This window comes from Flavonifractor sp. DFI.6.63, assembly GCF_024462255.1.
Lineage (GTDB): Bacteria > Bacillota > Clostridia > Oscillospirales > Oscillospiraceae > Lawsonibacter_A > Lawsonibacter_A hominis.
This window is the reverse complement of record NZ_JANGBE010000030.1, coordinates 1-48764: the sequence shown is the minus strand read 5'-3', so window position 1 is coordinate 48764 and position 48764 is coordinate 1. Positions and strand designations below refer to the sequence as shown.

Annotated in this window: 42 protein-coding genes and 1 tRNA gene; 10 read left to right on the top strand and 33 right to left on the bottom strand. The window is 61.5% G+C overall.

Annotation, left to right across the window (positions count from 1 at the left end):
• Window positions 1-496: 496 nt before the first annotated feature.
• From NE547_RS14045 to NE547_RS13995, 11 genes are all read right to left on the bottom strand, one after another.
• Entirely contained in the window at window positions 497-1009 is a 513-nt protein-coding gene (locus tag NE547_RS14045) for a hypothetical protein (RefSeq protein WP_186906203.1), read from the bottom strand.
• Between the two features lie 30 nt (window positions 1010-1039).
• Window positions 1040-1888 carry a mechanosensitive ion channel family protein gene (locus tag NE547_RS14040; protein ID WP_256176214.1) on the bottom strand — a complete coding sequence of 283 codons (849 nt, stop codon included), beginning with the start codon at window positions 1886-1888 and terminating at the stop codon, window positions 1040-1042.
• Window positions 1889-2255: 367 nt separating this feature from the next.
• A complete protein-coding gene (gene tuf / locus NE547_RS14035; protein ID WP_256176213.1) occupies window positions 2256-3455 on the bottom strand; it encodes an elongation factor Tu in 1200 nt (399 codons plus the stop codon).
• Window positions 3456-3605: 150 nt separating this feature from the next.
• Entirely contained in the window at window positions 3606-5711 is a 2106-nt protein-coding gene (gene fusA, locus NE547_RS14030) for an elongation factor G (protein WP_256176212.1), read from the bottom strand.
• 15 nt (window positions 5712-5726) lie between these two features.
• On the bottom strand, window positions 5727-6197 hold the full coding sequence (rpsG, locus tag NE547_RS14025; protein WP_186906207.1) for a 30S ribosomal protein S7: 471 nt from the start codon (window positions 6195-6197) through the stop codon (window positions 5727-5729).
• 222 nt (window positions 6198-6419) lie between these two features.
• Window positions 6420-6842 carry a 30S ribosomal protein S12 gene (rpsL, locus tag NE547_RS14020; RefSeq protein WP_186906208.1) on the bottom strand — a complete coding sequence of 141 codons (423 nt, stop codon included), beginning with the start codon at window positions 6840-6842 and terminating at the stop codon, window positions 6420-6422.
• A gap of 96 nt (window positions 6843-6938) precedes the next feature.
• Entirely contained in the window at window positions 6939-7184 is a 246-nt protein-coding gene (locus NE547_RS14015; RefSeq protein ID WP_186906209.1) for a ribosomal L7Ae/L30e/S12e/Gadd45 family protein, read from the bottom strand.
• A 263-nt stretch (window positions 7185-7447) separates the two neighbouring features.
• Window positions 7448-8833, bottom strand: a complete 1386-nt coding sequence (locus NE547_RS14010) for a YfcC family protein (protein ID WP_256176211.1) — start codon at window positions 8831-8833, stop codon at window positions 7448-7450.
• 102 nt (window positions 8834-8935) lie between these two features.
• Complete coding sequence (locus tag NE547_RS14005; RefSeq protein ID WP_256176210.1) at window positions 8936-10159, bottom strand: M20 family metallopeptidase; 1224 nt, start codon at window positions 10157-10159, stop codon at window positions 8936-8938.
• Between the two features lie 48 nt (window positions 10160-10207).
• Window positions 10208-11791 carry an amidohydrolase gene (locus NE547_RS14000; RefSeq protein WP_186906212.1) on the bottom strand — a complete coding sequence of 528 codons (1584 nt, stop codon included), beginning with the start codon at window positions 11789-11791 and terminating at the stop codon, window positions 10208-10210.
• 216 nt (window positions 11792-12007) lie between these two features.
• Window positions 12008-13363 carry a sigma-54-dependent Fis family transcriptional regulator gene (locus NE547_RS13995; protein WP_186906213.1) on the bottom strand — a complete coding sequence of 452 codons (1356 nt, stop codon included), beginning with the start codon at window positions 13361-13363 and terminating at the stop codon, window positions 12008-12010.
• Window positions 13364-13715: 352 nt separating this feature from the next.
• On the opposite strand from NE547_RS13995, the gene rpoB reads away from it, so the two are divergent.
• The 5 genes from rpoB to NE547_RS13970 all read left to right on the top strand — a co-directional run bounded on the left by rpoB (window position 13716) and on the right by NE547_RS13970 (window position 24050).
• Window positions 13716-17423 carry a DNA-directed RNA polymerase subunit beta gene (gene rpoB / locus NE547_RS13990; protein WP_186906358.1) on the top strand — a complete coding sequence of 1236 codons (3708 nt, stop codon included), beginning with the start codon at window positions 13716-13718 and terminating at the stop codon, window positions 17421-17423.
• Window positions 17424-17444: 21 nt separating this feature from the next.
• A complete protein-coding gene (gene rpoC / locus NE547_RS13985) occupies window positions 17445-21209 on the top strand; it encodes a DNA-directed RNA polymerase subunit beta' (RefSeq protein WP_256176209.1) in 3765 nt (1254 codons plus the stop codon).
• A 72-nt stretch (window positions 21210-21281) separates the two neighbouring features.
• Complete coding sequence (locus tag NE547_RS13980) at window positions 21282-22649, top strand: conjugal transfer protein TraL (protein ID WP_256176208.1); 1368 nt, start codon at window positions 21282-21284, stop codon at window positions 22647-22649.
• Window positions 22650-22771: 122 nt separating this feature from the next.
• Complete coding sequence (locus NE547_RS13975) at window positions 22772-23062, top strand: hypothetical protein (RefSeq protein WP_186906216.1); 291 nt, start codon at window positions 22772-22774, stop codon at window positions 23060-23062.
• A 76-nt stretch (window positions 23063-23138) separates the two neighbouring features.
• Complete coding sequence (locus tag NE547_RS13970; RefSeq protein WP_186906217.1) at window positions 23139-24050, top strand: SH3 domain-containing C40 family peptidase; 912 nt, start codon at window positions 23139-23141, stop codon at window positions 24048-24050.
• A gap of 63 nt (window positions 24051-24113) precedes the next feature.
• On the opposite strand, the gene NE547_RS13965 is transcribed toward NE547_RS13970, so the two are convergent.
• On the bottom strand, window positions 24114-24503 hold the full coding sequence (locus NE547_RS13965; RefSeq protein WP_186906218.1) for a serine proteinase: 390 nt from the start codon (window positions 24501-24503) through the stop codon (window positions 24114-24116).
• A gap of 232 nt (window positions 24504-24735) precedes the next feature.
• Between NE547_RS13965 and NE547_RS13960 the strand changes: the two genes are divergently transcribed.
• Window positions 24736-26118 (top strand): LVIVD repeat-containing protein, encoded by a 1383-nt coding sequence (locus NE547_RS13960; RefSeq protein WP_256176207.1) that lies wholly within the window; start codon window positions 24736-24738, stop codon window positions 26116-26118.
• A 77-nt stretch (window positions 26119-26195) separates the two neighbouring features.
• Here the strand turns inward: NE547_RS13960 and NE547_RS13955 are convergent, their stop codons facing one another.
• Window positions 26196-28556 carry a M13-type metalloendopeptidase gene (locus tag NE547_RS13955; protein WP_256176206.1) on the bottom strand — a complete coding sequence of 787 codons (2361 nt, stop codon included), beginning with the start codon at window positions 28554-28556 and terminating at the stop codon, window positions 26196-26198.
• Between the two features lie 446 nt (window positions 28557-29002).
• Here NE547_RS13955 and NE547_RS13950 point away from each other — a divergent pair, with 446 nt between their 5' ends.
• Entirely contained in the window at window positions 29003-30223 is a 1221-nt protein-coding gene (locus NE547_RS13950) for a dicarboxylate/amino acid:cation symporter (protein ID WP_256176205.1), read from the top strand.
• A gap of 404 nt (window positions 30224-30627) precedes the next feature.
• Here the strand turns inward: NE547_RS13950 and NE547_RS13945 are convergent, their stop codons facing one another.
• The 19 genes from NE547_RS13945 to NE547_RS13855 form a co-directional block, all read right to left on the bottom strand.
• Window positions 30628-30759 (bottom strand): hypothetical protein, encoded by a 132-nt coding sequence (locus NE547_RS13945; RefSeq protein ID WP_256176204.1) that lies wholly within the window; start codon window positions 30757-30759, stop codon window positions 30628-30630.
• Between the two features lie 88 nt (window positions 30760-30847).
• Window positions 30848-31255 (bottom strand): GtrA family protein, encoded by a 408-nt coding sequence (locus NE547_RS13940; protein WP_256176203.1) that lies wholly within the window; start codon window positions 31253-31255, stop codon window positions 30848-30850.
• The gene (locus NE547_RS13935; RefSeq protein ID WP_186906224.1) at window positions 31248-32204 is read right to left on the bottom strand and encodes a glycosyltransferase family 2 protein; all 957 of its coding nucleotides are present in this window, start codon (window positions 32202-32204) and stop codon (window positions 31248-31250) included. Before NE547_RS13935 ends, NE547_RS13940 begins: the two co-directional genes overlap by 8 nt.
• On the bottom strand, window positions 32197-32397 hold the full coding sequence (locus NE547_RS13930) for a helix-turn-helix domain-containing protein (RefSeq protein WP_186906225.1): 201 nt from the start codon (window positions 32395-32397) through the stop codon (window positions 32197-32199). The genes NE547_RS13935 and NE547_RS13930 overlap by 8 nt, the downstream gene beginning before the upstream one ends.
• A 218-nt stretch (window positions 32398-32615) precedes the next feature.
• Window positions 32616-33326 (bottom strand): sigma-70 family RNA polymerase sigma factor, encoded by a 711-nt coding sequence (locus NE547_RS13925; protein ID WP_186906226.1) that lies wholly within the window; start codon window positions 33324-33326, stop codon window positions 32616-32618.
• A complete protein-coding gene (gene spoIIAB, locus NE547_RS13920) occupies window positions 33323-33766 on the bottom strand; it encodes an anti-sigma F factor (RefSeq protein ID WP_186906227.1) in 444 nt (147 codons plus the stop codon). Before spoIIAB ends, NE547_RS13925 begins: the two co-directional genes overlap by 4 nt.
• Before the next feature lie 90 nt (window positions 33767-33856).
• Complete coding sequence (locus NE547_RS13915; RefSeq protein ID WP_186906228.1) at window positions 33857-34159, bottom strand: STAS domain-containing protein; 303 nt, start codon at window positions 34157-34159, stop codon at window positions 33857-33859.
• A gap of 93 nt (window positions 34160-34252) precedes the next feature.
• Window positions 34253-35023: a hypothetical protein gene (locus tag NE547_RS13910; RefSeq protein ID WP_256176202.1), complete on the bottom strand. Its 771-nt coding sequence runs from the start codon at window positions 35021-35023 to the stop codon at window positions 34253-34255.
• A 174-nt stretch (window positions 35024-35197) separates the two neighbouring features.
• The gene (locus tag NE547_RS13905) at window positions 35198-35833 is read right to left on the bottom strand and encodes a DapH/DapD/GlmU-related protein (RefSeq protein ID WP_256176201.1); all 636 of its coding nucleotides are present in this window, start codon (window positions 35831-35833) and stop codon (window positions 35198-35200) included.
• Complete coding sequence (pgsA, locus tag NE547_RS13900; RefSeq protein WP_256176200.1) at window positions 35833-36360, bottom strand: CDP-diacylglycerol--glycerol-3-phosphate 3-phosphatidyltransferase; 528 nt, start codon at window positions 36358-36360, stop codon at window positions 35833-35835. Before pgsA ends, NE547_RS13905 begins: the two co-directional genes overlap by 1 nt.
• Before the next feature lie 4 nt (window positions 36361-36364).
• Window positions 36365-37684, bottom strand: a complete 1320-nt coding sequence (rimO, locus tag NE547_RS13895) for a 30S ribosomal protein S12 methylthiotransferase RimO (protein WP_256176199.1) — start codon at window positions 37682-37684, stop codon at window positions 36365-36367.
• A 15-nt stretch (window positions 37685-37699) separates the two neighbouring features.
• Window positions 37700-37921 (bottom strand): helix-turn-helix domain-containing protein, encoded by a 222-nt coding sequence (locus NE547_RS13890; RefSeq protein WP_256176198.1) that lies wholly within the window; start codon window positions 37919-37921, stop codon window positions 37700-37702.
• Between the two features lie 549 nt (window positions 37922-38470).
• Entirely contained in the window at window positions 38471-39109 is a 639-nt protein-coding gene (locus tag NE547_RS13885) for a regulatory protein RecX (protein ID WP_256176197.1), read from the bottom strand.
• Window positions 39096-40217, bottom strand: a complete 1122-nt coding sequence (recA, locus tag NE547_RS13880) for a recombinase RecA (RefSeq protein WP_186906234.1) — start codon at window positions 40215-40217, stop codon at window positions 39096-39098. The genes NE547_RS13885 and recA overlap by 14 nt, the downstream gene beginning before the upstream one ends.
• A gap of 40 nt (window positions 40218-40257) precedes the next feature.
• Complete coding sequence (gene prmC / locus NE547_RS13875; protein ID WP_186906235.1) at window positions 40258-41121, bottom strand: peptide chain release factor N(5)-glutamine methyltransferase; 864 nt, start codon at window positions 41119-41121, stop codon at window positions 40258-40260.
• A gap of 145 nt (window positions 41122-41266) precedes the next feature.
• Entirely contained in the window at window positions 41267-42244 is a 978-nt protein-coding gene (locus NE547_RS13870; RefSeq protein WP_256176196.1) for a DUF1385 domain-containing protein, read from the bottom strand.
• A 107-nt stretch (window positions 42245-42351) separates the two neighbouring features.
• On the bottom strand, window positions 42352-43764 hold the full coding sequence (locus tag NE547_RS13865) for a cell wall metabolism sensor histidine kinase WalK (RefSeq protein ID WP_256176195.1): 1413 nt from the start codon (window positions 43762-43764) through the stop codon (window positions 42352-42354).
• A 324-nt stretch (window positions 43765-44088) separates the two neighbouring features.
• The gene (locus tag NE547_RS13860) at window positions 44089-44775 is read right to left on the bottom strand and encodes a response regulator transcription factor (RefSeq protein WP_186906238.1); all 687 of its coding nucleotides are present in this window, start codon (window positions 44773-44775) and stop codon (window positions 44089-44091) included.
• A gap of 13 nt (window positions 44776-44788) precedes the next feature.
• Complete coding sequence (locus tag NE547_RS13855) at window positions 44789-46150, bottom strand: hypothetical protein (protein WP_256176194.1); 1362 nt, start codon at window positions 46148-46150, stop codon at window positions 44789-44791.
• Between the two features lie 253 nt (window positions 46151-46403).
• Between NE547_RS13855 and NE547_RS13850 the strand changes: the two genes are divergently transcribed.
• The 3 genes from NE547_RS13850 (at window position 46404) to NE547_RS13840 (ending at window position 47504) form a co-directional block, all read left to right on the top strand.
• Window positions 46404-46489, top strand: a tRNA-Leu gene (locus NE547_RS13850).
• A 389-nt stretch (window positions 46490-46878) separates the two neighbouring features.
• Entirely contained in the window at window positions 46879-47127 is a 249-nt protein-coding gene (locus NE547_RS13845) for a hypothetical protein (protein WP_186906240.1), read from the top strand.
• 5 nt (window positions 47128-47132) lie between these two features.
• Window positions 47133-47504 carry a hypothetical protein gene (locus tag NE547_RS13840; RefSeq protein ID WP_186906241.1) on the top strand — a complete coding sequence of 124 codons (372 nt, stop codon included), beginning with the start codon at window positions 47133-47135 and terminating at the stop codon, window positions 47502-47504.
• Window positions 47505-47697: 193 nt separating this feature from the next.
• Here NE547_RS13840 and NE547_RS13835 read toward each other — a convergent pair.
• Window positions 47698-48764: hypothetical protein (locus NE547_RS13835; RefSeq protein ID WP_256176193.1), on the bottom strand; the 1067-nt coding region annotated here is incomplete at its 5' end.

Sequence of the window (48764 nt, the reverse complement as noted above, 5' to 3'; positions counted from 1 at the left end):
TCGTAGTTGTGTGGTCGGCAAACCACTTTTACTTTAACAGGGAGCCTTTTTCTTTTCTACTTTTCTCCTCGCTATAAGCTACTTTTTTACCCCCGGCTTAGCCGGGGGTTGCCTGCGGTACTACCAAGGCAAACGCGGCGCTCGCCAGAGCGCCGCGTTTGAGCCTCTCGAAAAGTGGCTTTGCCACTTTTTCGAGAAGAAATACACGAAATTTTCACCTCGATTTCTTACAAAATTGTCGGCGAAAATTTCGTGAGAAGTGTCCGTTCCAAGGCACATGTCCTTGGAACGGACGGGATTTCCTTTTATTCCGCCGCCTGCGGGCGGCGGGACTCCCTGCGGGAGGGCCTTTTTCGACCGCTGAAACGCGGCGCTCGCCGGAGCGCCGCGTTTGAGTTGGTCAAGAAAGTCTTGCAGGCTCCTGCGCTCATAGGTGCAAAGTAGGGTCCGGGCACGTACACGGCGGAGCCTGCTCCTCAGCCCACACGGGACAGCCTCAACGCTGAAGGGAATCGGACGCCTTATACAGAAAGACCAGATAGAGGATCCCGCCCACCAGCTGTACGATAACGGTGACGACGCTCACCGCCGCAGCCAGGACATTGATGAAGGGGATCAGCGCCAGGATGGTGCACACGATGCTGACGACCAGACATCCTGTGTAGATCTTCCAAACCGTCTGCGCCCGGGCCGCCTGCTCCGCATCGCCCTTTTCACAAAGCAGCTCTGCGCTGGTGGTGCAGATCATATAGACCATAACGACGCTGAGGATGCTCACCAGGATGCTCAGCGGGCCGAGGAACACACAAAGAAGGCTGACAACAATGTTTACGATCGCGATGGTGAAGGCCGTCTTATAGCCCGGATGTGCTTTGGACGCCGTATTCAGCCCCACCAGAGTCACGATCAGGCCAATCAGCCCTACAAAAGGGATAAAGCTGAACAGGCAGACAATCTCCCCGATAAACATGGTCTTCAGGCCACGGCCTGCCGTTGTGTAATCCGTCATTTTGTTTTTCTCCTTTCCCAACACGCCCGTTTATTTCCTATGATCCACCATGTGCACGTTCAGGTGGTTATAGGTCATCTCAATGCCCGCACGGTCAAAGGCGGCCTTGACCTGCTCCAGCAAGTCGAAATACAGCGCCCAATAATCCTCCGTGGCACACCAGACCCGCACGGTATATTCCACGCTGCTGGCCTGATAGGCTGAGACCCGCACAAAGGGCTCCGGCGTAAAAAAGGCCTTCGGGTGGGCGCCGATCACATCCCGGATGCAGGCGGTCACGCGCTCGGGCGCATCGTCATAGGAGGTGTTGAAGGTCAGATCCACCCGGCGTTTTTCTTCTGTGCTGTAGTTGACGATCTTTTCCCCGGAAATCTGCCCGTTCGGGATGGAAATGATCTTGTTGTCGATGGTGCGCAGCTTGGTATATACTAACCCGACCTCTGCCACGGTGCCGCCGACCGAGCCCACCTCAATGTAATCGTCGGCTTTGAAGGGCTTGGATACCAACACCTGGATGCCGCCCGCCAAATTGGACAGGGACCCCTGGACCGCCAGCGTGATGGCCAGGCCCAGCACGCTCAGGACTGCGATCAGGCTGGTCATGGGAATTCCGATATAGCCCAGCACCAGACAAATGGTGATAATCCAAAGAAAAACCCGCAGAGCGGCGCGTACGAAGGTATGCAGGCTTTTTTCCACCTCCAGCCGCCGGAACGTGCGGTCCAAAAGCCGGAGCAGTACCTTCATCACCACCATACAGGCCAGCAGCAGGAGCACGATCGTTGCGATATGCCACAGGTCCAAGCCCTTGATCGCCCCTACCAGCGTCTCGAACGCCTCCTGAGTCTCCTCGGTAGAGGCCGTCAAATTTGTGAGCACGCGTTTTTCTCCTTTCCGTTTCACCGCTTACATGTAATGCGCACCAGGCAAGGCCGCAGGCCTTGGACGCCTCGGCCCGCAGATCCCGTTCCGGTGTCCCGGCATAAGGATCTGACGCAGTGTTATGCGATATCCTGTGCCCTTCACGGACGCAGTTTCTGCGGCAGAGTCTGCAGAAGAGCGCGCAGGGCGGCTTCTTCCGCAGACCTTATTGTAGCACACCGCGTCCAAAGGAACAAGGCTGTTTTCGCTCTGCCTGTACGATAGGGCAGGAATCGGCGGTACCCCGGGCCGGCAAGGGACAACACGCCTGCCGGCAAGCAAGCGGGGCGGCCCGGAAGGGCCGCCCCGCTTTATGATGCCTGGATTACTCCTCGATGTCGATAACGACGCCGGAACCAACGGTACGGCCGCCCTCGCGGATAGCGAAGCGCAGGCCCTTCTCGATGGCGATGGGGGTGATCAGCTCCACCTTCATGTCGACGTTGTCGCCGGGCATGCACATCTCAACGCCCTCGGGCAGGGAGATGACGCCGGTCACGTCGGTGGTACGGAAGTAGAACTGAGGACGATAGTTGTTGAAGAAGGGGGTGTGACGGCCACCCTCGTCCTTGGACAGAACGTAGACCTGGCCGGTGAACTTGGTGTGCGGATGGATGGAGTTGGGCTTGCAGAGGACCTGGCCGCGCTCCACGTCGGTCTTGGCAACGCCGCGCAGCAGGGTGCCGATGTTGTCGCCGGCCTCAGCAAAGTCCAGCAGCTTGCGGAACATCTCGATGCCGGTGACGACGGTCTTCTTCTTCTCGTCGCTCAGGCCGACGATCTCGACTTCCTCGTTCATCTTAATGATGCCGCGCTCCACACGGCCGGTGGCCACGGTGCCGCGGCCGGTGATGGTGAACACGTCCTCGACGGGCATCAGGAAGGGCAGGTCGTCGTTACGGGCGGGGGTGGGGATATAATCGTCCACCGCGTCCATCAGTTCCTTGATGCAGGCAAAGTCGGGATCGTCCACGCCGCCCTCGCAGGTCAGGGCGTTCAGAGCGGAACCCTTGATGATGGGGATGTCGTCGCCGGGGAACTCGTACTTGGACAGGACCTCACGGACCTCCATCTCGACCAGCTCCAGCAGCTCCTCGTCGTCGACCTGATCGCACTTGTTCAGGAACACGACCATGGCGGGCACGCCCACCTGACGGGCCAGCAGGATGTGCTCACGGGTCTGAGCCATGGGGCCGTCGGTGGCGGCGATGACCAGAATGGCGCCGTCCATCTGCGCAGCACCGGTGATCATGTTCTTGATATAGTCGGCGTGGCCCGGGCAGTCGACGTGGGCATAGTGCCGCTTGTCGGTCTCGTACTCCACGTGAGCGGTATTGATAGTGATGCCGCGCTCGCGCTCCTCGGGGGCCTTATCGATGCTGGAGTAGTCCTCGTACTGAGCCTGGCCCTTCAGAGCCAGATACTTGGTGATTGCGGCGGTCAGGGTGGTCTTGCCGTGGTCAACGTGGCCGATGGTGCCGATGTTGACATGGGGCTTGTTGCGCTCAAATTTAGCCTTAGCCATTTGGATGTTCCTCCTTAAATACACGTATTACATGTTTTATCGTCACAATAATGCGAAGATATTTTATAGCATTGCAGTGTAAAATGCAATACTTTTATTGCAGAAGACGCCCTGCACACAGCGCACGCGCCTCGGCGTCACGCTGTGCGCTTAGTCTTCCTTCCGCCCGCGCTCGGCGATGATCTTCTCGGCAATGCTCTTGGGGATCTCCACATAGCTGTGGGGCTCCATGGAGTACTGGCCGCGGCCCTGGGTGCTGGAACGCAGGTCGGTCGCATAACCGAACATGTTGGCCAGCGGCACCAGAGCGTCGATCTGCGTGGCGCCGGGACGGCTCTCCTGGCCCTGGATCATGCCGCGGCGGCCGTTCAGGTCGCCGATGACGTTGCCCAGGTACTCGTCGGGCACGATGACGGAGACCTTCATGATGGGCTCCATCAGCACAGGGTTGGCCTTGCGGCAGGCCTCCTTGAAGGCCATGGAACCGGCGATCTTGAAGGCCATCTCGGAGGAGTCCACCTCGTGGTAGGAGCCGTAGATCAGATGGACCTTCACATCCTCCACCGGATAGCCGGCCAGCACGCCGGCCTGCATAGCGCCCTGGATGCCCTGATCCACGGCGGGGATATACTCCTTGGGGATCACGCCGCCGGTGATCTCGTTCAGGAACTCGTAGCCCTTGCCGGACTCGTTGGGCTCCACGACGATCTTGACGTGGCCGTACTGGCCCTTACCGCCGGACTGACGGGCATACTTGGTATCCTGCTCCACCGACTTCTTGATGGTCTCCTTATAGGCAACCTGGGGCGCGCCCACGTTGGCCTCCACCTTGTATTCCCGCAGCAGGCGGTCCACGATGATCTCCAGATGGAGCTCGCCCATGCCGGCGATGATGGTCTGACCGGTCTCTTCGTCGGTGTAGGTCTTGAAGGTGGGGTCTTCTTCCGCCAGCTTGGCCAAAGCGATTCCCATCTTCTCCTGGCCCGCCTTGGTCTTGGGCTCGATGGCCACGCGGATCACGGGTTCGGGGAACTCCATGGACTCCAGGATGATGGGGTGCTTCTCATCACACAGGGTGTCGCCGGTGGTGGAGTTCTTCAAACCAATGACGGCGGCGATATCGCCGGAGTAAACCGTCTCGATGTCCTCGCGGTGATTGGCGTGCATCTGCAGGATGCGGCCGATGCGCTCCTTCTGCTTCTTCGTGGAGTTCAGGACGCTGGTGCCGGTGTTCAGAACGCCGGAGTACACGCGCACGAAGGACAGGCGGCCCACAAAGGGATCGGTGGCAATCTTGAAGGCCAGCGCGGAGAAGGGAGCCTCGTCGGAGGCCGGACGCTCGTCCTCTTCCTCCGTATCGGGGTTCACGCCCTTGATGGCAGGGATGTCCACCGGAGAGGGCATGAAGTCCACGATGGCGTCCAGCAGCTTCTGCACGCCCTTGTTCTTGTAAGAGGTGCCGCAGGTCACGGGGACCAGCTTGTTTTCAATGGTGCCGCGGCGGATCGCCTTTCGGATCATGTCCTGGGGAATGGGCTTCTCCTCCAGGGCCAGCTCCATGATCTCGTCGTCCAGATCGGCGCAGGCGTCGATGAGCTTGGTGCGGTATTCCTGAGCCAGCTCCAGCATGTCGGCGGGGATCTCTTCCACGCGCATATCCTTGCCCAGCTCGTCGTAATACACGTCGGCGTCCATCTCCACCAGGTCGATGATGCCCTTAAAGGTCTCCTCGGCGCCGATGGGCAGCTGGATGGGCACGGCGTTGCACTTGAGCCGGTCATGGATCATGTCCAGCACGTGGTAAAAATCGGCGCCCATGATGTCCATCTTATTGACGTAGATCATGCGGGGGACCTTGTAGTGGTCGGCCTGGCGCCACACCGTTTCGGACTGGGGCTCCACGCCGCCCTTGGCGCACATGACGGTCACAGAACCGTCCAGCACGCGCAGGGAGCGCTCCACCTCCACGGTGAAGTCCACGTGGCCCGGGGTGTCGATGATGTTGATCCGGGTCTGGGGGAACTGATCCTTGGTGCCCTTCCAGTAGCAGGTGGTGGCGGCGGAGGTGATGGTGATGCCGCGCTCCTGCTCCTGGGCCATCCAGTCCATGGTGGCGGTGCCGTCATGGGTCTCGCCGATCTTGTAGTTGACGCCGGTATAGTAAAGAATCCGTTCGGTGGTGGTGGTCTTGCCGGCGTCGATGTGGGCCATGATGCCGATGTTGCGGGTATTTTCTAAGCTAACTTTCCTAGGCATACTTTAACTCCTTAATTACCAGCGGTAGTGCGCGAAGGCCTTGTTGGACTCGGCCATCTTATGGGTGTCCTCGCGCTTCTTCACCGCGGAGCCCAGGTTGTTGGCGGCGTCCATGATCTCGCCGGCCAGACGCTCCTTCATGGTCTTCTCGCTGCGGGCGCGGGAGTAATTGGTCAGCCACCGCAGGCCAAGGGTCTGCCGGCGCTCGGGGCGCACCTCGATCGGCACCTGGTAGGTGGCGCCGCCCACGCGGCGGGCCTTGACCTCCAGAGACGGCATGATGTTCTCCAGGGCGGTGGTGAACACGTCCAGGGGGTCCTTCTCGGTCTTCTCCTTGATGATGTCGAAAGCACCGTAGACCACCTTCTGGGCCACGCCCTTCTTGCCGTCCAGCATGATGCTGTTGACCAGCTTGGTCACCAGGACGGAGTTATACAGCGGGTCGGGCAAAACCTCCCGCTTGGGTACGTTTCCTCTTCTGGGCACTTTGCTTCCCTCCTTCATAGTATGATTTCATAGGTACTCGAACGGCCGGGGCCGCCCGTGTAAGACAAGTGCCTGCTTGTCCAGTGCCTCGCGGGAAACGCACCTATCATATAGGTAAGCGCTTCTGCAAGGACAACTGCCTTGCGCTTCCAGCGCAGAAAGTCTTGTAAAATGGGTCCGGACGGCCGTACGCCGCCCCTGGGTGAACTAATTTCCGCGAAATTACTTCTTGCCGGCCTTGGGTCGCTTGGCGCCGTACTTGGAACGGGCCTGCATACGGCCGTTGACGCCCTGGGTGTCCAGCGTGCCGCGGATGATGTGGTAGCGAACGCCGGGCAGGTCCTTGACACGGCCGCCGCGGATCATGACCACAGAGTGCTCCTGCAGGTTGTGGCCCACACCGGGAATATAAGCGGTCACTTCGTAGCCGTTGGTCAGACGCACACGGGCGATCTTACGCAGCGCGGAGTTCGGCTTCTTCGGGGTGGAGGTACGAACGGCGGTGCACACACCTCTCTTCTGGGGAGAAGGCAGGTCGGTCTCGCGGTTCTTCAGGGTGTTCAGGCCCTTCTGCATGGCAGGAGAATTGGACTTGTAGGTCGCGGCCTGGCGGCCCTTGCGGACGAGCTGATTGAACGTAGGCATGGTTTTCCTCCTTTCTTCGGTTCTGAATGATATATTTTAACGAAACGGCAGGAAATTATTCCTTGTTCCGCTAAAATCAAGGAAAATGCGGCGGGTTCAGCCCCGCAGCAACGCGCACACGGCGCAGCCCACGGCGATGCCGCAGGCGCGGCCCAGCTCCTTCATGGAGCCGGAGCGGCGGACGGGCACGCCCTTTTCCGCGCACAGGGCCTCCACCGGCTGGGTAATCCGGGGGTCGGCATCCTCCGCCAGGAATACCTGCGCGGCCGTTCCGTCCTGGACGGCCCGCCTGGTCTGCTTTACGCCGACCACTTTGGCCCCCTGCTTCCGTTCCGAGAACATCCGGCACGCCCCCCATCTCTTGATTTGCAAGGGAAAGCGGGCTTTTCGCCTCTCTTTCCCAGCCCCGGCAGGCACACCTGCGCAATTTGGAATTATAACATAGCCCCTATATGAAGTCAAGTTGAAAATGGCTAGAAATCATCAGGGCTTGCGCCCTGCCGACCGTTGAAACTGACGGGGGATGCCGGCCTGCGAAAAAGCCCGGAGAGCGGCGCGCGTGTGCAGCGCCGCTCTCCGGGAAATTGGGGAGGCCCGTTTTCGGTTCAGAAGGGCCCGTAGCCGATCTGGTTTGCAATGACGATCAGGATGAATCCGGCTGCGATGAGACAGGCATAGATCTTCCACGCAAACTTGAACCAGCGGCCGTAATCCATGCCGCACAGGGAGAGCTGCAGCAGGGCGGCGGTGGGCCAGAAGGTGTTGGTGAAGCCGTCTCCGTACTGATAGGCCAGCACCATGACCTGCTGGTTGATCCCCAGCACCTGTCCCAGGGGGCTGAGTATGGGCATCATGACCACGGCTTTGCCGCTGCCCGAAGCCACGAAGAAGTTGAAGCAGGTAACAAAGACGTAGACGATGAGCAGGGTGATCACGGGGCTTTTGCCCTCCAACAGGCCGGACATGCCGTTGATGATGGTGTCGGTGATATTGCCCCTGCTCAGAAGGACGGACACCGCCCGGCTCAGGCCGATGACCATGGTGGGGGCGATCACGCCCGCCATGCCCTTGCCGAACTCGGTGCAGGCGGCGGAGACGTTGATGCGGAAAAGGATCACGCCGATGATGGTCACCGGAAAGTAGATCGCGGTAATCTCCGGCAGGCCCCAGCCCCACCGGAGGGAGCCCGCCACGCTCAGCACGATGGTGGCCAGGAAGAGGAGGATCAGGACGACGCGCTTGCCGCCGAACTCCAGTCCCTCTTCAAACTGCATGGGCGCGGTCTGTTCCTGGAGGTAGTTTGCCCCCATGACGCTGTGCCTGGAGTCCTTTTTGATCTTGACGCAGTAGCGGACCAGGAAGAAGAGCGCGATGAAGTAAAATACCACCAGGCCCACGGCCCGGAGCCCAATGCCCGAATACATGGGCAGTCCCACCAGGGTCTGGGACACGCCGGTGGTATAGGGGTTGACCATACCGCAGGTAAAGCCTACGGCGGTGGAGAGCAGGATCACGGCGGTCCCCACCATCTTGTCATAGCCCAGGGTGATAAACAGAGAGATAATGATGGGGTAGAAGGGATACAGCGCGTCCAGATAGCCGATGACGCCCAGGCCCACGAACAGAGTGAAAAACAGCACGACCATGACCAGGCCCTTGCCATTTGCCTTTTTAATCAGGGCCTGGATACCCGCGGAGAACGCGCCGGTCATCTGGATGACCTGGATGCAGCCGCTGATGAGCAGCACGCAGCCGATGACGTTGGAACTCTCCACAAAGCCCTGGTGCAGAGAGGTGAAGAACCCCAGGAACGACACCGGCGTCTGTTCCACGTAAGCGAAGCTGCCGGGGTCCACCGCGCCGTCCACGCGGGTATAGCTGCCGGCGGGGATCAGGTAGGTCATGACCGTGACCAGCAGCATCAGGATCAGGATGACCGCGTACACGTGGGGCATGCTGAAGCTTTTTTTCTGTTTCAATGTGTTGCCCATCATTTTACCTCCTCAAATAACTCCATGTCATAATCCGTTTTGCCGGTACACACTTCCGGCAGGGCGGGCTTGCGTCCCGGCCGTCCGCGCGGCGCCGCGGCGTTACCGCTGCGCACGGCTTTTGAGCCATTCCACAGCGCAGTTGGCCAAAAGGGCGCTTCCCAAGGGCAGCGCGCTCTCGTCCAGCACCATGTTGGGGTTGTGCAGGGGGTAGCCCTCCGGAGCGCCTGCGCCCAGGAAGGCGTAAAAGCCGGGGACGTGCCGGGTCACGTGGCCAAAGTCCTCCGCCCCCTTCATGGGCGGCACGGGCCTGACGTTCTCCGCGCCCAGCACCTGGGCCGCAAAGGGCACGATCTCTGCGGAGAATCCCGGATCGCAGACCGTGCTGGGCGTCTTGAGCACCCGCACGGAGTAGGTGCCCCGCCACGCCTTGATGTAGTGATCAAGAATTTCGGGAACGCGCTCGATCAGGTGGTCATAGGCCTCTGGGCTGAGGGTGCGGAAGGACACCATGATCTCCGCCGTATCGGGGATGATGTTGGATGCCCGGCCGCCGTTGAGCGCTCCCACCGTCAGGGTGGCGAACGCCTCCGGGTCCACCTCCCGGGGGATGAGCAGGTTCAATGCGGAGCATACCTGGGTGGCGATATTCACAGGGTCCACCGTCTTCTGCGGCTCGGAGGAATGCCCGCCCTTGCCCTGGATGCTGACAATAAAGGTCGCCATGGCGCCGGAGGCCACGCCGGGGGAGTAATTCAGCTTGCCCACCTCCAGCTGGGGCCCCACGTGCAGGGCCATGGCGGCATCCACTCCGGGGTCTTCCAGCAGGCCGTCCTCCACCATGGTGCGGGAACCGTAGCCCATCTCCTCGCCGGGCTGGAACATCAGCTTTACCGTTCCAGGCAGCTGCTCCTCCATATCCTTGAGGATGCGGGCCGCCCCCAGCAGCATGGCGGCGTGGGCGTCATGGCCGCACATATGGGCGGCGCGGCCCTCGGCCGCGAAATCCAGGCCGGTGGTCTCCTCCATGGGCAGGCCGTCCATATCCGCCCGCAGCAGAATACAGGGACCGCCGCGGCCGATCAGGCCCACCACCCCGGTAGCGGCCGGGGCGTCCGGATACCCGGCGAAGACCATCTTCTCCCGGTCCTCCGGTTTATGGACGCCGCAGTCCCTGTGGCAGATCCCCATTTCGCCCAGCCGCTTCTTGACGTAGGCCGCCGTCCGGGGCGTGTAGACCCCCACCTCCGGCATACCGTGCAGGCAGCGCCGGTCGGCAACGATCTGCTCCCGGATGGCGTTTGCTTTTACCAGCATCTCATGCATCTGAACATACGCTCCTTCCCTACCAGCGATTTTTTGTGCTGCAGCGGCTCAGGCCCGGTATACCGTCTCGCCGTTGAGCACAGTCTCCACTATGTTTACTTTGGTGAATTCCGCAGGCTCTGTCTCGAACAGGTCCCGGTCCAACACGGCCAGGTCGGCCAGCTTGCCCAATTCCAGGGTCCCGCGGCAGTCTTCGTCGCCGCTGGCCCAGGCCGCGCCGGAGGTGAACAGGCGCACCGCCTGTTCCACCGAAAGGGCCTGCTCCGGCAGATAGGTCCTGGTACCGGCCCGGTTCTGCCGCGTGACGGCCGCGCGCAGATTGTCCAGCACGTTGAAGGGCTCCACAGGGCAGTCCGACCCGCCGCTGACGCGCAGGCCCAGCTCCTCCATCGCCTTCCAGTTATAACAGTCCTTCGCATGCTCCCCGCCCACCCGCTCGGCGATGATCTCCATGTCCGCGTCGATGAAAATAGGCTGGATATAGGCCTGCAGCCCCAGCTCCTTCATCCGCCGCAGCAGTTCAGGGGTGGTGATCTGGGCGTGGACGACGCCGTGGCGGTGCTCCGGCCACGGGTCTTCCCGCTCCACCCGCTCGACCGCGTCGCATACCTTCTGCAGCGCCAGGTCCCCAATGGCGTGGACCGCCACGTTCATCCGCCGGGAATGAGCCGCTTTGATCCGGTGATAAAGCTCCTGTTCGGTATGGATGGGAATGCCGTGGTTGGCGGTTTCATCGGCATAGCCCGCGATCATTTCAGCGGACCTGGCGCCCAGGGAGCCGTCCTGGAGCAGTTTGCGCGGGCCGGTCCGGAACAGACTCAGCCGGTCCGCCGGATCGCTGCGCACGTCCAGGAAGCGGTCAAACTCCCTGGGGTCCACCAGGCACTGCTCGCAGATCCGCACCGTCAGTCCGCCGCTGCGCTCCATCTCCCGAAACAGCTCCACCATGTGGAGGGGGTCCACACCGGCGATGACCTTCAGGTCGTCGGAGTGGACGCAGGTGATGCCCGCGGCGTTCAGATCCCGCTGGCCCAGCCGGATCAGCTCCCGCACGTAGACGTCGTCCGCCTGGGGCAGCACGTCCATATAGAGGCGTGCGGCGTCTTCCCGCAGGATGCCGTGCGCAAAATCTACCAGCTCCAGCACCTCCGGCGCCACGGCGTCCAGCGCGCGGATGCGCTGTAGCATCACCGAATTGCAGGCCCCGATATGGAGGCAGGCCCGCAGCATGCACACCGGAATGGTGGTGGAGATGCGGTCCAGGTCCTCCCGCGTCACCAGGCGTCCTTCTTCCATCGTCTCCTGATTCCACCCCATACCGATCAGGTAGGCCGGATGGTCCTGCTCGATCCGGGCCCGGCCGCGGGAAACGATCTCCTCAATCGACCTCACCCCAAAGAGCGAAAGATTTTTTTGGATCATGGCATAGTGGAGCATGTGCATATGGGTGTCCGTGAAGCCGGGCAGCACCATGGCCCCCTGTAAGTCCTGCCTTTCATCCCAGTCCCGGGCCAGCGCCTCCTGCACAGAGCCCAAAAACACGATCCTGCCGTTCTCCGTACCGACCGCTTCATAGCGGCGCATCGCACGGTCCATCGAGGTGATCCTTCCGTTATACCAAAGTCTGCGCATAAACCTCTTCCTTTCCACCCGCGGCAAGCTTTCGCCATCTAAACTGTGCAAACCGGATGCCAACCTTGTCCCGACCGTCGAAAACAGGCCGCCGGAGCAGGGCCGGCGGCCGGGAAACCCCGGGGTACGGCCCTGCTCCGGCGGCCTGTTTTTTCCGCCGCCCAGAGAAACGAGCATCCAATTTTAGGTGCAAAAATTTTTGCGGTGCAAAATTTTTTACAGGTCATATTTTTTCAGCTTGTACTTCAAGTTCTGGCGGGAGAGCCCCAGCAGACGGGATGCCTGGGAGATGGAGCCCGCCTGCTGCATGGCCCGGCGGATCAGCTCCCGCTCGTACCGCTCCATGGCCCGCGCCAGGGAAAAGCTCTCCTCCATCCGAAAGGCCTCCGGGATCTCCGGCGTCTGCTCCAGACCGCCCTGCCGCCCCGACAGGACTTCCTCCATATCTTCCACGGTCAAGCGTTCCCCCCGGGCGGTCGCCATCGCGCCTTCTATGGCATTCTGGAGCTCCCGCACGTTTCCCGGCCAGGAATAACTCCGCAGCATCCGAAGGGCCCGCTCGCTGAGGCCCCGGACATTCCGGCGCATCGTTCGGTTGTAGCGGTCGATAAAACAGCCCGCCAAAGGGGCGATGTCGCACAGCCGTTCCCGCAGGGGCGGAAGCGTCAGGCGGATCACCCCCAGGCGGTAGTACAGATCCTCCCGCAGCCGTCCCTCCTGGATGAGTTTCCGGGGCTTCTCATTCACCGCCGCGACGATCCGCACATCAAAAAGGATGTCCCGGCTCCCGCCCAGGCGGCGCACCTTTTTCTCCTCCAGCACCTTGAGCAGCTTGGCTTGGAGCGCAGGATCCATGGAGTTGATCTCATCCAGGAAGAGCGTGCCGCCGTCCGCCTCCTCCAGGAGCCCCTTCCGGGTGAGCGCCCCCGTGTAACTCCCCTTCTCCGTGCCGAAAAAGAGGCTCTCCAGCAGTGTGGCGGGGATGGCCGCGCAGTTTTGTGAGACAAAGGGACGGCCCGCCCGGTTCCCTTCACTGTGGAGGGACTCTGCCACCAGTTCCTTCCCGGTCCCCGTCTCCCCATAGATGAGCACCGAGGAATCCAGCTTCGCCACGTCCCGGATCCTGCTTTTGAGGGCCATCATGGCGGGGTCCTGCGTCAGGATGCGGTCCAGGGTGGACAGGCCGCCGCTCTCCCCGCCCCGAATGATGCGCTGATCAATGGTATGATACTTGGACGAGTCCACGACACACTCCACCCGCCCATCCACCACCAGGGGAATCGTGGTGGACTCCAGCAGCACCCGTTCCCCCCTCCGGTTGTTGATGTCCTGAAGCACATTATAGCTGGCCGTTCCGTTGCGCAGGGCCTGCAGGATGGTACTGCTTTCCTCGTCCAGCTCCGGGTAAAGCTCCAAAATATGGCGTCCCACCGTATCCTGGGAACACCAATAGCTGTTCAGGGAAATCCGGTGATATTCGATGATTCCCTCCCGATTGACCACTAAAATCCCGTCTGTGTCCTCACAGAGGTGGAGCACCTCGCCGATTTGATCCAGAAAACGCTCCAGCATACCCGTCTTCCCCTTTCCTCGGTCAGAATACAAAAAAATCCGGATTTCTCCAGATTCCATGCATAAAACTTGTTGACTTATGGAAACGCCCATGGTATACTTAAATGCTTTCGTGCGCAGACCGTGCCGATCTCAATTCTTTCCCATTTTGCGTCCAGTTTACCACGCGGCCGGTCAAAGCGCAAGAGATAAAATCCACTTTTTGTCCACGCATCCGGGTGTGCGCATTTTGCCTCCGCACCCTCCTTTGTACGTTTTGACGAAAACGCAGCAGCCGGATACGGGAGAAGACCGGGACGGCCGGTTTTGTTCCCGCGTCCAGAATAGAAAACGAGGTGTTTTTTCTACGATGATGGTCAAGGACGTCTACTACGGCAAGACCCTCCGAAAGAGCTATGCGCGCCATGAGGAGATCCTGGACATGCCCAACCTGCTGGAGGTGCAGAAGAACTCCTATCAGTGGTTTTTGGACCACGGCCTGCGGGAGGTCTTCAAGGACGTGGCCTCCATCACCGACTACGCCGGGAACCTGGAGCTGTCCTTTATCGACTACTCCATGGACGAGGCTCCCAAGTACGACGTGGAGGAGTGCAAGGCCCGGGACGCCACCTATGCGGCCCCCATCAAGGTGCGGGTGCGCCTGCGCAACAAGGAGACCGAGGAGATCAAGGAACAGGAGATCTTCATGGGGGATTTCCCTCTGATGACCAAGGGCGGCACCTTCGTGATCAACGGCGCCGAGCGCGTCATCGTCTCCCAGATCGTCCGCTCCCCCGGCATCTACTACTCCCGCAACGAGGATAAGGCGGGCAACCTGACCTTTGCCACCACCGTGATCCCCTACCGGGGCGCCTGGCTGGAGTATGAGACCGATCTGAACGACATGTTCTATGTGCGCATCGACAAGAACCGGAAGATCCCGGTAACCTGCCTGATCCGCGCCGTCGGCCCCCGGACCGACGCCGAGATCCTGGAGCTGTTCGGCGAGGACCCCCGTATCGTGGCCACCCTGGAAAAGGACGCCTGCAAGACCTATGAGGAGGCCCTGCTGGAGATCTACCGCAAGCTGCGCCCCGGCGAGCCCCCTACGGTGGACTCCGCCGAGAGCCTTCTGAACGCCCTCTTCTTCGATCCCCGGCGCTACGATCTTTCCGCCGTGGGCCGCTATAAGTTCAACAAAAAGCTGGCCATGTGGCAGCGCCTCTCCGGCCAGAAGCTGGCCATGCCCGTGGTGGACCCCTCCACAGGCGAGATCATCGCCGAGCCCGGCGAGGTCCTCACCCGTGAGCGGGCCCATGAACTGGACGACAAGGGCGTCAACGAGGCGGTCATCGACCTGGACGGCGCCCTGGTCAAGGTCTTCTCCAATCACATGGTGGACATGAGCAAGTTCGTCTCCTTCGACCCCGAAGCGTGCGGCGTCACCGAAAAGGTGCGCTTCCCCGTGCTCCAGGAGCTGCTGTCCAGGTACGAGGGCGAGGAGCTGCAGGAGGCCGTCCGGGACCACCTGGACGATCTGATCCCCAAGCACATCATCGTGGACGACATCATGGCCTCCATCAACTACGTGGGCTGTCTGGCCTACGGCGTCGGCGCCGCCGACGACATCGACCATCTGGGCAACCGCCGCCTGCGCTGCGTGGGCGAGCTGCTGCAGAACCAGTTCCGCATCGGCTTTTCCCGTATGGAGCGCGTCATCCGGGAGCGCATGACCATCCAGGACCTGGACATCGTGACCCCCCAGAGCCTGATCAACATCCGCCCCGTCACCGCCGCCATCAAGGAGTTTTTCGGCTCCTCCCCGCTGAGCCAGTTCATGGACCAGACCAACCCCCTGGCCGAGCTGACCCATAAGCGCCGCATGTCCGCCCTGGGCCCCGGCGGACTGAGCCGGGACCGCGCCTCCTTCGACGTGCGCGACGTCCACTACAGCCACTACGGCCGCCTGTGCCCCATCGAGACCCCCGAAGGCCCCAACATCGGCCTGATCTCCTATCTGGCCTCCTACGCCCGCATCAACCGCTACGGCTTTATCGAGGCCCCCTACCGCAAGGTGGATAAGGCCACTGGCCGCCTGACCGAGCAGGTGGACTATATGACCGCCGACGTGGAGGATCAGTTCATCATCGCCCAGGCCACTGAGCCCGTGGATGAGAACGGCTGCCTGGTCAACACCCGCATCACCTGCCGCCACCGCAACGAGATTATCTCGGTGGACCGGGAGCAGGTGGATTATATCGACGTATCCCCCAAGATGATGTTCTCCATCGCCACCGCCATGATCCCCTTCCTGGAGAACGACGACGCCAACCGCGCCCTGATGGGCGCCAACATGCAGCGTCAGGCCGTGCCCCTGCTGACCACCCAGGCCCCCATCGTGGCCACCGGCCAGGAGCACAAGAACTGCATCGACTCCGAGGTGGCCGTGCTGGCCGAGGCCGACGGCGAGGTCACCCGCGTCTCCGCCGATTATGTGTCGGTCCGCTATCCCGAGCTGGGGGTAAAGGACTACAAGCTCACCAAGTACCTGCGCTCCAACCACGGCACCTGCATCAACCAGCGCCCCATCGTCCGTGTGGGCCAGAAGGTGGAAAAGGGCGAGGTCATCGTGGACGGCCCCTCCACCTGCAACGGTGAGATCGCCCTGGGCAAGAACATCCTGATGGGCTTTATGACCTGGGAGGGCTACAACTACGAGGACGCCATCCTGCTCAATGAGCGTATGGTAAAGGAGGACGTGTTCACCTCCATCCATATCGAGGAATACGAGACCGAGTCTCGGGATACCAAGCTGGGTCCCGAGGAGATCACCCGGGATATCCCCAACGTGGGCGAGGACGCCCTGCAGAACCTGGATGAACGGGGCATCATCCGCGTGGGCGCCGAGGTGCGCGCCGGCGACATCCTGGTGGGCAAGGTCACCCCCAAGGGCGAGACCGACCTGACGGCGGAGGAGCGGCTGCTGCGCGCCATCTTCGGCGAAAAGGCCCGCGAAGTGCGGGACACCTCCCTGAAGGTGCCTCACGGCGAGAGCGGCATCATCGTGGACGTGAAGGTCTTTACCCGCGAGGCGGGCGACGAGCTCTCCCCCGGCGTGAATATGGTGGTCCGGGTCTATATCGCCCAGAAGCGCAAGATCAGCGTGGGCGACAAGATGGCCGGCCGCCACGGCAACAAGGGCGTCGTTTCCCGCATCCTGCCCCAGGAGGATATGCCCTTCCTGCCCGACGGCACTCCCCTGGATATCGTCCTGAACCCCCTGGGCGTGCCCAGCCGTATGAACATCGGCCAGGTACTGGAAGTCCACCTGGGTTATGCCGCCAAGGCCCTGGGCTGGAAGGTGGCCACCCCCGTCTTCAACGGCGCCGACGAGCAGGATATCGAGGACACGCTGAATCTGGCCGGCCTTTCCCCCGACGGCAAGAGCTGGCTCTACGACGGGCGTACCGGCGAGCGGTTCGATAACCGCGTCACCGTGGGCTACGTCTACTTCCTCAAACTCCACCACCTGGTGGACGACAAGATCCACGCCCGCTCCACCGGCCCCTACTCCCTGGTCACCCAGCAGCCGCTGGGCGGCAAGGCCCAGTTCGGCGGCCAGCGCTTCGGCGAGATGGAGGTGTGGGCACTGGAGGCCTACGGCGCGGCGTACACCCTGCAGGAGATCCTGACCGTCAAGTCCGACGACGTCACCGGCCGCGTGCGCACCTATGAGAGCATCGTAAAGGGCCACAACGTACCCAAGCCCGGCGTGCCCGAGTCCTTCAAGGTTCTGGTCAAGGAGCTTCAGTCCCTGTGTCTGGATATGAAGGTGCTGGATGAGAACGGCAGCGAGATCGAACTCAGGGACGACGACGAGGACAACTACCAGCCCGGCAAGTTCCGGGACGACGACGACGACTTCTACGGCTACAATGCCGGCGGGGAGTCCGACTTCGCCGCCGCGGGCTACACCCTCAAGGAGGGCAGCGACGACGACGACCTGGTCGTGGAGGACGAGGACGGCGACGACGACGCGTTCGACGGAGACGACTTCTCCGACGACGGGGATTTGGAATAAGTAAGGGAGGACGATGAGACTATGAGTTACGCTGAATTCGACGCGATCCAGATCGGTATCGCCTCCCCGGAACAGATCCGCGAGTGGTCCTACGGCGAGGTCAAAAAACCCGAGACCATCAACTACCGCACCCTGAAGCCCGAGCGCGACGGCCTGTTCTGCGAGCGCATCTTCGGGCCCACCAAGGACTGGGAGTGCCACTGCGGCAAGTACAAGAAGATCCGCTACAAGGGTAAGATCTGCGACCGCTGCGGCGTGGAAGTCACCCGGGCCAAGGTGCGCCGGGAGCGCATGGGCCACATCGAGCTGGCCGCCCCCGTGAGCCACATCTGGTATTTCAAGGGCATCCCCTCCCGTATGGGCCTGCTGCTGGATATCAGCCCCCGCATCCTGGAGAAGGTGCTCTACTTCGCCAGCTATATCGTCACCGACCCCGGCTTCTCTCCTCTGGCCAAGAATCAGATCCTCTCCGAGAAGGAATACCGCGATATGCGGGAGAAGTACGAGGACGACTTTGAGGCCGGCATGGGCGCCGAAGCGGTCAAGAAGCTGCTGCAGGACATTGACCTGGAGCAGCTCTCCGCCCAGCTGCGCGCCGAGCTCAAGGATGCCTCCGGCCAGAAGAAGGCCCGGATCGTCAAGCGCCTGGAGGTGGTGGACGCCTTCCGCATCTCCGGCAACAAGCCCGAGTGGATGATCATCGACGTCCTGCCCGTCATCCCGCCGGAGCTGCGCCCCATGGTACAGCTGGACGGCGGCCGCTTCGCCACCAGCGACCTGAACGACCTGTACCGCCGGGTCATCAACCGCAACAACCGCCTCAAGCGTCTCATCCAGCTCAACGCCCCGGACATCATCGTGCGCAACGAAAAGCGCATGCTCCAGGAGGCCGTGGACGCGCTCATCGACAACGGCAGGCGGGGCCGCGCCGTCACCGGCGCCAATAACCGCGCGCTCAAGAGCCTGAGCGATATGCTCAAGGGCAAGCAGGGCCGCTTCCGCCAGAACCTGCTGGGCAAGCGCGTGGACTATTCCGGCCGAAGCGTCATCGTGGTGGGTCCCGAGCTGAAGATCTACCAGTGCGGCCTGCCCAAGGAGATGGCCATCGAGCTCTTCCGCCCCTTCGTCATGAAGAAGCTGGTGGAGGACGGCTTGGCCAACAACATCAAATCCGCCAAGAAGATGGTGGACAAGGGCCGGGCCGAGGTGTGGGACGCGCTGGAGTTCGTCATCAAGGACCACCCCGTCATGCTCAACCGCGCCCCCACCCTGCACCGTCTGGGCATCCAGGCCTTCGAGCCCGTGCTGGTGGAGGGGCGCGCCATCAAGCTCCATCCCCTGGTGTGTACCGCCTTCAACGCCGACTTCGACGGCGACCAGATGGCTGTCCACGTCCCCTTGTCCGCCGAGGCTCAGACCGAGGCCCGGGTGCTCATGCTGTCCGCCAACAACCTGCTGCGGCCCCAGGACGGCGGCCCCGTCACCGTGCCCACCCAGGACATGGTGCTGGGCTCCTACTACCTGACTTACGAGAAATACCCCGAGCACACCATCGGGGAAACCTTCGATGATGTGGCCAGCGTCAAGGCCGCCCTGGCTGAGGGCGTGGTGGCCCCCGACGATTATATCTGGGTCAAGGCCCCCGGCCGTCTGGACGATATTCCCACCTACGCCGGCATCTGCGCCGAAACGGAGGACGGCCAGCTGCCCCGGGAGGTGCTCCACGTCTTCTCCGACGACATTGAGGCCCGTCTGGCCTATGACGAGGGAGAGCTGGAGCTGCACGTGCCCATCCTGGTCCGCCGCTCCCGCGAGGTGGACGGCAAGGTGCTCCACAAGCTGGTGCGTACTACTGTGGGCCGCCTGATCTTCAACGAGGGGATCCCCCAGGACCTGGGCTTTGTGGACCGCAGCGACCCCGAGGCCATGTTTGAGCCGGAGATCAATTTCGTCACCGGCAAAAAGCAGCTGGGCAAGATCATCGACAAGTGCATCACCAAGCACGGCTTCACCGTGTCCGCCGGCGTGCTGGACACCATCAAGGCCAAGGGGTATAAGTTCTCCACCCGGGGCGCGCTGACCGTCTCCATCTACGACATGACCGTGCCGCCCGAGAAGAACGGCCTCATCGCCGCCACCGAGCAGGAGATCGTCAAGATCGACCGGCAGTACAAGCGCGGCTTCCTGACCAACGACGAGCGCTACCGCCTGGTGGTGGAGGCGTGGGAGAAGACCACCAAGGACGTGACCGAGGCCCTGATGGCGGGTCTGGACCGGTACAACCCCATCTGGATGATGGCGGACTCGGGCGCCCGCGGCTCTTCCGCTCAGATCCGCCAGCTGGCCGGCATGCGCGGCCTGATGGCCGACACCTCCGGCCGTACCATCGAGATCCCCATCAAGTCCAACTTCCGCGAAGGCCTGTCCGTGCTGGAGTACTTTATCTCCTCCCGAGGCGCCCGGAAGGGCATGGCCGATACCGCGCTGCGTACCGCCGACTCGGGTTACCTGACCCGCCGTCTGGTGGACGTGTCCCAGGAGGTCATCATCCGGGAGCACGACTGCGGCACCCACGACGGCATCACCGTCAGCGAGATCGTGGAAAACGGCCAGGTCATCGAGACCTTCGGCGAGCGGCTCAAGGGCCGCTACCCGGTGGAGGACGTGTGCGATCCCAAGACCGGCGAGGTGCTGATCTCCCACGATCGCATGATGACCGTGGACGACGCCAAGTTCCTGGAGGCGCACGGCATCTGCGAGGTCAAGATCCGCAGCGTGCTCACCTGCGAGTCCCGCAGCGGCGTCTGCTCCAAGTGCTACGGCATCAACCTTGCCATCGGCGAGCGCGTGGGCGCCGGTGAGGCGGTGGGCATCATCGCCGCCCAGTCCATCGGCGAGCCCGGCACCCAGCTGACCATGCGTACCTTCCACACCGGCGGCGTGGCCGGCGGCGACATCACGCAGGGTCTTCCCCGCGTCGAGGAGCTGTTTGAATCCCGCAAGCCCAAGAAGATGGCCCAGCTGGCTGAGATCAGCGGCACCGTCACCCTGGAAGAGGCCAAGCGCAACTCCATGTGCAATGTGACCATCACCGCCGACGACGGCGAGGTGGTCACCTACGCCCTGCCCTACTCCGCCGGCCTCCGGGTCCAGAACGGCGACAAGGTGGCCAAGGGCTTCGCGCTCACCGACGGCGCCCTCTACCCCCAGGACGTGATCCGCATCCGCGGCGTCCATGCAGTGTACGACTATCTGATCCAGGAGGTCCAGAAGCCCTACCGTCAGCAGGGCGTGGATATCAACGACAAGCACATTGAGGTCATCGTGCGCCAGATGATGCGCAAGGTCCGGGTAGAGGACGCGGGCGATTCCGATCTGCTCTCCGGCTCCACCATCGACCTGATCGAGTATCTGGACGCCAAGCGCGCGGTTCAGGACCGCATCGACGCCGGCGAGACCAGCGACGGCATCGAGCTGCGCCTGCCTACCGCCACCCGCATCCTGATGGGAATCACCAAGGCCAGTCTGGCCACCGACTCCTTCCTGTCCGCCGCCTCCTTCCAGGAAACCACCAAGGTCCTGACCGAGGCCGCCATCAAGGGCAAGGTGGACCACCTGCTGGGTCTGAAGGAAAACGTCATCATCGGCAAGCTGATCCCCGCCGGTTCCGGTCTGAGCATCTACCGCAAGTACGACAAGGTGGACGACGAGGGCACCGCCGAGAGCGATGCTTCCGACGGCGAAGCGATTGCCGACGAGGTCGTCCCGGCCCCCGTCGAATTGTAAGGATCGGAAAAGGCCCGGAGCGCTGCTCCGGGCCTTTTCCCTTTTTCAAGTGATCGTGAGTGAGGTGAAAGGATGTCTTCCCAGCCGCTTTCTCCCCGTCCTTCTCTGCGCGCCCTCTTCTGTGCCGGGACCGGGCTGGCTCTGCTCCTGCTCAGCCTGGTCCCTGTTCTTGGTCTGACCCGCGGCTCCGCCGGGGCACGGTGTGCCGTATTTCTTTTGTTGGCGGCCATAGCCGCCGGCGCCGCCGTTCCTCCGGCGCTCCGGCGCTTCCCGGCCGGATGGCTGCTCACCGCCCTGCTGCCCATCGGCCTGGCATTCTTCCTGCGCGCCCTGCTGCTGGACTATGTGACGCCGGACTACGAGACGTTCCTGTCCCAGTGGGCGCAGGCTTTCCGGGAAAACGGCGGTTTTGCCGCGGTACGCCTGCCGATCGGCAACTACAACGCGCCCTATCTCTATTTTCTGGCCGCCATCTCTTACCTGCCGGTGCCCGACCTGTATCTCATCAAGCTCTTTTCCATCCTCTTCGATGTCGTGCTGGCCTGGGGCGGGCTGAGGCTGGTCCGGCGCTTCTGCCCGCCGGACAGCGTCCGGCCCCTGGTGTGCTTCTGCCTGCTGCTCCTTCTGCCCACGGTGGTGCTCAACGGGTCCTGCTGGGGCCAGTGCGACTCCCTTTACGGCGCGCTGACCCTCCACGCCCTGGCCTGCGCGCTGGAACAGCGGCCCAAGTCCTCTCTGGCGCTGCTGGGGGTGGCCTTTTCCTTCAAACTGCAGACCGTATTTCTGCTTCCCCTGTGGGGCGCGCTCTGGCTCATGGGCCGCCTCAAATTCCGCCATCTCTTCTGCTTTCCTGCCGCCTACGGCGTCACCATCCTGCCGGCCCTCCTGCTGGGCAAGCCTCTGGGCGATATTCTGGGGGTCTATTTGGGCCAGACCCAGGAGGGGGTGGGAAGTCTGTGCTACAACGCCGCCACGGTTTTCTCTTTTTTGCCCTATGACGCCCAGGTCGACGAGACGCTGGGCGCCAAGCTGGGGATCGCCGCGGCGCTGCTGCTGGTGCTGACTCTGCTGGCGCTGCTCCGGCGGCACCGGAAAACAGCGGACGAAACGGCCCTTCTGGCCGCGGCGGCGGTCATGGCCATCGGAGTGCCCTTCCTGCTGCCCTATATGCACGACCGTTACTTTTTCCTGGCCGACGTGCTCACCCTGGCCTGGGCCTGCGCGCTTCCCCGGCGCTGGTACTGCGCCGTATTGGTGCAGCTCTCCTCCCTGAGCGCCTATGCCGTCTATCTGCGCCAAAGATATACCTTGATCCTCTCTCTGGGCGGACGCACTTACGTCATGCTGGCGGAAGCCCTGTTGATGCTGGCCGCTCTGATTCTCGCTCTGCTCGCTCTGTTCGCCCGCCTGCGTCCCGCTGCGGGCCCGTCCGCCCGTTAGGACGTCTTTGGGAGAAAATTCCGGAAATTTCCGCCCGGAAAGCGGTTGACGGAACGGAAACAATGTGTTACAATTTGGTTACAGTGTTTCAGGATTGTTACAGCCTGTAAAAGGAGGCTCTCATGTCAAATAAGGATATCCCCCTGACCTACAAAGGCCATCCGCTTCGCCGTAAGGACAGCCTGATTTATTACGGCAGCATGGCAGAAAAATATATCATCATGCTCCAGGTTCTGAACAGCAGGAAAGAGCAGGATCTGGAGCTGGCCACAAAGGTGGCCGTCCAGCTCCAGCTGACCGACCCCGATCTGAAAAGCCGCGACCGCGTGGTCAAAAAGACCGAGAAGGACAGCCTGTATGCCGCTATGGACGTAGCGTCCGTATGGCTGGACCGGGCCCTGTCCAGCAAGTGAGCCGGGATCGTTACCAATGATAAAAAAGCCGCCGCAGTCTGCGTGCGGCTCAACCTTTGAACGGAGGGACAAGCCGATGATACTGCCTGCCAAGCTGCTGCGCACCGCGCTGCTCACCACCGCCCTGGCCGCCGTCTGCACCATAGGCGCTTCCGCCGCCAGCCTGGGCGTCGGTACCGTAGAGGCCGACGCGCTGCGTCTGCGGGAGGAGGCCGGGACGGAGGCCACTATTCTGGCCACCGCCGCCAAGGGCGACGCCGTGGTGATTTTGGAGGATGCCGGGAACGGCTGGTACAAAGTGGATTATAGGTCCGTGGAGGGCTATATGTCCGGCGAGTACCTGACGGTGTCTGAGAAAGCGGACGTGGCCATCGGTTACGGGCTGGTCCAGACGGATGGTTCCACCCTGAATATGCGCAGCGGCCCGGGCACCGGATACGACAAGGTCGCCGCCCTCTCCAACGGCGCTGTGGTCACCATCGTGGGCATCGACAGCGGCTGGTACAAGATCAATACCTCCGGCGGCCTGAGCGGCTATGTCAGCAGCGATTATATGGTCACCTGCAAGGACTCCGCCGGTTCCCGCGGCGACGATACCGTCGCTGCCGCCGCCACTTCCCTGGGGCAGCAGGTAGCGGACTACGCCAAACAGTATCTGGGTGTTCCCTATGTTTACGGCGGCAACGGCCCCAACAGTTTCGACTGCTCCGGCTTTACCAGTTATGTGTACCGCCACTTCGGCTACACCATCAACCGCACCGCCTCCACCCAGCTGTCCAACGGCGTGTCGGTCTCCAAGAGCGAGCTGCAGCCCGGCGATCTGGTATTCTTCAAGTACAACACCTCCAAGGCGGCCTCGCATGTGGGTATCTATATCGGCAGCGGTGAATTCATCCACGCCTCCACCAATACATATACCGTAAAGATCGACAACCTGACCTATGGTCACTACAACAACGTATACGTCGGCGCGCGCCGCATCCTGTAAGCAACGCCAAACAGCCCGCACGGAGTCTTCCGTGCGGGCTGTTTGACGTCTTTGGGCTGAGGGTTACTCCTGGGGCTTGTCGTCCTCGTGGACCTCGCAGCCACAGTCGCAGCCGCTCGGCTCCTCAGGGGGCACGTCGGTGACCACGGGCGGGACCTCCGCGTCGGATACATTGCCCTCGGCCTTGATCTCAGCAATGCGCGCTTTGTTCTCTTCGATGGTGATCTTGCTGGCGGTGATCTTCTCGCACAGGGCCACATAAGCGGTCTCGGGCGCCATGCCGCGCTCGGCATAATAGAGCTTGCCGATTTCGATATACGCCTTCTTGATGGCGTCCTCTTCGCCCGCGCTGCTCAGGTTCAGCTTGCCGATTTCCGCCAGCTGCTTGGACTTGGCCACGCCGGCCCGGCCCAAGTCGACCGCACGCTCCTTTAACTCGTCAAAAAAAGCCATATGAAAAACCTCCTGTTTGTTCTGCTTGGCATTACCTCTGGAATCTGGCCTTATTCTACCCCCTTTTGCCGCCCGGCGCAAGGGGCCCCATGTTGATTTTAACCATTTTTAATGTTCTTTATCGGGAAACATACGCATTTGGTTATCCGATTGATGCGATAATTGTTATTAGACACGGCGGCGATTTTCGGTTAACCTTATAAATAGAAGCAATTCCGAACAGGAGGTAAAAATGTTGTCTGCTCCCTTTTACGCCAAGAGCCCCGGAAACGAGGGCTATATCAAAAACATGGAAGTGGTGGGCTTCTGCGATCTCAACGGCGTCAACGCCTTCCAGATGGCCCTGCACAAAACCGACGACGGCAGATACTATATGTACTGCGGATCTTTCCGCGGGCCGGGCTGGAATATCGTGGATGTGACCGATCCCGCCGAACCCAGGGTGGTCAACTGGATGCAGGCGTGCGACCCCAAGGAGTACCCCGCCACAAACACCCCCAAGATCCAGGTAGCCGACGGCCTGATGATCGGCGCCACCGGCGGCGGCGTGTCCTTTCTCCACGGCTGCAAGCCCGGCGACAAGAGCCTGGGCAGCCTGCAGATCTTTGACATCAAGAGCGACCCCGTCCACCCCAAGCTGCTCTCCAAATGGGAGACCGGCGTGCCGGACGGCATGGGTGTGCACCGCTTTATGTACAACGGCGGGCGCTACGTCCATCTGTCCGCCGACTGCCCAGGCTTTACCGGCAACATCTACCGGATCCTGGACATCATCGATCCCACTCACCCGGTAGAGGTGGGCCGCTGGTGGGAGCCCCGCCAGTTTACCGACGGTATGAAAGCGGGCGAGTATCCCGTGGACGGCCCACAGCACTGGGAGTTCATGGACTGGCCGCAGCTTCACGGGCCTCCGTTCGTGGTGGGCGACCTGGCCTATCTGTCCTACTACTGCGAGGGCCTGGTCATCCTGGACATCTCCGATGTCACCCGGCCCAAAAAGGTCGGCCAGCTCAAGCTGAAGGGGCCCTTCTCCGGCAAGTACGCCGGGGCCCGCACTCATACCTGCCTTCCCCTGCCCGGCCGCAATTTCCTGGTGGCCACCAACGAGGGGGAGCGCTTTCCCTTCTATAACAAGGACATTCTCACCAACGGCCCCCGCAAGGGCGCTCAGCCTATGAACAACCTGCACATGATCGACATCTCCGACCCCACCGATCCCCAGCTGGTGGCGGAATTCCCCTATCCCGAGGTGCCGGAGCACTTCCCCTGGCCCAACTTCAACACCGCCGGTCTGGACGGCATGCAGGGCCCCTTCGGCCCCCACAACATCCACGAACCCATGAGCAATAAGCCCTGGCTGGACCAGAACCCCAATCGGGTCTACTGCTGCTACTTCCATGCGGGCATGCGGGTGTACGACGTGTCCGACCCCTACTATATCAAGGAGCTGGCCTACTTCATCCCGCCGAATCCCGAGAAGCTCCTCTTCGACATCCCCGTCCCGGGTCCCATGCTGGCCACCACCGAAGACTGCGTAGTGGACGACCGCGGGTATATCTACATGGATACCTGGCACGACGGCATGTATATCCTCAAACTGAAGGACGGTGTCTGAGTTCCCGTTCCATCCCCCCGTTTTTCTGACCGAAAAGACGGCGCTGCTCTCCCGTGGGAAAGCAGCGCCGTTTTGTTTTACCAGACCTGTACGCGTTGTTCCGGCTCCAGCCACATACCGTCGCCGCTCTGGATGTCGAAGGCGGCATAGAATTCATCGAATGCCTGCAGAGCCCGGTTGCCCCTCAGCTTGCCGGGGGCGTGCACATCCAGCTGTGCCAGATAGGCGTAGATCTCCCGGGTCCCGGTAAAGGTCCAGGTGCGGGCCGCGCTCTCGTAAAGCGTTGGATAGTCGGGCTGCTTTTCCTTGCCTTCAGCCTGGGTGATGCAGGCCAGGGCGCCCAGGTCCGCAATATTCTCAGAGAGGGTCAGATTCCCGTTGCAGGTAACGCCGGGGATGACCTCTACTCCGTCGTAAAACGCCACGACCCGCTGGCACAGCTGCCGGAAAGCGGCGTAGTCCTCCTCGGTCCACCAGTCGGCGGCGTTGCCGTTCTTGTCGAACTTGGCGCCGTTGTTGTCGAAGGCATGGGTCATCTCATGGGCAATGATATAGCCGATGCCGCCCAGGTTCTCGGTCGGGTCGGCCTGCACGTCATACAGGGGCGCCTGGAGGATTCCGGCAGGGAAATTGATGCTGTTGGAGGTCGCGTCGTAATAGGCGTTCACCGTATAGGGGGACATCTGCCAGGCGGTCTTATCGACCGGCTGATCCTGCAGGGCCGCCGCCTCCGCCCGGGATGCCAGGGTGATGGACACCAGATTTTCAAAATAGCTTCCGCCCTGAGCGGCGCTTCTGATCTGGGCGTCATCCAGATAGGTATCCCAGCGGTCGGGATATCCCACATTTACCGTGATGGCGTTCAGCTTCTCCACGGCCTTTTCCTTGGTGGCGGCGCTCATCCAGTCCAGCGCCAGGATGCGTTCCTTATAAATACCCCGGAACTGTTCGATCATGGCCTCCACATCGGCCTTGGCCTCGGCGGAGAAGTAGCGCTCCACGTAGACCTCGCCCAGATAATCGGCCAGGTAAGCCTGTACCAGCTGGGCGGCCAGATCCTCGTCGGGCAGGCTGGTGTCGGTGCCGTACATGGCCTGCTGGAGCCGGTCGGAGGCATCGGTAAACGCCCGGTTCAGCGCGCTGCCGAAGCTGCCCAGCAGATAGAGCTTCATTATGGTCTTCAGCGTTTCCAGGTGAGTCTCGTCAAAATAGGCTGCGGCGGTCTCCAGCAGGGCTACGTCCTGAACCATGACCGCCTCGCCCTCGGAAAGGCCTTCCGCCTCCCGCACCGCATCCAGGTCCACGTTGGGGAACAGCGCCTGAAGCGCTTGCATGGTGTAGAGGTTATAGGTTTTGTCCACATCGCCGTACTCCTGCCGGTCCATCATGGCGCCGGCCAGGTCCTGCTCCACCTGATAATAAGCCTGAGCGTCCTTTGCAGCCTTGGCTGCATCCTCCCCGCCCAGCGTGAGCAGCGTGGTCAGATACTGGAGGTAGGCGTCTTTGATCCCGGCGCCGGCGGCATAGTCCTCTTTGCCCAGCGAGGGGGAGAGGCTCCCAAAGGTGAGGATGTATTTCCCGCTGTCCTTTTGGTCCACCGTCAGGCCAAAGCCCAGCGCCAGCGAGGCGCCCAGCTGACTGGACACGTCGTTATGGACCTTCATCAGCGCATCCAGGCTCTCCGCCCGGCCGATGGCGTCCAGATAGGGCTTGATCGGCGTGATTCCGGCTTTGTTCCGGGCGTCCCAATCCAGGATGTTCTCGTAGAGGTTTTTGATCTTCTCCTCCGGGGTGCCCTCCTTGGGGGCAGAGGCGGCGATCTCCCGGATGATCTCGGATACCTGCCCGGTGACTTCATAGCCCAGATCATACAGGGCGCCGCTGTAGGCATAGCCCGCGGGAATGGTAGAAGCGGTCAGCCATTCCCGGTTGACCGCGGCGTAGAAATCGTCCTTCCGGTTGCTCCCCTCCAGGGCGTACACCCGGCGGAGCAGCAGATCCAGCTGCTGGTCGGTCACTTGCAGCTCGGGAGAGAAGGTCGTGGCGCTGGTGCCCGCTACGATGCCCGCGGCGAACACATCGGCCAGCTCTGTTTGCGCCCAGGCAGGCACATCGGTAAAGCGGGCGGCGGGATAGGCCCAGCGAGCGCTGTCCCCCGCCGCCGCAGGCAGGGGGCCGAAGGCTCGGGAGAGCATCACCAGGGCCTCCGCCCGGGTGACCGGGCGCCCCTCCGCCCGATCGCCGCTTCCGTCCCCCTTCAGCAGATCGGCCGCAGTCAGTCCGCTGTGATAATCGTCGGCTGCGGCAAGCAGGATCTCACATACCTCGCCGCGGGTAAGCGTGCGGGGCGCGTCCGCAGCCAGAGCCGCGGCAGGCAGGGCCGTGAACGCCATCAGGGCGGCCAGCAGGCCGGCCAGCCATCGTTTTCCTCTCGTCATTGAGACACTTCCTTCCAAATTGATGGCTTCATTATAGCACCATTCCCTTGCAGCAATCCTAAAAGGAATATTAAAATTGTTTAAGGGCATTACTGCATCATTCAACGCGTGCGGATTGGCGCGAAGATTTGTGCCGCAAAAAGGCGCAAAACCGCAGGAATACTTTTTGTATTGCAAGGTTTTGCAACGCATTTGTGGGGCAAATTGGCCGCCAAGACGTGCGTGGGGAATTGTGCGGTGATGCCTAAGGTTTCCAAAAAACTCCGCTGCCTTGGGAGCGCTTCCCCGTATCTTTCGCGCTCTCATTGCGGTGCGCGCTCCGTTTTGCCGGGATATCCTCCTTAGCGTTCCCGCTCCTTCCCCGCCTCAGTCTAGTATATTTTGCGGCCGCCGCGCATCTTTTTCCTGTCTTTTTCGTATCCTAACCCTGAATTGGGGGGAGTGGGATGAAGCGCAGGCTGCCGCTATCCATACAGGTCCTGATCGGCCTGGGCCTGGGCGTGCTGGCCGGGCTGGCGCTCCAGGGTGCGCCCGGCTTTGCCGCGGACTATATTCAGCCCGTGGGCACGCTGTTTTTAAACCTGGTCAAGATGCTGGTGGTCCCCCTGGTCTTTTCCTCCATCGTGACGGGCACCTGCGGTCTGGGGGACGCCCGGCAGGCGGCGGGCATCGGCGCGCGTACCATCCTCTTTTATCTTTGTACCACCGCCGTGGCGGTGACCCTGGGTCTGCTGGCGGGCAACCTGTTCCCTGTGGGGCGGGGATTGGGTTATGCCCTTCCGGACGCGCCGGCCGAGGAGGAGACCGTACGTCTGGCCGACACCCTGCTCAACCTGGTGCCCGCCAACCCGGTCGCCGCGCTGGCCGAGGGCAATATGCTCCAGATCATCTTTTTTGCCGTGGCGCTTGGGGCCGCTATCCTCGCGCTGGGCGGCACAGGCGAGCCGCTCTACGGCGTCTTTGACAGTCTGGCCCGGGCCATGTATGCCCTCACCGGCTTTGTGATGAAGCTGGCCCCCGTGGCCGTATTCGCCCTCATCGCACCGGTCGTGGCACAGCTGGGCCCACAGGTGCTTCTGTCCTTTCTGGGCGTCGTCGCCCTGGTCTACGGGGCCTGCCTAGTCCATGTTCTGGCGGGCTACTCGGCGGCGGTGTGGGGTCTGGGCCGGGTCAGCCCTCTGCGCTTTTTCCGCCAGGCCCTGCCCGCCATGGTCTTCGCCTTTTCCTCCGCCAGCTCGGCGGGCTCTCTTCCCTTTTCCATGGAGGCCGCCGAGCGTCTGGGCGTGCCGCACCCGGTGCGCTCCTTCATCCTCCCGCTGGGCGCTACCATCAATATGGACGGCACCGCCATCTACCAGGGCGTATGCGCCCTGTTTATCGCCAACGCTTACGGCCTGACCCTCTCCCCCGCACAGCAGCTCACCGTCATCGTCACCTGCACGCTGGCCTCCATCGGTACCGCCGGAGTGCCCGGCGCGGGGGCCGTCATGCTGAGCATGGTGCTCCAGTCCGTGGGCCTGCCGGTAGAAGGGGTGGGGCTGGTCCTGGGCATCGACCGGGTGCTGGACATGGCGCGCACCACGGTAAATATCACCGGCGACCTGGCCTGCTGTGTGGTGGTGACCCGGAAAACGCAGCGGACCAAAAACAGGACGGATCGCCGGTAAGCGGGCAAGAAACGGGACGGCAGGTATGCTCTGCCGTCCCGTTTTCCATGTCCTGGTAAAACCGGGATTTATTTTGAATGTATCGCTGCCAGAAGGCGCGGCGCAATCGCAAGGTCAGCGTTGCGGCAAGCCAATGCCGTGTTTTTAGGCGCGCCGGTTTCCCGCATCCTTGGCGCCAATTGTATGGCCTGATATCCGATCGAATTGGACTTTACCGCTCCACAGCCACCGTAAATAAAACCAAATCATCGCCCACTGTATTCACCATGCTATGTTCAGACCCTTTTTACAGATATGACAGGTCCCGCTGGTCAGCAGTTCCTCAGTCCCATCACAGACAGCTTTTCCAATTCCCGAAATGACATAGTTGACATCACCGCTTGATACGTGCTTATGCAAGCTGATCAATCCACCGGCAGGAATGCGGCAGGAAATGAGTTTTTTCCGTATTCGCCCACAAGCATTTTCGCCGTCATTTCACCCGTGCCGCCGTGCCTTCCTGGCACCTTTCGTTCTTCCATGTCATTAAAGTCCACAACCAGCGATTTTGCCTCCCCAACTCTGGATCTGCCGAGTTGCGCATACGCGCCTCTCAGCGGGCAAGGACGAAGGTGGACCTCCGCCCTACTTCTTTTTTTTCCGGAACGCAAAAAAGCGTTGTCCGAAGTAGTTCAAAACGGTGTACAGAGCCATGCCCCCCAGTTTGGTCAGCCGTTCCTGCCAGATGGGCGCAATACCGCTGTATCCCAGCACCCAGCCCGCGATGGGCTGCGCCAGGGCGTAAGCCAGCACATAGCACACGGCCACGTTAACGGCAAATTTGATTGCCGAGCGTCCCAAGGTCTCCTGACTGCGGAAGGTAAAATGCCGGTTGAGAAAGAAGCTCATGACCGCTCCGGCCACATAGGCGATGGCGGTGGAGGGCCAGTAGCCCAGCCCCTCCAGCAAAAACATAAGCGCCATGGACAGCAGCGTGTTGCCCACGCCCACCAGAAGGAATTTGGGGATGCTCCCGTCGATCAGCTTACCCATCGTCTTCCTCCAGCACCGTGCGGATCAGGAACCGGGGCCGCTGCTTGGTCTCCAGATAGATCTTGCCGATATATTCTCCAATGACCCCCAGGGAGAGCAGGATCAGCCCGCCGATGGCCCACACGGAGCAGATGACGCTGGCCCAGCCCGCCACCGTCATGCCCAGGGCCCATTTGACGATGAACGTGGCCAGCATGACGATGGAGACCAGGAAAATCAAAAAGCCCAGCAGCGTGATATAGCGGATGGGTTTGGTGGACAGGCTGGTGATGCCCTCCATGGCGAAGGAGAGCATCTTTTTCAGCGGGTACTTGCTCTCTCCCGCAAAGCGCTCCCCCCGCTCGTATTCCACCACGGCCGAGGGATAGCCCACCATCGGCACGATGCCCCGCAGGAACAGATTGACTTCCCGGAACTGACTCAGCCCTTCCAGCGCCCGGCGGGACATCAGGCGGTAATCGGCATGGTTGAACACCGTCTCCGCCCCCATAAGGCTCATCAGCCGGTAGAAGCCCTCGGCGGTAAAGCGTTTGAAGAAGGTATCCTTGGCCCGGCTGGAGCGCACGCCGTAGACGATGTCGCAGCCTTCCTGGAACTTGTCCACCATGGCGTCCACCGCGTCCACGTCGTCCTGCAGGTCCGCATCCATGGAGATGGCCATATCGCAGCGGTCTTTGGCCGTCATCAGCCCGGCCAGCAAGGCGTTCTGGTGGCCGCGGTTGCGGGTCAGGTCCACCCCGGAAAACAGGGGGCACTCCTCATGCAGGGCACGGATGATCTCCCAGGTCCTGTCCTTTGAGCCGTCGTTGACGAACAGCACCCGGCTTTGGGGGGAAATCTTCCCCATGGCTGCAAGCGTTTCCAGTTTTTCCCGCAGCCGCCGGGAGGTCTCCGGCAGGACCGCTTCCTCGTTGTAGCACGGAACCACGATATAGAGAATCTCATTCATCTTTTCGTTCCTCACCAAATAAAGAAATTTCCAATACAGTGCAAATCCGCATCAAAACATCCAGAGACGGTTTCTTGCGCCCACTTTCGATTTCCGCAATGAAAGGCTGGGACACCTGCACCAATCCCGCAAGCTTTCCCTGGCTGATCCCTTTCTCCTTTCGTTTTTCCCGAATGAGGGTTTTGTAATCCATCCTCATCACTCCCTGCGCTTATTATAGCTTACAGCAATAGCCTTTTCACCTATAGCTTTCAGCTATCAACAGTTCTGCGTCACAGCGCTGCAAGCCCTGCCGGCAGCCGCGCCTGCGCCTCTCCCCGGGAGGCTCCGCTCCCCACAACAACCAAGAGCAGGGGGCTTTTGCCCCCTGCTCTTCGGACACACGCAACCCTTTTCTGCCGTCTTCGTCCGCTATTCTTCCAGCTTCCGCCGCAGGCTCTCCATGGCGCGGCGCTCGATGCGGGAGACCTGCACCTGGGAGACCCCCAGCACCCGGGCCGCCTTCTCCTGGGTCAGGTTTCGGAAGTACCGCAGCAGGATCACCTGCCGCTCCCGCTCCGGCAGGGCGTTGACGGCCCCCCGCAGGGCCACCTTCTCCACGATTCCTTCTTCCATACCGTCGGTCCCCAGCACGCTCTCCAGCGTAAAGCCGTCTCCCGTCTCCATCTGGAGCGAGGCCACCGGCAGATTGGCCTCCTCTGCGGCAGCGATCTCCTCCGGCTCCAGTCCGGTCTCTTCGGACAGCTCGCTCAGGGTCGGCTCCCGGCCCAGCCGGGCGGAGAGCCGGTCCCGGGCGGTGCGGATGCTGCCTGCCCGTTCCTTCAGGCCCCGGCTGACCTTCACCGCCCCGTCATCCCGCAGGAAGCGGCGGATCTCCCCGGCGATCTTGGGCACGGCATACGTGGAGAACTGGCATCCGAAGGCCGGGTCAAAGCCCCGCACCGCTTTTAAAAAGCCCAGGCAGCCCAGTTGGTACAGGTCCTCCGGATCGGCGCCGCGGCCATAATAGCGGCGCACGATGCTCCAGATGAGCCCGGCATTCTCCTCGATCAGCCTGGCGCAGGCCTCGTTGTCCCCGTTTCTCGCCTCCCGGAGCAGATCGGGGGTATCCGCCACGCTCACACTCGGCCCCCCAGACGGCGGGAGATACGGCGGCGCATGGTCACGGTGGTCCCCCGTTCGGGCACAGAACGGACTTTCAGGGTATCCATAAAGCTCTCCATGATGGTGAATCCCATGCCGGAGCGCTCCTCGCTTCCGGTGGTAAAAAGCGGCGTGCGGGCCTGCTCCACATCCGCGATCCCCACGCCCCAATCCTTTACCACGATCTCCAAACTGTTGTCCTCGAACAGGCGCAGCTTCATACTGATCCTGCCCAGGGTATCCGGGTAGGCGTGGACGATACAGTTGGTCACCGCCTCGCTCACCGCTGTCTTGATGTCGTTGACCTCGTCCAGAGTGGGGTCCAGCTGGGCGGCAAAGCAGGCCGCCGTGGTCCGGGCAAAGCCCTCGTTGGACGAGCGGCTGAGAAAGGTGACCGCTGCCTCATTGATCGCTTTCATATGTACAAAAACCTCCCATGGGGGCCGCTCCCGGCGGCCCCGACCGTAATTGCAAAAATCGGTATTCCCAAGCGCCCGGGCAGCCCGGCCCTAAAAGCGGATGAGCTTGTCCAACCCCGCCGCCCGCAGGACACGGGCCGCCTGGGGGGGGACGTTGTGCACGCGTACCTCGCCCCCCAGCGCGCCCAGACGGCGGTAAGCCCGCAGCAGTACGGCAATGCCCGAGCTGTCCATAAAGGTCACGCCCCCCAAGTCCAGCTCCAGCACCCGGGGCAGAGACGTTTCGATATTCCGTTCCAGCTCTCCCATGATCTCCCGGGCGCCGTGGTGATCCACCTCGCCGGACACCTGCGCGGTAAGCACCCGGTCCTCCCCGGTGCATTTCACTGCCATGGCTTGTCCCTCCTGATACAAAAAATCGCAGTATACCAAAATTTGGTATACTGCGATTATAGCGCCTGAACCCCGCTGAATTTGTCGATTTTTTTACCGGACGAGAGAAAAGCTGGTAAAAATCCACTTATCCCCCACCTTTTCATAGGGGAAGTCATAGGTCTCGCTGCCCACCACGGCAAAGCCCTGTTCCGGATCCAGCACCTCCACCGTCACCTGCACAGTGCAGCGGTCGGGATTGCCGTCCCGAAGGACCTGGGCGGTCTCTCCGCCCTTGGTGATGTCGGCGCCCCGCGCGCCCTCCTGGACGTAGAGCGCGCCGTTCAGATCCACATATTGGGTGCCCCCGGCGGGCAGCAGGGATTCCACCAGTTCGTCCGAGAACCGGTTTTTCAGATAGCCCCGCAGGTCGGCCAGGGTCGCCAGGCCGGGATAATCCACCCGGCTGTACAGGATCTCGCCCACCGCCACCTGATCTGCAGGATCGGCGGGCAGCGTGGCCATCTGGAACCAGCCGAACACCTCCACCGCCTGACGGTACGCAGCCAGCACCGTTTCATCATCCGGCACGGCCGTACCCCCCTGCTCCGGTGTGGGCGTGGGCAGCACCTGCGTCTCCTCCGGCATGGGGACCGGGTCCACCAGCACCGGCTCCGACGGCTCCGGCGGCGGCGTGGGCTCCGGCGTAGGCTCCGGCGCAGCGGACGGCGCGGGTGTGAGCGCAACGGTGGGCCGGACGCTGGCAAGCGGCGTGGGCGTGGCTTCGGTTTCCGGCGTAGGTACGTTCTCTACTCCGGGGCCGCAGCCCTGCGTGCATCCCGCCAGCAGGAACAGCACCGCCACCAGAGGAATCAACCGTTTCATGGGCTTACGCCCCCTTTCTTCCTCACAATTCATTTGCCCTATTTTACCCCTTCCCTGTCCATTTCACAACTACAGCTGAATGACAAGGAGTGACAAAATAGGCGCAAAAACGCCGCCGTCCGGCTTGGGAGGCGGCGTTGCCCTGTTTTTCTGCATTTTCTGCTGGATTTTTTCTCACTTTTGCCCAATATCATAGCGCGCGCAGAAGCGCTCCACATCATCGAAGTCCCGCAGGCGCTCCTTCAGCGTCTCATGGCTCCAGTCCCACCAGCGGATACGCTCCATGGCCGCGATCACCTCCGGCGCATACCGCCAGCCAATGTGCCTTGCAGGTACGCCGCCCACGATCTCATAAGGGGCCACATCGTGGGTGACCACTGCGCCCGCGCCCACCACCGCGCCGTCCCCCAGCGTCACGCCGCCCATCACCACGGCGTTATGACCGATCCAGACATCGTTGCCGGTGGTCACATGGGACGTCTCCCGCCGCCACTGGATCAGGCCCTCGTCGTCCGGTCCAAACCCGTAGTGGGAACAGCGATAGGTAAAATGATGCGCGGCCGCCCGGGTCTTGGCCGGGTGCTGCACGGGGCTGATACGCACGCCGGTGGCGATGGAGTTAAACTTGCCCAGCGTGGTGTAGATCACGTCGTTCGAGCCGAAACAGTAGGTGTAATCCCCCACCGCGGTCTCCTCCAGCACACAGTGGTCCCCGATCTCCACATACCGGCCCAGGGTACAGTTCTGGATGTGGGAGGTGGGGTGAACCAGAGGCGTTTGGGCCGAGAGATCCTGGCTGAAATCCAACATTACAGACTGCTCCAGTCGATAACATCCTTGTTCTTCACGAAATACTCGATGCCGGAGTACACGGTGGAGGCCAGGATGACCACCGTGCACACCCGGTCCAGCGCAGGCCGCGAGAAGGCCAGCATCAGGCAGATACACACCATGGTGGAAGCGGTCTTCACCTTGCCCGACCAGGCCGCGGCAATGACCCGGCCCCGCTCCGCGGCGATCAGGCGCAGGGCGGTGACGGCAAATTCCCGGACGATGACGATCAAAAGCGCCCAGGCGCTCAGACGGCCCATCTCAACAAAGCACAGCAGCGCGGCCATGACCAGCACCTTGTCGGCCAGCGGGTCCATAAACTTACCGAAGTCGGTGACCTGATCGTAATGCCGGGCGATATAGCCGTCCACAAAATCGGTGATGCAGGCCAGGAGGAAAACGATCAGGGCGAACAGCATATGGAAGGGGAAGCGGAGATAGACCGCCACCAAAAACAGTGGGATCATCAGCACCCGCAGCATCGTCAGCTTATTGGCGGTATTCATTCCATCACTCCTCGATCTCTCCGGTCAGGTCCCCGTCGGAGGCGCCGGTGATGCGGACAGGGACAAAGCTGCCCGCATCCACCAGACCGCCGGCGGTAAAGAAGACCTTGCCGTCCACGTCGGGCGAATCGGCGTAGCAGCGCCCGGCGTAGCAGCCCATCTCCGGATCGAAGCCCTCGCACAGCACCTCCAGCGTCTCGCCCAGGCGGCGTTCGTTCCACGCATCCATCACCCGGGATTGCAGATCCACCAGCAGCTCCACCCGGCGCTCGGCCATGGCCGGGTCTACCTGGCCCTCCATGGCGGCGGCGGGCGTGCCCTCCTCGGGCGAGAACTGGAAAATGCCCGCCCGCTCGATGCCGGCGGTGCGCAGGAAGGCGCACAGCTCCTCAAATTCCGCCTCTCCCTCGCCGGGCAGGCCGCAGATCAGGGAGGTACGCAGCACCAGTCCGGGCAGGCGCGCGCGCAGCCGCGCCAGCAGCGCCAGGATCTCCGCCTTGGTGGAGCGGCGGTTCATGGCCTTGAGGATCCCGTCGTTGACGTGCTGAAGGGGGATGTCGATATACTTTACGATTTTCCGTTCCGAGGCGATCACGTCGATGAGGCTCTCATCCACCTCGTCCGGGTAAAGGTAGTGCAGCCGTACCCAGTGAAAGTCGAGCCTGCACAGTTCCTGCAGCAGCTGCCCCAGCATCCGCTTGCCGTAGATGTCGGTACCGTAGCGGGTGATATCCTGGGCAATGACGATAAGCTCCTTCACGCCGCTTTCAGCCAGCGTCCGGGCCTCGGCGAGCAGGGACTCCATGGTGCGGCTGCGGTAGCGGCCCCGGAGGGAGGGGATAACGCAGTAGGCGCAGCGGTTGTCGCAGCCCTCGGCGATCTTCAGATACGCGGTGTAGGGCGGTGTAGACACCAGCCGCGCCCCGTCCTCCTGCGTATGGTCGATGTCCCCGAAGCGGAAAGGCCGGCCCCCGGCCATGACCTCCTCCAGCGCGGAGACGATCTCGGTATAGCTGCCGGTGCCCAGCACGCCGTCCACCTCGGGCAGTTCCTCCACCAGCTCCTTCTGGTAGCGCTGGGACAGGCAGCCGGTGACCAGCAGCTTCTTCAGCTTCCCCTCGTCCTTGAGGGCGGCCAGCTCCAAAATATTCTGGATGGCCTCGCTCTTGGCCGAGTCGATAAAGCCGCAGGTATTGAGCACCGCCACATCGGCCCCCGCCGCCTCTCCGGCCACGGTGTGGCCCGCCTGGCGCACCAGGGCCATCATCTGTTCGGTATTCACCAGGTTCTTGGCGCAGCCAAGCGATACGAATGCAACCTTCAAAACAGGAATTCTCCTTTAATCTTTGGTATCCTTCAAGCCCAGCAGGCAGTCGGTGGGGCCTTGAAAAAAGCGGGCCAGCTCCACCAGCTTTTCAATGGTCGTTGAACGATTTCCGCTTTCAATCGTACGGATTGCCTTGTGGGAAAGTCCCACCGCATCGCCCAGCTCTCTCCGACTCAGGCCGCGGGCCTTCCGCAGTCGGTAGACACGCTCCGAACATGCTGTTCGATCGTCCATGCTTGCTGCCCGTCTTTTACCGAAAAGCAGATTGCAATCTACTCATAGGCAAAATCAAATATCATTCGAGGTAGTTGCCAGGGCATTACCGCATCATTCAACGCGTGCGGATTGGCGCGAAAATTTGTGCCGCAAAAAGGCGCAAAACCGCAGGAATACTTTGTGTATTGCAAGGTTTCGCAACGCATTTTGGGGGGCAAATCGGCCGCCAAGACGTGCTTGGGGAATTGTCCGGTGATGCCCTAGGTCTAAGCGCATTGAAGCGCTTTGTTACGGCAGATTTGAGGGGCGCGACCGTCCCAACGCTTCCCCGGGCTGCGCCAAAACCGTCCGGACGCTGAACGGCCGCTAGGATCAGATCCAAGCGGCGCCCGGCGCATCCTTTCAGGACGAGCTGCTTTCCCTGCGCGCACGGCTTTGCGCCCCGGAAGCGCTCGCCGCGTCCCGCAACGGGGTATGGCTGGGCGGTCGGTTCGTACCGGCGGTCTTGTCCGATCCCAGCGCCGCCGGATCGTCCCCCGGGCCGCTCCGGAGCTTCGTTCCGCGGTCCTATTCCGAAAGCGCCCGATAGCGCTCCAGCCCCTCCTGGATCTCCTCCCAGCGGTAGCCCCGCCGGGCCAGCGCGTCGGCGGCCCGTTTCAGCGCCCTGGGGTCGGATGGGTCCGCGCCCCGGAGCCTTTTTTGCAGCAGGGCGTCGATGGCGCCTTCGGGGGGCTCCTGCGCCGCCAGGGCATCGTCCCAGCAGTCCCGGGGCACCCCCCGGCGGTAGAGCTCGTCCCGGAGCTTGGCGGGACCGCAGCCCCTGGCGGAGTAATGCTCCACCACCCTGCGGGCGTAATCGGCGTCGTCCAGATAGCCCATCTCCTCCAGCCAGTCGGCGGCGGCGGCGGCCTCCTCTGCCGTGGCCGCCGCCTTTTCCCGATCCCTCGGTCGGGCGGTGAGCTTATCGGTCAGCTCCTTCCGGGACAGGGGACGGGCGGCGATCAGATCCAGGGCCTTGTCCCGCACCCGGCCCTGCCGCGCCGCAGCGTTCAGGCGCTCCAGCAGCTCCGGGGACAGCTCCATACCGGCATACAGGCCGAAGGCGGCCACCTCCCCCGAACCCAGGCGCAGGATCGCGCCGTCCTCCAGGAAGGCCAGCCAGCGGTCCCGGACGCGCTGAGAGGGCCGGAGCTTAACGATCTTCATCCTCGCCGTCCTCAAAGTCGTCGGCGGACACATCCACCGCGCGGCCGGCGGCCTTGGCGGCGGCCTTGGCCTGACCGCTGAGCAGCTTATAGGCGTTTTTACGGATGTCCGCCTCCACCTGCTCGCAGACCTGGGGATTATCCTTGAGGTACTGCTTGGCGGCGTCCCGTCCCTGCCCGATGCGCACCTCGCCCATAGCGAACCAGGAGCCGGACTTCTGGATCAGATCCAACTTGACGGCCAGATCCAGGATCTCGCCCACCTTGGAGATGCCCTCGCCGTACATGATGTCGAACTCGGCCTCCTTGAACGGGGGCGCCACCTTGTTTTTGACCACCTTTGCCCGGGTGCGGTTGCCGATGACCTCGCCGCCGTTTTTCAGCGCTTCGATCCGCCGCACCTCGACCCGCACGGAGGCGTAGAACTTCAGCGCCCGACCGCCGGTAGTGACCTCGGGGTTGCCGTACATGACGCCTACCTTTTCCCGGAGCTGGTTGATGAAGATGACCACGCAGTTGGTCTTCGCGATCGAACCGGCCAGCTTGCGCAGCGCCTGGCTCATCAGCCGGGCCAGCAGACCCACATGGGAGTCGCCCATGTCCCCCTCGATCTCCGCCCTGGGGGTCAGGGCGGCCACGGAGTCCACCACCACCACATCGATGGCTCCGGAGCGGACCAGCGCCTCGCAGATCTCCAGCCCCTGCTCGCCGGTGTCCGGCTGGGAGATGAGCATGGAGTCGATATCCACGCCCAGCGCCCTGGCATAGCTGGGGTCCATCGCGTGCTCGGCGTCGATGTAGGCTACCTCGCCGCCCCGCTTCTGGGCCTCGGCCACCACATGGAGGGCCAGGGTGGTCTTGCCGGAGGATTCGGGGCCGTAGATCTCGATGATGCGCCCCCGGGGTACGCCGCCGATCCCCAGGGCCAGGTCCAGAGACAGGGAGCCGGTGGGGATGGCCTCCACCACGATGCCGGTGTTCTCCCCCATACGCATGACGGTGCCCTTGCCATAGGTCTTCTCCAGCTGGGCGATGCAGGTCTCCAGCGCCCGTTTCTTATCGGACGCCGGGGCTGCCGCCTCCACGCCGGCCTTCTTTTTCTCAGCCATTCTGATGTACTCCTCTCCAATCGCGGGGAAACGCCCCGCGCTATGTATTCAGGGTCCCTTCCACGACGCGCCAGATCCCCTGGGTGTCCCGGTGCGTCTGGATCGCTTCAAACCCGTTTTGTGCCAGAATATACTCCACGTCCGGGGCCTGCCCGATCCCCACTTCGAACAGCAGCCCGCCGCCCAACCGGAGGGCGGTGCCCCATCTGGAGGCGATGGAGCGGTAAAAATCCAGCCCGTCCGCACCGCCGTCCAGAGCGGAATGGGGCTCGTAGTCCCGCACCGACACGTCCAGGCCGGGAATGTCTCCCGAGGGAATGTACGGCGGGTTGCAGACGATCACATCGAAATCCCACAGCACAGGGTCCGGCTTTTCCTTCGCGTCGGCCAGCATGCAGGTGACCCTGGCGTTCAGGTCGTTGCGGCGCACGTTCTGCTTGCAGATCTTCAGCGCCTCCTCGCTCAAATCGGCCAGCACCACCCGGCAGGCGGGCACGTTGGCGGCCACCGCCAGGCCCACGCAGCCGCTGCCTGCGCACAAATCCAGCACCCGCGCGCCCTCCCCCGCGGCCCGGGCGCGCAGGATGGCCCGCTCGGCCAGCAGCTCGGTATCCATGCGGGGGATCAGTACGTTCCGGTCCATATCCAGGCTCAGTCCATAGAACTCCCATTCTCCGATGATATAAGCCACCGGCTCTCCCGCCAGACGGCGCTCCAGTAGCGCGCGCACCCGCTCCTCCACCGGATCGGAGGCATACAGCGCCAGGTCCCGGAAAAACTGCTCCCGGGTCTTGCCGGCGGCATAGCAGACGATCTCCCGCGCCTCCAGCTGGGCCGACTCGATCCCGGCTTCTTTCAGCCGTTTCCGCGCGTCCAGATAGAGGTTGTTGTAGGTGGTCGCCATAAAACCACTTCCTCGATTTCCAATTCTCACACAGCACCGCGCCGCCCGCCCCGAACGGCCCCCGCAGGCGGGGATACGAACGCGAAGCGGCGGCTCCGCGGGGCTTGCGCGCCCAGGGCACGGCGCTTCCCCCGGGCGTGGAACATCACCACTCGTCTTTGCCCTTTTCCTCCGGCAAAACCAGCGTAAAGGCCCGTATCCCCACTTCAATCATGGAATCGTCGGGTTCAAACGTGGTCCAGTTCTGGAGCCACAGCCCCGGCGCGGTCACGATGCGGGTAAAGGCGTTGTCATATTTGCCTACCAGACGGTTGAGCTCGTAAGTAATGCTCACGATGACCGGCAGCAGCAGGATATGCAGCCCCATGCGGGCGAAGGTATTGGTCACGTGGACAAAGGCGAACAGAACGCTGGAGAGGAGAATGCTCACCACGATGACCACAAACAGGAAGCTGGTGCCGCAGCGGGGGTGGTGCCGGGGCTGCTTGCGGACGTTCTCCACCGTCAGCGCCTCGCCCCGCTCATAACAGAAGATGGTCTTGTGCTCGGCGCCGTGGTACTCGAACACCCGGTGGATATCCTTCATACGGGAGCAGAGGACCAGATACCCCATAAAGATGACGATACGCACCACGCCCTCCAGCAGGTTGCGCCCCCACATGGGCAGCGGGAAAAAGTAGGCCACGCCGCCGGCCAGGGCGGTGGGCAGCAGGAAAAACAAGACCACTGAAAACAGGATACCCAGCGCCACTGCGAAGGTGACGACCGCGCCGGCGGCTTTCTCGCTGCCCAGGCGCTTGTCCAGCCAAAGCTCGAATTTAGAGGGCTCCTCCGGCTCCTCGTCCTCGGGAAAGAAGCTGGCGGAATACATCAGCGCCTTGACGCCGTTGGCCAGCGAGGAACAGAAATTGAACACGCCCCGGAGGAAGGGGACGCCCAGAATGGGGTGCTTGTCCTTGATAAGCACCCGCTCCTCCACCTGCTCCACCAGCTCGCCGTCCGGCTTGCGGACCACCACGGCTTTCTTCTCCGGCCCCAGCATCATGATCCCTTCGATCAGGGCCTGCCCGCCGATCATGGTCTTGTACGGCGTAGCGCAGGATCGGTCTTTTTCATTCGTCATGTAGCAGAAATTCTCCTTCTCGCTTTCATCGTTTCCTGTCGTTTTGTATTTTATCAAACCCGCACCCCAATTGCAAGGGGTGCGGGTATTTTTATCGAACTCTTGTTCTATCTCACGGTAATTCCGCCGAGGGGCAGGCGGAGCGTGACGATACAGCCGCCCCCCTCTGCGTTGCCGATCTCCAGCGTACCGTTGTGGCGGGAGATGATCTCGTCGCACACCGCAAGGCCGATCCCGCTGCCGCGCGCTTTGGAGGAGCCTTTATAAAATTTGTACTTCACGTGGGGCAGTTCTTCCTCCGGGATACCGGGGCCATAGTCCCGGATGGTGATGACCACTTGATCCCCGTCCCCCTGGATGGCCGTGTCGATGCGTTTTCCGCTGCCGCCGTGCTTGGCCGCGTTGTCCAGCAGATTGCAGAAGACCTGACGCATGCGTTCCGGATCCCCGGACAGGGGTGGGAACTCCTCCTCGCAGTCAAAGTGATTCAGTTCAATGCCCTCCCGGCGGAAAAACTCCCGGTAGGTATACACCGCGTCCTCCAGCTCCGCCTTGATGTCCATGGGCTCGATGGAAAGGGTAAAACGCCCGTCCTGGATGCGGGAGAACTCCAGCAGCTCCTCCACCATGTTGGTCAGCCTCCGGGCCTCGGACACAATGATGCCCATTCCCTTCCTCACATCCTCCGCGTCCCGTACTTCCCCGTTCATGATGGTCTCCGCCCAGCCGTTGATGGCGGTGAGGGGCGTGCGCAGCTCATGGGAAACCGAGGAGATGAATTCATTCTTCAGCTTCTCCGACTGCTTGATCTTCAGGGACATATCGTTGAGGGCGTCGGTCAGATCACCGATCTCGTCGTCGAACTTCTTCTCGATCTGGATCCCGTAAGACCCGGCGGCAATCCGTTTGGCGGTGTCTGTGATGCCCGCTACCGGATCCACGATGGAGCGGACGAAGTACAGGTTGGAGAAGTACACCATGCCCAGGATAGCAAGGCCGATGCCCAGCGCGATGCCCACAATGAGGATGATCTGCCGGTCCACGCTGCGCAGGGAGGTGACATACCGCATGGCCCCCGCCACCCGGCCGTTGATGATCAGCGGGCTGGAGGCCGCCATGACGTGCTCTCCGGTGCTGGGGTCCGAACCCGTCCACACCTTGGTGCGTCCCTGGCTGAGGGCCTCCGCGATATCCGGCGTGCCGGGCGAACGGAACGCGGTCAGGTCGGAGCTGGAAAACCGGATCTGGCCCCTGGAATCGATAAACTCCACCTCCAGCTGCTCCCCCGCCGCATCGCTGACCACGGAGCGGGCGTACTGGTAATAGGTGCTCTCCGCCTGATAGGCACGAAAGGAATAGATGGCCCCCTCCGCCTTGCTGCGCAGGGCGTTGCTCATGGTCGTGTAGTAATAGCTCCCCATGGCGGCGGAAAACGCCGTCACCGCCAGCAGCACGATGAACAGCACCACACTGATGGAATTGACCATCCACCGCTTGCGGATCCCTTTGATTTTTTTCATAGAGCCTGACTTCACCACCTGGATGGATCTCTTTGGGCCTGCCTTTCACCGGGCCGAAGGGGCCCGGCCATTGGGCCCCCGGCGGACGGATCGAAACCGCCGCTTTAAACGCCCCGCTGATAGCCGTGCCCCACAGGGGCGTAAGATAGACCGGATTCATGGGGGCGTCTCATCCCCTATTGTACGGGGACCGCTTGTGCTTTCGACCTGCTGGAGCGAAATAAATCCGCTCTGGGCCAAGGGTTTGCCTGCGGCAAGCCCTTGTGCGGCGCAGACGCCGCCCCGCTGCGCGGGGCCCACCCAAGCCGCCCCCGGGCCGCCGGCTCAAAAGCCCCACTTATAGCCGTATCCCCACACGGTCGTAATATAGACCGGGTTCGTGGGGTCGTCTTCGATTTTGATGCGCAGACGGCGGATGTTCACATCCACGATCTTCAATTCCCCGAAGTAATCCCGCCCCCAAACCGAGTCCAGGATCTCCTCCCGGGAAAGGGCCTTCCCGGGGTTGTCCATAAAGAGTTTGATGATCGAGTATTCCACCTGGGTAAGCTTGACCCGCTGACCGCTTTTCTCCAACGTGCGGTTACGGGTATTGAGCAGGAAGGGCGGCTGGCTGATCTCCCCGGTGTCCGCCGCCTCCTCCCCGCCGGTACGGCGGTAAAGGGCGTCGATACGGGCGGTAAGCTCCGCCGGGGAGAAGGGCTTGGTCACGTAGTCGTCCGCCCCGGTCATCAGGCCGGTGACCTTATCCATTTCCTGCGTGCGTGCGGTGAGCATGATGATGCCGATCTTGTTGTCCCCCGCCCGGATGCGGCGGCAGACCTCAAACCCGTCCATGTCGGGCAGCATAATGTCCAAAAGCGCCACCTTGATATCCGGGTTGCGCTTGAGCTGGGCCAGGGCCTCCTCGCCGCTCTCGGCTTCAATGGCCTCGTATCCGGCCCGTTTCAGATTGATGACCACAAAGCTGCGGATGTTCGCCTCGTCCTCCAGCACCAGCACCTTTTTCATGTCGTTCCCTCCTCTATGTTGTGACCGACCAATCGCTGACGATCAGGGCGAAGTTTTCCTGTACGCCCGTCTCGTCCAGGCCGCAGTCCCAATCGCAGTCTACAAACCGCGCGGCATACAGCGTCTCGCTGTCGTCCTCCGCCCCGGTATGCAGGCGGAAGCGGCCCGTCATATTGGCACGCATATAGCGGTTGTCGCCGGTGAGCTGATAGATGACCAAAAACGGCGCGGGATCCACCGCCGCATCGCCTTCCCAGTAGGAGAAGACCACCGCCCGCTCCCCGCTGCTGGCCAGATCGCTGCGGGAAATGGCGATCTTGTTCTCCCACTCGTCCGGCAGGATGAAATACCAGCCGTCCCGCACGTTGTGATAAGTGGTAAACACCGGCCAGGCGGTTCCGTTCACGTCGAATTGCCGCCAGCGGATGGCCCAGAAGTTCACCGCCGCGCTGGTGCTGTTGGGGTCGGGCAGCGCATAGGGGGCGGTCAACTCCATCACCCCGTCCCCGTTGATATCGGTTCCTGAGACTTGGGTATACAGGCGGATGGTGTTCTCGCTCTCCCCTTCCCGGTTCAAGGTAATGTTCTCGATCCGTCCGCTGCGCCAGGCAAAAATATCTGTGATCAGGCCGTTCTCACCCTTATAATAAGATGGAATGAACAGCGCCGGGACCCTGTCCCGCAGATAGCCCGTCTTGATCCCGCCGTCCGCCAGACCGGTCACATTGCGGGACAGGGGTGCGGAGGACTCCAGCTCCAGGACCCCCTCCTGAAAATTATACAGCTCCGCCCGGTTGTCCTCGTCATTGACCCCGGTCTGGAGGACGATCAGCTCCCTTTGGCTGTCCCCGTCCAGGTCGAACAGGCAGAAGTCCGTATAGTCGGTGCGCACCAACTCCACCACCTCGTAGCGGTCGATGGAATAAATCCCCAGCGCATGGGTCTTCTCGTACATCTGCCAGCTGACCACGATCTCCTTGGAAGGGCTGTCGTCCAGGTCCACATAGCTGACCGAGTTGATGGCGGTGCCCGTCCCTTCGATGATGGCGGCCACCTCGTAATCCTCTTCGGTCTGACGGTAGATGTAGATCTTCAGGGGCCGCTCGTCCGTACTTACCCGGAAAAACGCGATGGCCTCCATATTTCCATCCCCGTCCAGGTCCTGGAGCTGTACCTTTTGCGTCAGCTCTCCGCTCAGAGGCGCGGCATATTCACCGCCCTGGTTGAGCACCTCGTTGATCTTATCATCCAGCTTCAAATAATCGTCAGGCGCGCGGGGCGGCGCGTAGAGCTCGTCCACCGACTGGGAAAAGCACCCGGTCAGCAGCAGGAGCAGTCCCGTTGCCAGACACAGCCTGAGTCCGTGTTTCTTCATATCCGTTTTCCTCCAAAGGGGGTCTGTTGCGGTCTTTGGATATCATATCATATTTTTTTCTGAAATGGTACCCTCAGTTGATACGGATAGCCATGCCGGCACGGCCGCGGCGCACGCGCCGCGCGCTCCCCGCCGGAAAACCGTATCTGACGCCGCCCATTGAACGCACAGTGCTCTTCTGCTTGTTCCATGTGAGAAAACTCTTGTCAAGCGCCGCTGTCTCGTGTATAATAATTTCCGAACCTCGTACCATGCCGGTGTGATGGAATGGTAGACGTGACGGACTCAAAATCCGTTGGTAGCAATACCGTGTGGGTTCAAGTCCCACCACCGGCACCAAATCCCGAAGCTTTTAGAAATCAGGGCTTCGGGATTTTTCTTTGATTTATCAATGGTTTGCAAGCTCTTGAATGAATACGAAATAATAAATCCAGATACATGATAACATGAAGAAAACTTAAGAATTACATACGAAATTACAGATGAGATTGCACACGGATTTGCACACGGACGCCGCACCCAAAAACATCCCCCGGACACCAGCACAGGGCATCCGGGGGTGGGTGAGGTATAGTTGGACGCTTCTATGCACCAAAAAACTGAAGCACGCTATAGGTAGACGCCCATATGTAGTGCCACAGCTTTGGCGGATGCTTTTTGTAGTACTTGAAAAGTTAACATTTGGCATGTATAATTCAAGTACATAAAGAAAGAAGGGGGCATATATTATGGTGCAGCCTCAATATTCAAATGCTTTTACTGTTACACATAATCCTCAACTCGGCGAAATAGTTATTAACTTTGCTCAAGAATATCCTGTATTGCGGGACCAAGCGCAGACCAACGCTATTCCATCTGGAAAAATCCAAACAGACACAGAACGTAAAGACGTATGCGGCATTGTGATTTCGGAGGGGACGGCCAAACAACTTTTTGAGATTTTAAAAAATATATTCTCTTCGACGAATGCAGAATAACAGGCATGAGCGATATTTTAAAAGTAAAGGACCCACGTGGAGTTTCGGTATATTGTTCTGAAAATCAGTGGGAGCGACACATAATTAACGAATTAACCGGGCATCCTATAATGAAAGATAACGTTGAGGCAATTATAGATACTATTCGGAGTCCTGATAATATCTATGAGAGCCACGATAGCGACCCGCCGTTAGATTATCGGGAAATATATAGCAAGGAAACCAAATGCGCTACATATTATGGCTACGCCCCTCACACAAAAGTTGTCCTTTCCGTTGTTGGCGGAGGCGGTGAGGTCGTGACGGCATATCCATCCAAGAATCCGATAGCTGGCACGAAGGGGGAGGCGATATACATTGCAAACAATGAAAATTGACTACGACCAGCGCTTTGACACATTGTATGTCGCAATTGGAGACAAAACAAACTCCTATGGCGATGACAGCTCAAGCGGAATAATTTTAATGAGAGATATGCGCACAGAGGCTATCACAGGTTTTACGATTCTTAGTTTTTTAAAAAAGTACCGTTCTCACTCATTGCCAAAATTACCGGAATCGTTCGATGTCTCACTTGAAAGAGACATATTGCCAAACATCCTGCAATAGACAAAACCCCCGCCACCCAAGAGCCGATGCTACGGGAGGCGGGGGCTTTTTTAAGCCGATTTTGTCGTACAGGGAGAGCGGAAGCCCGGCGTCGATCAGGGCGGCCTTTTTCTCCGCCGACTTCTTCAGCCCGGCGGTCGCAGCCTTGTACGCGATGTAATCCGAGATTGGCACGCCGGCCTTGTCTGCCTTTTCCGACCACTCCGGGTAGCTGACCAGCCAGAGGAGTTCCTGCTGGTCTTTTGTCAGCCCGCTTTCCCGGATGGACTTGGCGGTTTCGGCTATGGTCAGGCCGCCCTCCCCGTCGGAATTGTAGGCGCTCTTCCCGGAAGCGTACTCCAGCCAGGTCTCCGGCTCCATCCCCTGCTGGTAGGCCTCGCGCACCTTGTCCCCGTTGACCAGAGCGCCGCCGTATTCCTCGTAGAGCAGCAGGTACTCCGCCTCGGACAGGCCAAGCTCCTTCTTTGCGGCCTGTGCCAGCGCCACATACGCCTCGCTCTCGTGCTTCCCGTCCGTGACCTCCTCCGCCGCCACATGCCCGGCGTAGGCGTAGGCCAATTTGAGCGCCTCGGCCTTCTGCTCATCGGTCATGCTCCGGTATTCGTCGCTGTTTATCATGTCCATGGCCAGCTCGTATGAGGTCTGCCCCTTCACGGTGGCGTAGGAAACGTATTCCTCGGCGTTCAGATAACGCTTCTGATTCTCCGCATCCTTGGGATTCTCCTTGTAGGTAACCTCGACGCTCTGTGGGGTACGCTTGGGTACGACGCCGCTCTGCCCGGCGCGCAGCAGCCGCTGGATCTCCTTGTCCGCTTCTGTGGCGTTTTCCCTCGACGTGTAGGCCGGATTGAGGAAGTTGTTGAATGACTGCTCTGCCGGGTTCCCTGTGCTCTCCTGCCGTCCCCAGGCATCGACATACGGAATCTGCTGAAACTCGCCCGGCAGCTTGTTCATGACCCTTCCGAGCGTATACTGCATATCGTTTGGCATCCAGGAGGCCCGATCGACGAAGGTCGTGTCCCGCCTGT

Coding starts and splice junctions, on each gene's coding strand:
- NE547_RS14045 (WP_186906203.1), bottom strand. CDS start 1,009: ATGACGGATTACACAACGGCAGGCCGTGGCCTGAAGACCATGTTTATC.
- tuf (WP_256176213.1), bottom strand. CDS start 3,455: ATGGCTAAGGCTAAATTTGAGCGCAACAAGCCCCATGTCAACATCGGC.
- fusA (WP_256176212.1), bottom strand. CDS start 5,711: ATGCCTAGGAAAGTTAGCTTAGAAAATACCCGCAACATCGGCATCATG.
- rpsL (WP_186906208.1), bottom strand. CDS start 6,842: ATGCCTACGTTCAATCAGCTCGTCCGCAAGGGCCGCCAGGCCGCGACC.
- NE547_RS14015 (WP_186906209.1), bottom strand. CDS start 7,184: ATGTTCTCGGAACGGAAGCAGGGGGCCAAAGTGGTCGGCGTAAAGCAG.
- NE547_RS14010 (WP_256176211.1), bottom strand. CDS start 8,833: ATGGGCAACACATTGAAACAGAAAAAAAGCTTCAGCATGCCCCACGTG.
- NE547_RS14005 (WP_256176210.1), bottom strand. CDS start 10,159: ATGCATGAGATGCTGGTAAAAGCAAACGCCATCCGGGAGCAGATCGTT.
- NE547_RS14000 (WP_186906212.1), bottom strand. CDS start 11,791: ATGCGCAGACTTTGGTATAACGGAAGGATCACCTCGATGGACCGTGCG.
- NE547_RS13995 (WP_186906213.1), bottom strand. CDS start 13,363: ATGCTGGAGCGTTTTCTGGATCAAATCGGCGAGGTGCTCCACCTCTGT.
- rpoB (WP_186906358.1), top strand. CDS start 13,716: ATGGTCAAGGACGTCTACTACGGCAAGACCCTCCGAAAGAGCTATGCG.
- rpoC (WP_256176209.1), top strand. CDS start 17,445: ATGAGTTACGCTGAATTCGACGCGATCCAGATCGGTATCGCCTCCCCG.
- NE547_RS13980 (WP_256176208.1), top strand. CDS start 21,282: ATGTCTTCCCAGCCGCTTTCTCCCCGTCCTTCTCTGCGCGCCCTCTTC.
- NE547_RS13975 (WP_186906216.1), top strand. CDS start 22,772: ATGTCAAATAAGGATATCCCCCTGACCTACAAAGGCCATCCGCTTCGC.
- NE547_RS13970 (WP_186906217.1), top strand. CDS start 23,139: ATGATACTGCCTGCCAAGCTGCTGCGCACCGCGCTGCTCACCACCGCC.
- NE547_RS13965 (WP_186906218.1), bottom strand. CDS start 24,503: ATGGCTTTTTTTGACGAGTTAAAGGAGCGTGCGGTCGACTTGGGCCGG.
- NE547_RS13960 (WP_256176207.1), top strand. CDS start 24,736: ATGTTGTCTGCTCCCTTTTACGCCAAGAGCCCCGGAAACGAGGGCTAT.
- NE547_RS13955 (WP_256176206.1), bottom strand. CDS start 28,556: ATGACGAGAGGAAAACGATGGCTGGCCGGCCTGCTGGCCGCCCTGATG.
- NE547_RS13950 (WP_256176205.1), top strand. CDS start 29,003: ATGAAGCGCAGGCTGCCGCTATCCATACAGGTCCTGATCGGCCTGGGC.
- NE547_RS13940 (WP_256176203.1), bottom strand. CDS start 31,255: ATGGGTAAGCTGATCGACGGGAGCATCCCCAAATTCCTTCTGGTGGGC.
- NE547_RS13935 (WP_186906224.1), bottom strand. CDS start 32,204: ATGAATGAGATTCTCTATATCGTGGTTCCGTGCTACAACGAGGAAGCG.
- NE547_RS13930 (WP_186906225.1), bottom strand. CDS start 32,397: ATGGATTACAAAACCCTCATTCGGGAAAAACGAAAGGAGAAAGGGATC.
- spoIIAB (WP_186906227.1), bottom strand. CDS start 33,766: ATGAAAGCGATCAATGAGGCAGCGGTCACCTTTCTCAGCCGCTCGTCC.
- NE547_RS13915 (WP_186906228.1), bottom strand. CDS start 34,159: ATGGCAGTGAAATGCACCGGGGAGGACCGGGTGCTTACCGCGCAGGTG.
- NE547_RS13910 (WP_256176202.1), bottom strand. CDS start 35,023: ATGAAACGGTTGATTCCTCTGGTGGCGGTGCTGTTCCTGCTGGCGGGA.
- NE547_RS13905 (WP_256176201.1), bottom strand. CDS start 35,833: ATGTTGGATTTCAGCCAGGATCTCTCGGCCCAAACGCCTCTGGTTCAC.
- pgsA (WP_256176200.1), bottom strand. CDS start 36,360: ATGAATACCGCCAATAAGCTGACGATGCTGCGGGTGCTGATGATCCCA.
- NE547_RS13890 (WP_256176198.1), bottom strand. CDS start 37,921: ATGGACGATCGAACAGCATGTTCGGAGCGTGTCTACCGACTGCGGAAG.
- NE547_RS13885 (WP_256176197.1), bottom strand. CDS start 39,109: ATGAAGATCGTTAAGCTCCGGCCCTCTCAGCGCGTCCGGGACCGCTGG.
- recA (WP_186906234.1), bottom strand. CDS start 40,217: ATGGCTGAGAAAAAGAAGGCCGGCGTGGAGGCGGCAGCCCCGGCGTCC.
- prmC (WP_186906235.1), bottom strand. CDS start 41,121: ATGGCGACCACCTACAACAACCTCTATCTGGACGCGCGGAAACGGCTG.
- NE547_RS13870 (WP_256176196.1), bottom strand. CDS start 42,244: ATGACGAATGAAAAAGACCGATCCTGCGCTACGCCGTACAAGACCATG.
- NE547_RS13865 (WP_256176195.1), bottom strand. CDS start 43,764: ATGAAAAAAATCAAAGGGATCCGCAAGCGGTGGATGGTCAATTCCATC.
- NE547_RS13860 (WP_186906238.1), bottom strand. CDS start 44,775: ATGAAAAAGGTGCTGGTGCTGGAGGACGAGGCGAACATCCGCAGCTTT.
- NE547_RS13855 (WP_256176194.1), bottom strand. CDS start 46,150: ATGAAGAAACACGGACTCAGGCTGTGTCTGGCAACGGGACTGCTCCTG.
- NE547_RS13845 (WP_186906240.1), top strand. CDS start 46,879: ATGGTGCAGCCTCAATATTCAAATGCTTTTACTGTTACACATAATCCT.
- NE547_RS13840 (WP_186906241.1), top strand. CDS start 47,133: ATGAGCGATATTTTAAAAGTAAAGGACCCACGTGGAGTTTCGGTATAT.